Source organism: Desulfomonile tiedjei, from assembly GCA_016212925.1.
GTDB lineage: Bacteria > Desulfobacterota > Desulfomonilia > Desulfomonilales > Desulfomonilaceae > JACRDF01.
In genome coordinates, this window is sequence record JACRDF010000024.1 from 1 (window position 1) to 57,671 (window position 57,671).

At 54.0% G+C, this 57,671-nt stretch carries 50 protein-coding genes and 1 pseudogene (1 of these 51 running past the window's edge); 26 read left to right on the forward strand and 25 right to left on the reverse strand.

Annotated features, from left to right (window positions below; all coding sequences use genetic code 11):
- Positions 1 to 133: transposase (locus HY913_10120; protein ID MBI4963621.1), on the forward strand; the 133-nt coding region annotated here is incomplete at its 5' end.
- Between the two features lie 199 nt (positions 134 to 332).
- On the forward strand, positions 333 to 614 hold the full coding sequence (locus tag HY913_10125; GenBank protein ID MBI4963622.1) for a hypothetical protein: 282 nt from the start codon (positions 333 to 335) through the stop codon (positions 612 to 614).
- Positions 615 to 739: 125 nt separating this feature from the next.
- Here the strand turns inward: HY913_10125 and HY913_10130 are convergent, their stop codons facing one another.
- On the reverse strand, positions 740 to 1,777 hold the full coding sequence (locus HY913_10130; protein MBI4963623.1) for a L,D-transpeptidase: 1,038 nt from the start codon (positions 1,775 to 1,777) through the stop codon (positions 740 to 742).
- A 135-nt stretch (positions 1,778 to 1,912) separates the two neighbouring features.
- Here HY913_10130 and HY913_10135 point away from each other — a divergent pair, with 135 nt between their 5' ends.
- Positions 1,913 to 2,119, forward strand: a complete 207-nt coding sequence (locus HY913_10135; protein ID MBI4963624.1) for a hypothetical protein — start codon at positions 1,913 to 1,915, stop codon at positions 2,117 to 2,119.
- Positions 2,120 to 2,123: 4 nt separating this feature from the next.
- Here HY913_10135 and HY913_10140 read toward each other — a convergent pair whose 3' ends face one another.
- Positions 2,124 to 3,614, reverse strand: a complete 1,491-nt coding sequence (locus HY913_10140; GenBank protein MBI4963625.1) for an AAA family ATPase — start codon at positions 3,612 to 3,614, stop codon at positions 2,124 to 2,126.
- 513 nt (positions 3,615 to 4,127) lie between these two features.
- Between HY913_10140 and HY913_10145 the strand changes: the two genes are divergently transcribed.
- The 4 genes from HY913_10145 (at position 4,128) to HY913_10160 (ending at position 7,528) form a co-directional block, all read left to right on the forward strand.
- On the forward strand, positions 4,128 to 6,038 hold the full coding sequence (locus tag HY913_10145; GenBank protein ID MBI4963626.1) for a hypothetical protein: 1,911 nt from the start codon (positions 4,128 to 4,130) through the stop codon (positions 6,036 to 6,038).
- 120 nt (positions 6,039 to 6,158) lie between these two features.
- Positions 6,159 to 6,539: a hypothetical protein gene (locus HY913_10150; GenBank protein ID MBI4963627.1), complete on the forward strand. Its 381-nt coding sequence runs from the start codon at positions 6,159 to 6,161 to the stop codon at positions 6,537 to 6,539.
- Positions 6,540 to 6,770: 231 nt separating this feature from the next.
- The gene (locus HY913_10155; protein ID MBI4963628.1) at positions 6,771 to 7,160 is read left to right on the forward strand and encodes a hypothetical protein; all 390 of its coding nucleotides are present in this window, start codon (positions 6,771 to 6,773) and stop codon (positions 7,158 to 7,160) included.
- Positions 7,161 to 7,216: 56 nt separating this feature from the next.
- Positions 7,217 to 7,528: a hypothetical protein gene (locus HY913_10160; GenBank protein ID MBI4963629.1), complete on the forward strand. Its 312-nt coding sequence runs from the start codon at positions 7,217 to 7,219 to the stop codon at positions 7,526 to 7,528.
- 278 nt (positions 7,529 to 7,806) lie between these two features.
- Here HY913_10160 and HY913_10165 read toward each other — a convergent pair whose 3' ends face one another.
- Positions 7,807 to 10,221 (reverse strand): PAS domain S-box protein, encoded by a 2,415-nt coding sequence (locus HY913_10165; GenBank protein MBI4963630.1) that lies wholly within the window; start codon positions 10,219 to 10,221, stop codon positions 7,807 to 7,809.
- 494 nt (positions 10,222 to 10,715) lie between these two features.
- Positions 10,716 to 14,855, reverse strand: coding sequence for a PAS domain S-box protein (locus HY913_10170; GenBank protein MBI4963631.1), 4,140 nt, complete (start codon positions 14,853 to 14,855; stop codon positions 10,716 to 10,718).
- Between the two features lie 592 nt (positions 14,856 to 15,447).
- Here HY913_10170 and HY913_10175 point away from each other — a divergent pair.
- From HY913_10175 to HY913_10190, 4 genes are all read left to right on the forward strand, one after another.
- Positions 15,448 to 16,119, forward strand: a complete 672-nt coding sequence (locus HY913_10175; protein ID MBI4963632.1) for a hypothetical protein — start codon at positions 15,448 to 15,450, stop codon at positions 16,117 to 16,119.
- Positions 16,116 to 17,201: an aminopeptidase P family protein gene (locus tag HY913_10180; protein ID MBI4963633.1), complete on the forward strand. Its 1,086-nt coding sequence runs from the start codon at positions 16,116 to 16,118 to the stop codon at positions 17,199 to 17,201. The genes HY913_10175 and HY913_10180 overlap by 4 nt, the downstream gene beginning before the upstream one ends.
- 170 nt (positions 17,202 to 17,371) lie before the next feature.
- A complete protein-coding gene (gene efp / locus HY913_10185) occupies positions 17,372 to 17,932 on the forward strand; it encodes an elongation factor P (GenBank protein ID MBI4963634.1) in 561 nt (186 codons plus the stop codon).
- A 213-nt stretch (positions 17,933 to 18,145) separates the two neighbouring features.
- Positions 18,146 to 19,903 carry a hypothetical protein gene (locus HY913_10190; protein MBI4963635.1) on the forward strand — a complete coding sequence of 586 codons (1,758 nt, stop codon included), beginning with the start codon at positions 18,146 to 18,148 and terminating at the stop codon, positions 19,901 to 19,903.
- A 128-nt stretch (positions 19,904 to 20,031) separates the two neighbouring features.
- On the opposite strand, the gene HY913_10195 is transcribed toward HY913_10190, so the two are convergent.
- The 9 genes from HY913_10195 to HY913_10235 form a co-directional block, all read right to left on the reverse strand.
- Entirely contained in the window at positions 20,032 to 20,409 is a 378-nt protein-coding gene (locus tag HY913_10195; protein ID MBI4963636.1) for a NifB/NifX family molybdenum-iron cluster-binding protein, read from the reverse strand.
- A 218-nt stretch (positions 20,410 to 20,627) separates the two neighbouring features.
- Positions 20,628 to 21,122 carry a DUF134 domain-containing protein gene (locus HY913_10200; protein ID MBI4963637.1) on the reverse strand — a complete coding sequence of 165 codons (495 nt, stop codon included), beginning with the start codon at positions 21,120 to 21,122 and terminating at the stop codon, positions 20,628 to 20,630.
- A 239-nt stretch (positions 21,123 to 21,361) separates the two neighbouring features.
- Positions 21,362 to 21,562, reverse strand: coding sequence for a hypothetical protein (locus HY913_10205; protein ID MBI4963638.1), 201 nt, complete (start codon positions 21,560 to 21,562; stop codon positions 21,362 to 21,364).
- The gene (locus tag HY913_10210; protein MBI4963639.1) at positions 21,559 to 22,197 is read right to left on the reverse strand and encodes a MerR family transcriptional regulator; all 639 of its coding nucleotides are present in this window, start codon (positions 22,195 to 22,197) and stop codon (positions 21,559 to 21,561) included. Before HY913_10210 ends, HY913_10205 begins: the two co-directional genes overlap by 4 nt.
- A gap of 140 nt (positions 22,198 to 22,337) precedes the next feature.
- A complete protein-coding gene (locus HY913_10215; GenBank protein ID MBI4963640.1) occupies positions 22,338 to 23,588 on the reverse strand; it encodes an aminotransferase class III-fold pyridoxal phosphate-dependent enzyme in 1,251 nt (416 codons plus the stop codon).
- Positions 23,589 to 23,768: 180 nt separating this feature from the next.
- On the reverse strand, positions 23,769 to 23,981 hold the full coding sequence (locus HY913_10220; protein MBI4963641.1) for a type II toxin-antitoxin system HicA family toxin: 213 nt from the start codon (positions 23,979 to 23,981) through the stop codon (positions 23,769 to 23,771).
- Positions 23,978 to 24,223 (reverse strand): type II toxin-antitoxin system HicB family antitoxin, encoded by a 246-nt coding sequence (locus tag HY913_10225; protein MBI4963642.1) that lies wholly within the window; start codon positions 24,221 to 24,223, stop codon positions 23,978 to 23,980. Before HY913_10225 ends, HY913_10220 begins: the two co-directional genes overlap by 4 nt.
- Positions 24,224 to 24,456: 233 nt before the next feature.
- On the reverse strand, positions 24,457 to 25,599 hold the full coding sequence (locus HY913_10230; GenBank protein MBI4963643.1) for a saccharopine dehydrogenase NADP-binding domain-containing protein: 1,143 nt from the start codon (positions 25,597 to 25,599) through the stop codon (positions 24,457 to 24,459).
- Positions 25,600 to 25,914: 315 nt separating this feature from the next.
- Positions 25,915 to 26,583 (reverse strand): acetate--CoA ligase family protein, encoded by a 669-nt coding sequence (locus HY913_10235; GenBank protein ID MBI4963644.1) that lies wholly within the window; start codon positions 26,581 to 26,583, stop codon positions 25,915 to 25,917.
- A 179-nt stretch (positions 26,584 to 26,762) separates the two neighbouring features.
- Here HY913_10235 and HY913_10240 point away from each other — a divergent pair.
- The 3 genes and pseudogenes from HY913_10240 to HY913_10250 all read left to right on the forward strand — a co-directional run bounded on the left by HY913_10240 (position 26,763) and on the right by HY913_10250 (position 27,678).
- Positions 26,763 to 26,903 (forward strand): annotated as a pseudogene (locus HY913_10240) (type II toxin-antitoxin system HicB family antitoxin).
- Between the two features lie 266 nt (positions 26,904 to 27,169).
- Complete coding sequence (locus HY913_10245) at positions 27,170 to 27,346, forward strand: hypothetical protein (protein MBI4963645.1); 177 nt, start codon at positions 27,170 to 27,172, stop codon at positions 27,344 to 27,346.
- A complete protein-coding gene (locus HY913_10250; GenBank protein ID MBI4963646.1) occupies positions 27,343 to 27,678 on the forward strand; it encodes a hypothetical protein in 336 nt (111 codons plus the stop codon). The genes HY913_10245 and HY913_10250 overlap by 4 nt, the downstream gene beginning before the upstream one ends.
- Before the next feature lie 74 nt (positions 27,679 to 27,752).
- Here HY913_10250 and HY913_10255 read toward each other — a convergent pair whose 3' ends face one another.
- From HY913_10255 to HY913_10275, 5 genes are all read right to left on the reverse strand, one after another.
- Positions 27,753 to 28,517: a glucose 1-dehydrogenase gene (locus HY913_10255; protein ID MBI4963647.1), complete on the reverse strand. Its 765-nt coding sequence runs from the start codon at positions 28,515 to 28,517 to the stop codon at positions 27,753 to 27,755.
- A 157-nt stretch (positions 28,518 to 28,674) separates the two neighbouring features.
- Positions 28,675 to 29,058, reverse strand: a complete 384-nt coding sequence (locus HY913_10260; GenBank protein MBI4963648.1) for a hypothetical protein — start codon at positions 29,056 to 29,058, stop codon at positions 28,675 to 28,677.
- Positions 29,059 to 29,139: 81 nt separating this feature from the next.
- Positions 29,140 to 30,690, reverse strand: coding sequence for a 4-hydroxyphenylacetate 3-hydroxylase family protein (locus HY913_10265; protein ID MBI4963649.1), 1,551 nt, complete (start codon positions 30,688 to 30,690; stop codon positions 29,140 to 29,142).
- Positions 30,691 to 30,755: 65 nt separating this feature from the next.
- A complete protein-coding gene (locus HY913_10270) occupies positions 30,756 to 32,438 on the reverse strand; it encodes an AMP-binding protein (protein MBI4963650.1) in 1,683 nt (560 codons plus the stop codon).
- A 224-nt stretch (positions 32,439 to 32,662) separates the two neighbouring features.
- Positions 32,663 to 34,039 (reverse strand): SDR family oxidoreductase, encoded by a 1,377-nt coding sequence (locus HY913_10275; protein MBI4963651.1) that lies wholly within the window; start codon positions 34,037 to 34,039, stop codon positions 32,663 to 32,665.
- Positions 34,040 to 34,482: 443 nt separating this feature from the next.
- On the opposite strand from HY913_10275, the gene HY913_10280 reads away from it, so the two are divergent.
- From HY913_10280 to HY913_10325, 10 genes are all read left to right on the forward strand, one after another.
- Positions 34,483 to 35,772 (forward strand): ABC transporter substrate-binding protein, encoded by a 1,290-nt coding sequence (locus HY913_10280; protein MBI4963652.1) that lies wholly within the window; start codon positions 34,483 to 34,485, stop codon positions 35,770 to 35,772.
- A 103-nt stretch (positions 35,773 to 35,875) separates the two neighbouring features.
- Complete coding sequence (locus HY913_10285; GenBank protein ID MBI4963653.1) at positions 35,876 to 36,742, forward strand: branched-chain amino acid ABC transporter permease; 867 nt, start codon at positions 35,876 to 35,878, stop codon at positions 36,740 to 36,742.
- A gap of 3 nt (positions 36,743 to 36,745) precedes the next feature.
- On the forward strand, positions 36,746 to 37,699 hold the full coding sequence (locus HY913_10290; GenBank protein ID MBI4963654.1) for a branched-chain amino acid ABC transporter permease: 954 nt from the start codon (positions 36,746 to 36,748) through the stop codon (positions 37,697 to 37,699).
- A gap of 240 nt (positions 37,700 to 37,939) precedes the next feature.
- Positions 37,940 to 38,701 carry an ABC transporter ATP-binding protein gene (locus HY913_10295; GenBank protein ID MBI4963655.1) on the forward strand — a complete coding sequence of 254 codons (762 nt, stop codon included), beginning with the start codon at positions 37,940 to 37,942 and terminating at the stop codon, positions 38,699 to 38,701.
- Positions 38,701 to 39,399 (forward strand): ABC transporter ATP-binding protein, encoded by a 699-nt coding sequence (locus HY913_10300; protein ID MBI4963656.1) that lies wholly within the window; start codon positions 38,701 to 38,703, stop codon positions 39,397 to 39,399. Before HY913_10295 ends, HY913_10300 begins: the two co-directional genes overlap by 1 nt.
- A 175-nt stretch (positions 39,400 to 39,574) precedes the next feature.
- On the forward strand, positions 39,575 to 39,967 hold the full coding sequence (locus HY913_10305) for a universal stress protein (protein MBI4963657.1): 393 nt from the start codon (positions 39,575 to 39,577) through the stop codon (positions 39,965 to 39,967).
- 295 nt (positions 39,968 to 40,262) lie between these two features.
- On the forward strand, positions 40,263 to 40,577 hold the full coding sequence (locus HY913_10310) for an RNA-binding protein (GenBank protein ID MBI4963658.1): 315 nt from the start codon (positions 40,263 to 40,265) through the stop codon (positions 40,575 to 40,577).
- Between the two features lie 100 nt (positions 40,578 to 40,677).
- The gene (locus HY913_10315) at positions 40,678 to 42,120 is read left to right on the forward strand and encodes a B12-binding domain-containing radical SAM protein (protein ID MBI4963659.1); all 1,443 of its coding nucleotides are present in this window, start codon (positions 40,678 to 40,680) and stop codon (positions 42,118 to 42,120) included.
- A gap of 360 nt (positions 42,121 to 42,480) precedes the next feature.
- Positions 42,481 to 42,687, forward strand: a complete 207-nt coding sequence (locus HY913_10320; GenBank protein ID MBI4963660.1) for a hypothetical protein — start codon at positions 42,481 to 42,483, stop codon at positions 42,685 to 42,687.
- Between the two features lie 350 nt (positions 42,688 to 43,037).
- Positions 43,038 to 43,556: a DinB family protein gene (locus tag HY913_10325; GenBank protein MBI4963661.1), complete on the forward strand. Its 519-nt coding sequence runs from the start codon at positions 43,038 to 43,040 to the stop codon at positions 43,554 to 43,556.
- Positions 43,557 to 43,626: 70 nt separating this feature from the next.
- On the opposite strand, the gene HY913_10330 is transcribed toward HY913_10325, so the two are convergent.
- The 7 genes from HY913_10330 to HY913_10360 form a co-directional block, all read right to left on the reverse strand.
- The gene (locus tag HY913_10330; protein ID MBI4963662.1) at positions 43,627 to 44,166 is read right to left on the reverse strand and encodes a hypothetical protein; all 540 of its coding nucleotides are present in this window, start codon (positions 44,164 to 44,166) and stop codon (positions 43,627 to 43,629) included.
- Positions 44,167 to 44,638: 472 nt separating this feature from the next.
- Complete coding sequence (locus HY913_10335) at positions 44,639 to 44,782, reverse strand: hypothetical protein (protein ID MBI4963663.1); 144 nt, start codon at positions 44,780 to 44,782, stop codon at positions 44,639 to 44,641.
- Between the two features lie 169 nt (positions 44,783 to 44,951).
- On the reverse strand, positions 44,952 to 46,424 hold the full coding sequence (locus HY913_10340; protein ID MBI4963664.1) for an HlyD family efflux transporter periplasmic adaptor subunit: 1,473 nt from the start codon (positions 46,422 to 46,424) through the stop codon (positions 44,952 to 44,954).
- Between the two features lie 25 nt (positions 46,425 to 46,449).
- On the reverse strand, positions 46,450 to 48,564 hold the full coding sequence (locus HY913_10345; protein MBI4963665.1) for an efflux RND transporter periplasmic adaptor subunit: 2,115 nt from the start codon (positions 48,562 to 48,564) through the stop codon (positions 46,450 to 46,452).
- A 107-nt stretch (positions 48,565 to 48,671) separates the two neighbouring features.
- Complete coding sequence (locus HY913_10350; GenBank protein ID MBI4963666.1) at positions 48,672 to 50,171, reverse strand: TolC family protein; 1,500 nt, start codon at positions 50,169 to 50,171, stop codon at positions 48,672 to 48,674.
- Between the two features lie 5 nt (positions 50,172 to 50,176).
- Positions 50,177 to 51,061 carry an efflux RND transporter periplasmic adaptor subunit gene (locus tag HY913_10355; protein MBI4963667.1) on the reverse strand — a complete coding sequence of 295 codons (885 nt, stop codon included), beginning with the start codon at positions 51,059 to 51,061 and terminating at the stop codon, positions 50,177 to 50,179.
- A gap of 591 nt (positions 51,062 to 51,652) precedes the next feature.
- Complete coding sequence (locus HY913_10360; protein MBI4963668.1) at positions 51,653 to 54,697, reverse strand: DUF4347 domain-containing protein; 3,045 nt, start codon at positions 54,695 to 54,697, stop codon at positions 51,653 to 51,655.
- A gap of 994 nt (positions 54,698 to 55,691) precedes the next feature.
- On the opposite strand from HY913_10360, the gene HY913_10365 reads away from it, so the two are divergent.
- Positions 55,692 to 57,536, forward strand: coding sequence for a GHKL domain-containing protein (locus tag HY913_10365; GenBank protein ID MBI4963669.1), 1,845 nt, complete (start codon positions 55,692 to 55,694; stop codon positions 57,534 to 57,536).
- Positions 57,533 to 57,671 carry the 5' portion of a response regulator gene (locus HY913_10370; GenBank protein MBI4963670.1) on the forward strand. It continues 284 nt past the right edge of the window, so the window shows 139 of its 423 coding nt (coding positions 1-139); the start codon lies at positions 57,533 to 57,535; its stop codon lies off the right edge, out of view. The genes HY913_10365 and HY913_10370 overlap by 4 nt, the downstream gene beginning before the upstream one ends.

Below are 57,671 nucleotides of genomic sequence, written 5' to 3' on the forward strand. Positions count from 1 at the left end.
CTTTGAAAGCGAAGAAGAGTTCAAAAAGGAACTCGAACAGTACATCTACTACTACAACAACCTAAGACCGCATCAAGCCCTAGGGGGGAAAACTCCCCTAGAATTCCTCGAGTCTTGTCCACGAATTACTTGACACGTACAATTGCGAGGGCGTCAAGCCCGAAGCAATCTCAGCGACGAGAGATTGCTTCGTCGCTTCGCTTCTCGCAATGACAGCTCACATAAAATGTTTTGCGAAAATAATAACGAACTGGTCACAACTCTTGCAGGAGCCGGGGAGCTATCGGGCGCCGCTCGCACCTCCCATTAGGCATCGGCCGTAGGAGGTTCCAATGATCTACATGCACTGTCGCATTCAAGTGGCAGATTTCTCGAAGTGGAAGGCGAAAATGGAAGCCGACGCCCGGGCACAGCGTGAAGCCGGGATGTATCTGAAGTATCTATGGCGTGGGGTTGAGGATTCGAACATTGCTTTCTTTATTCTCGAGGTCCACGACATGGATAAGGCACGGGCCTTTCTCAACCCGAAAGATGTGGCGAAAGCGAGCAAAACGGCCGGTGTATTAAATTTTCAGTGGCACTTTGTCGAGAGCGTCGAAATCAAGAATACCTGATGCCAATGCCTTGTCAAACAAGTGGCATTGGCTAAAGCCAGGCCTGGCCTCGTCAATTGTCATCGGGTGAGGGAACCCAAATTTCCTGCAGTGGGCGCCAACGATTCGCCCGCTGTCCCCTCCAATTAATACAGGACGATCTTCACCGGGCGAGCCAGAGTGATGAATTTCCCGTTTGGGGTCTCGCCTCTGGTTGTGGTTCCCACGTACATCTTTAGCGTATCCGCAAGCCTCTGCACCGAGCTGTTCAGCAGTCTGATACACCCGTGAGACTGGGCAGATCCTATGCTCCACGGCGAATCTGTCCCGTGGACACGGTAGCCTCCCGAATCCACCATTTGCATCGGAGGCGCCACCCAATCCAGGTCTTCAACTACATCCCCGTTTTTGTCGTCAAAGTTCTTGCCGGCCCTTTTCATGAACAGCGGCATCATGTGGCCTCCGTACACGGACCGGCTAGGCATTTGACCCCACGCCCAGTCTCGGTCGGGGGGTGGAATCCATATCGGGTGATCGTCGAAGATTCGCAGTAGGTAATAGGTCCCGCGGGGCGTGGGATATTCGGAAGACCCCAGGCCGGCCCTGCATGTAAAAAGCAGGCTCTTGTCCTCACCGTTTCTCATACCGTAGAGGCTGACGGTGTAGCGGCCCCGGTCAACCTCGATCACAAACTTTGAGAACAGGTGTACCGGATCACCTACGAGACGACCCGGCAATGAAAAGCCTTCCCAGAAGTCCAGCAGTGTCGCCCCTCCCTTATTGGCGGCCGGCACGCTTGGATTAAGGGACGCGAGTTTGGTCAACCCTTCGTTGAGAGGTCGCAACGACCTGATTCCCGGGACCAATTGTCTCCAGGGAAAGTCTTTGAATGTGGGTTCTGAGAGGTCCCGGAGATTGCGTCCGGCTTTGAGCGGGATCTTTATCGCCGACTCGGAATGCGAGTTCAGACCTTCGGAACTCCCAACTGGACCCGAAAGAAGCGCCTCTATCTTGTCCCAGAGCCTGGTCTCCGAGTCTTCGAGGTCCGTTGGCGCGACGTGGCTCAGACGAAGGTCTCTGGCGGACGAAGCTTTACCTTGAGCCCAGGTCCATTCGGCCATCGGAACGAGCCACAAAAAACCCAGCACAAGCAACCATATCCCAGTGAAAGCGAAAGAAGACATAACCCTCTAACCAGCAATAAAACGGAATAAGCCCCGCTTTTATCAACGGGGTCCTTTAATGCATTGCTTAATAAAATAATATAACGGCGGCTAGAGTCAAGGATAAATCACTGGAAGGCATGATCAGCCACTTTCATGCAGCTACCTCATGAAGATGGAGAGAAATCTCTCGCCGCAGAGATCGCGGACCATATTCCCTCGTCATTCCTGCGAACGCAGGAATCCAGGATCGTTTTCCCGGACTTCCTGGGAACATTCGATAGTGCCTGTTCTCCGGGTTCTGTACGATTAGGGGTCCTGTGCAGCCGCCTCAAGTGGCTGATCGGTTACGACGTGACCTAAAACATCATATTGTCTCAAGTGAAGCTTTCATGGCCCGGTCGCGGGCCCATGCCTCGATCTTCTGGATACGCTCCCGCATGGTCCTCGAAAGAGGCACTATGTTTCTCAAGGCATTGGCAAGAATGTGCTCGGAGAGTTCCGCCTTCCGGGACGTGCTCTCGAATATCGCCGATATGACGCCCTGCTCGATTTCCGCACCGTTAAGCCCTTCGGTCGAGGCCGCGAGGTAATCCATATCGAACTTGGCGGGGTCCACATTCCTTTTCCGCATATGAATCGTCAGAATCTGCTTTCTTTCTTCCTTGGACGGCAGCCCCATGTAAAACAGCTCGTCGAAACGACCCTTGCGGAGTATCTCCGGCGGCAGAACTTCCACTTCATTTGCCGTAGCCCCCACGAAAACAGGCGCTGTCTTCTCCTGCATCCAGGTGAGAAACAGCGCGAGCACTCTGGCTTCCTTGCCCCCTCCTTGCTTTTGCTGTTGGTTCGCGATTCCGGCTTCGATCTCGTCTATCCACAGGACGCAAGGAGCAACTGCCTCCGCGGTCTTGATCGCGTTTCTCATGGCTTCTTCGGGTGGACCCGCGAGCCCGTCGTAGAGCCGCCCCATGTCGAGCCTCAGGAGGGGCAGTTTCCAGTAGGCCGCGATGGCCTTTATGCAAAGGCTCTTGCCGCAACCGCTGACGCCCATGACCAAAATGCCTTTCGGCGTCAAACCCTTCTTGGTCGCTTCGGAGGAGAACGCGGTGTTTCGTTCCTTCAGCCATTTCTTGAGGTTGACAAGGCCGCCGATCTCCCAGGAGCCAGCCTGAGCGTTCACGAACTCCAGGATACCGCTTTTCCTGACCAAAGCCGCTTTTGCCAGCAGGACCAGGTCCACTGTCTTCCCGGAGATTGAAGCCTGGTTTGCCAGCGCAGTGTGGAAAACATCCGCCGCCTCATCCCAGGTGAACCCCGAAGCGGCCCGCGCGATTTTGTCACGCAGGTCCGGCGTGAGCGACTTTCTGAGCGAAGCTGCGTGCGGGTGGCCTTCAAGGCATGCGTCGAAGAGCTTTGACAACTCCTCGAAACGCGGCAACGGCACGTCTTCCACCTTGAAAAAAGGAAACAGCTCTTCGGGCAGATTCAACTGGGGACTAACAAAGAAGACCTTGTTCCGGCCCGATCTCAACCGCCGGGCGGCTTCTTTCAATTGTCGAATCAATTGCGGGCTGTGATCTACGAGGAGGTGGAGGTCTTTGAAGATGAGAACAGCCGGTTCCTCGAGTCCCACGAACCTTGCCAGACCTTGGACAGGGTCAGTCGATTGCTCAACCACATCATGGCCTCTAGCCAGGCCGTCAAGACAAGACCAGGAATACACGGCCGTCGGCTCTGGCATGGCTTTTTCTACTGCGTCGCCGACAAGCTTTTCCACCCGATCCTCTTCCGAGGAAATCAGGTAGATCAATGAACCCTTACCGGTAACGAGGTCTTGAATTTTTTTCAGAAGCATGATTCCAGTCCCTATATGTCAAGAATGCCATATTCCGCCCGCATTTCCAAGGTACTACGGGGCCTTTGCACAAAAAAAGAGACGGAATGGATGCCTCGGCGCTTCCCCATACCTCGACATAAGCATTGAGTCAGTGTGACGAAAGACTGTCAATTGCGAGCGCAGCGAAGCAATCTTAATTTCGGTGGGACGGGCATCTTTCCCGTCATTTCAATAGACAGGCGGGACGCCTGTCCCACCAATGGATATTGCTGTCCGCGAAACACGGGATTTCACTCCTCACAATCAAAGAGGACCGACAGTTGCCGCGCTCAGCCAAAAATGACTGAAGAATTAGCGTAGGAGCCTGTTATTTTTCTTGACATAATTGGTTCGACTCGTCTAGGCTCGAAGCGGGGGATTTCTAACTACACTTCTTAATCACTTCTATCTTTGCCATTGGGGTGCGGTCCGTAATTCGGGTTCAACGAGTCTTTCCCGCTTGGACGCGGCTGCCTTGTGCTGGAGGCTCAAATGCTTTCCCGGTGCGCATCGGTTTTGGTCTTAGCTTTCTGCTTATTCGTCTTCGGGAGGGGGACAACTCTCGCTCAAAGCCTTGATTTGTCCGGCGCGGAAAACCAATGGTTTTACGGGTACTACGGTCAGCTGGGCAGTCGAGGTTTCTTCGGCGATTACAATGTGGATGCGAGTTCCACAGGTGGCAATTTCGCATCTCTCAACGCTTGGGTAGGCAATCGGCCATTCCCGGACATAGGATTTCTTGTCAGCGGAACCAATGCCAGTCTTTCTTCGCTTTCCCTTGCCATCACGCCAAGGTACGGAAATGAGTGGGTGATTCTTAAGGCGCGGTACAACATCAACGCTTACAATACTGGCACTGCCCCCGGCGCCCTGGTGCCTATTTCTCCGGGTCAACTCACCTTGTGGTCGGTCCAGGTCAACAGCCCTGTGGCAAGCATCCGATTCGGAAAGCAGATCTTTCAGAAGGGCTTCAACCTTCAGTTTTCAAACAATCGGACGACAGAATACCTCATGCTGGAACAGAGGTTCTGTGTTCCGGACATTCTGGGTTGTCTCGTCGGGGCTGGGTTCCTGCCAAAAGGGGTGATGTCATGGTTCAATCCACACCTCTGGCCTAGATACAAGAAAGGGGTCACGGCTAACCCTGAAGATGAACTCTTTGGCGACCCCCAAACCGGAAAAAGCATTTTCGCTCAGAGGGACGAAGCGCAGAAGAAAGACCCCTTCTTCGCAGAGGGTGTGCTCGCGGAAACACCGGAGGAAACCGAAAGAAAGAAACACTGGCCCACCGATGATGACGCGTACGCCTGGTCATACATAGGGCCGGGATGCATGCGAATCGGACTAGGCACCTTTGCTTGGGAGCAACCTGACCCTCTTAACCTGGTTCTGTGGAACAATTCCGATACCGGGGCTTTGCGCGCGCAAAACTACATTGGGCTGATCGCCTACTCTTCTAAAGATTTGGAGTTCGGCGTCGGGTGTCTGCGCTCCAACTATCATCAGGGTCCTGAATTGGCCCCCGGCCTTGTGGCTCGTGTTTCAACGCCGACCTTCGAGCGTTACATCACGGAAGGGTGGGCCTACCTGAAGTATAACAACGGGCGGTTTTTCTTTAATACAGAGCTGGACTGGTTCAATCGAGTTTACAGATTTCAACGATCGCTTGATGGTACCTTTTTTGGCCAACCGGAGAACACCGACGGCAGTGGAAGCGTCTTCCGGTCACAGTATTGGGAAAGCTGGCGCTACATGTTGGAAGCCGGGGTTGGCTACGGCCCACTTGTGGCAAGGGTCTTCTATTGTTTCATGCCCGGACCTGACAGGAGGCACGGGGTGCTCATCGACAGGCAGCCTTTTATTCAGGAAAACCCGCAGCAGGCGTTCGGGCTTTTCGACCCGTACTCGATTCTCCTTGCATACAGGTTCGGATCCGGCGTGAATGCCCCCGGCCATATCTCCGATGCCTCGATTTACGCTGTCAAGTTGGACTACGCTCTGGCCGCCAATTTGATTGTGGAGGGATCTTTCTTGCAGGCCTTCAGAAACTCGAACGGGTATGCGGTGGGCTTCGTTCGACCTAATCTCACGGCCGCGGGTTTCGGAAGTGTGGTCTACGCAGAGCCGCCCGGGTCAACCTTCACCAATCCTGCTCCCTCTGTACCGAACAGGGACCTCGGGTGGGAAGCGATGGCGGGAGTCGTTTGGCAGCTCCTGGACGGATGGGCGGTGGCAGGCCGAGTCTCCTACTGGAAGCCAGGGAAATGGTTTAACTACGCTTGTATCGACAAGGGCGTCCCCAATTGGGACATTCCTTCTGCAGCCAATAACTGGGGAATAAACCCTGACAGGACCATTGATCCTGTCCTGGCGTTCGAGATACAACTGGGGGCCTCGTATTGACCTTCGCGAGCGCCAAATGGATCGGCCACCCACGCTCCGTCTTGACGGCAGCTTGGGGTCGTTCCTGACCAAACAAAGCCGGTCTAGCTGGATAGGCGGCAAATGCGCACAGAGGTAACAATGACAAGAATCTATCACCGTAACAATCGATTCCCGGACATGGGATGGAAATTGGATGTCTTCTTCCTAACCTGCATTTTCTTCGGGGTACTCTTCGCACCTTCGGAATCCGCTGCCCAAGCTGTGCCCCCACGTGTTCAGAGCCTGCAGCTGATTAAGCGGGTCACGCCCCCTCCTGAACTCCCTGTCCAAAAGGAAATAAGAGTCCTCGCGGGAGAAGCGGCTGATCTGGAACGACAGATCGGGGCAATATTGCCTGAAAAGGACAGAGTCTTTCCACCGGCTATAGGCGGGCGCAGATATGTCCCTCCTTCAGGAGGCAATCGTAAATCTGTCGCTCCGCCCGGAGGGAGCCGCAGATTTGTGCCCCCGCCCGAATAGGGAATGGATGGTGACCTGTTCACGGCGCAGGTTTTTCTATCCCCCCCGCCTGTGCCCAGGGCCGTTCAGGGGCCGTCGTCCGGCGTTTCAGAACCACGCGGGACAGCGATTGGTAACCAAAAAACAGGGAGCGCTCGATGTGAATAAACGACCGGCACATTGAACTTGCTGTGGCCGTAGCCCCGTTCCCGGGATGTCGGGTACGGGTTAGTCGACACGGGGGGAAGCAAAATGAGTCCTGAAGCCAACGACATAAATGCAACGGCGGAAGACCTGAGGCCGGGCATGTGCCTGATCGGCATAGCGCGAGTTGACGAGTCGATCGATAGCGGAGAGATGCCCAAACCGATACGGGTCAAGGTTACAGAGGGAACCAAAAGAGTACTTATTGTCGTTCGAGGGCTTGCGTTGGCATTTGGAGAAACGACGGATCCCCAAACCAGGCCCCTCGGAGACCTACGGTGGCAGACAGAAATAGTCAGCCTTGCCGGAACCACACTCCAATTTAATGTCGTTGCGCAACTTATTTGCACCGAAACCACCGATAAATATTACGGCAACATTTCTATCGATGTGTTCTGTTTCGGGCAGCCGAATAACTCGGGAGGTACCTTACACTGAGGGATGGTCAGACAATTGATTCTGTAAATCGGCGATTACAGACAAAGGGGGCCGTGATGGAAATAAAAGCTCTGGAAAATCTGCAAATGCGCGTCGCAGCAGTCCCGGATCTCGCCACACAGACAAAGACGGATTTGGACCAAGCGATCCAGGACGTGAAGGACGAAATTAGGATCTATGAGAAAGACGTTTGGTTTTACCGAATTGTCGTCGGCACCCTCGGGCTGGCAATAATCCTTATTATTGTCGCGCTGACTGCCCTGTTATGGAAGGGTGCTACAGGCTTTGACTCTCTGGTTGCCATCGGTTCCGCTGCGGTCGGTGGGTTGGTTGGTTTACTCGCCCCTTCGCCTGTTGGCAAGAGATGAGGCGCCGAAACCGCAAAGAACGGTCTGAATTTGAATGAGCAGCCGATTCGAAGGTTAGGGCGATATCGCCTCTCCGCTGGAGGTGTAGGTATGCCTATTGGCTTCAGCCTTCCCCGAGGCTCGGCCGGACCGGGCAGTGTTCAGGCGGGTAGGTGACGGGGATGGCAAGGCGCCAATGGCGTGAAGCCGCGTAAGGGCACGGCATGCCGTGCCCCTACATAGACTAGCCGTATTCGGGCATTTCGGATGGCAATGTGTATAAATTGACTTGGGTTTCGCTAATTGGCGTCGAGCACTTCCCGCACTTTTTGCGCCAAACCCTCCACTGTGAACGGTTTGGGCAGAAAACTCACCCCGGAATCCAGGATCCCGCGATGCACCACGAAATTCTCGGTGTACCCGGACACATACAACACCTTCATTGACGGCCGCTGCGGGGACAACGTATCAAAAAGGCTTTTCCCGTCCATGTCAGGAAGGCACACGTCCGTCAGGAGCAAATCGATTGTCCCACCGTGTTTCGAACAAATTGTCTTTGCCTCGTCAGGGTGGCCCGCAGCCAGGACCGAATAGCCCAGCATGTCCAGTGCTTCAGTGGCCAGTTCTCTGACTATTTCTTCGTCTTCGACAATCAGCACGGTTTCCTGTCCCACCGGCCGGAGGGACGTTACGCCCATGACGGTGGGTTCCTCCACAGATTGTTCAACCAGTGGCAGATACACTTTGAAAGTGGTTCCTCTACCGGGTTCGCTGTAGACCGATATGTGACCTCGGTGCTGTTTCACGATGCCGTAAACCGTAGACAGGCCCAGCCCTGTGCCGACTCCTTTTTCTTTTGTGGTGAAAAAAGGCTCGAACACCCGTGAAAGAGTGTTTTCATCCATGCCCTGACCGCCGTCGCTCACTGAGAACATAACATATCGCCCCGGCTCAACCTCGGGATGAGTTTGGCTATATTCGCGGCTGAGAACGGAATTGCCCGTTTCAATGGTCAATTTCCCACCGGAAGGCATGGCATCGCGCGCGTTCACCACAAGGTTCATGAGGATCTGTTCGATCTGCCCCGGATCTGCCTTCACTCGTCCCAGGGACTGGCTCAAGGCCATCGTCAATTGGACATTCTCCCCTATCATCCTCTGTAGCACTTGCTCCCAACCCGCTATAACATGGTTTAGGTCCAACACCTTCACGTCAAGCACCTGCTTCCGGCTGAATGCGAGTAGCTGGCCCGTGAGCGTTGCGGCTCGATCGGCCGCTCGAAACACTTGCGCGAGTTTTTCGTGTTGTGAGCTGTCTCTGGGAATCTGTTGCAGCAGCAGATTTGTGTAGCCCATGATGGCCGTCAAAAGGTTGTTGAAATCGTGGGCGACTCCTCCTGCCAATCGTCCAACCGCTTCCATCTTAACCGCTTGCCTAAGTTGTTCTTCCAGACGCTTGCTCTCGGTGATGTCTCTCAGAATCACAAGCAATCCGGCAGGCTTGCCCTCGTGATCGTGATAGCGAGATGCGCTGGCGCTTATGTCCAGCACCCTACCCTCTTTGGTGACGCGCTTGGTCTCAACGCCTCTAAGCGGCGCGCCTTCACGTATCAGGTTGTCAATTATTATTCTGATTTCATCCAGTCTCGATTCCGGAACATGAGGCGAGTGACGGTCCCGGACATCGTCGAGGGTCCAGCCAAAAATCTGCGTGAAAGACTCGTTGACGTACTGGGCTTTGCCCTCAATGTCATAGACTATCACTGCATCGGCAGATGAACTGAGAAGCGATCTATACAGGTCCTCAGCTCGCTTGGATTCCTCGTAAAGTCTTCGGAATTCCTCACGGCTTTGTCGTAACGCCTCCTCCGCTCTCTTTTGCTCCGTAATGTCCGCTATTGCCGAAATAGTTCCTTTTCCCAGATTCGAGGCGTCAAGAGGACTAATCTTCATATGACCGGGGAAGACTGAGCCATCATGGCGCCTGAATTCGGCCTCGGTCTCCGCGGCCGTACCGTCCTTCAAGCCTGTTCTAAATATTTCCAGTACTCGGTTGTATTCTTCATCGGATGAATAAAAGTCTTTTGCCGGCTTGCCCACGTACTCGGCCTTGTACTGATACCGGAAAATTTGGGCCATCGCCTGATTCGACCATCTCAGCCTGCCTTTTTCGACATAACTTATGGCCACCGGGGACGCAGAGAGAATATTCTTCAGCAGGGCCTCACTGTGACGCAGAGCCTCTTCCGCCCTTTTGTGATCCGTTACGTCACGGGCGAAGATCGCAACTCTTTCCACCTTTCCTTGTGGGGTACAAACAGGATAGAAATTGTGGTCAACGACCCTTCCGGCCCTCTCATCTTCAAACCTGACGGGCTGTCCGGTCTTGATTACACTGTTGAGCTGTTCTCTTCTTCGGTCGGCAAATTGGGGTTCCATGAAATCCAACACCGGCCGGCTCAACAGGTCTTCGGCAGTCTTTCCCAGCCTGTCGGCAAACTGTTTATTCAGCGCGACTATTTTGCCTTCTGCATCAATCAGCATGGCCAGATCAGTGGTCGCGTTCAGGCAGGCCTTAAGGCTTTCCTCACTCTTTCGCAGTTCGGACTCAATATGTCGGCGCTCCGCTTGTGATTCCTCGATTTGTTTAACGCGTAGTCTCAACTCTCCCAGCTCCTTGATGAGCTGCGCCTTGGTTTTGTACGCGTCTTTCATGGAGATCTCCATTTCTGCTACGCTGGATGTGTAAGCTACCGGGAGCGGAATGAGGACAACGGTCTATTGTAATAGAAAGTTGGTCTTTCGCCAAATCCAATCGGAAGGAATGTGCAATTATTCGCTTAGGCGGGAAAATAGGGGCTTCTTTGATAAGCGGTTTTCGCCGGTGGCCTCAAATCCTCCCAAGCCCCGCTGCAAGGAAGGTGATTTTCGCCATTCCTTGCCCCCCCGGCCAATACGAATTCGCTTTCTAACGGTGAAGATGACTTCGGTCCGGATCAGCACTGGCCTGGTGCCCAGGTCAGTGGCACCCAACAGCCAATCAGGACCGGCCTCGGGGTGCCACGGACCTGCGCTTGCTCAGGTCCGTGTCGAATCCACCAGACCATTCACTGTTTGAACGCGACCCCGTATAAAGAAGGGGCACAGAGGATTTCTCCCCGAACCACAACATGCCGGGTTATTGCCCGAGGCGATTCAGACTCCACTTGTCATGAAGCATCCAGGATCTGGCGAACCAGCCTTAGGATCTGATTTGCCCTGTAGGGCTTATTCACCAGGGCCTTTGCTCCCATATGAACGGTTTCTTTGGCCGGCCCGTCCAGAGAAAACCCGCTGGCGATGATCACCTTCAGTTCCGGCTTCAGCTTCAGAAGCTCTTGCAAACACTGGCTGCCGCCCATACCCGGCATGATAAGGTCCAGGATCACCAGTGAGATTTTGTCCATGTTGTTTGCGAAGACTTCCAAAGCATCCTGGCCATTGGTCGCGGTGAGGACTGTGTACCCGCCAAGATTTAGAATCCTGACTCCCAGCTCCCTGACGAATTGCTCGTCGTCCACAAGTAAAATGGTCTCGGTTCCGAACGCGGGCGTTTCCAGGGTCGCGGCCACGTCCGCCACCACCTCGGCCTCTATCGCCGGGATATAGATCTTGAAAGTGGTCCCTTCGCCTTGCTCACTGTAGCACGTGATATGACCTTCATGTTGCTGCACTATTCCATATGCCATCGCAAGCCCTAGTCCGGTTCCTTTCCCCGGCTTCTTGGTGGTATAGAAAGGTTCGAAAATATGCTCAAGTGCTTCCTTATCCACACCGTGTCCGGTATCCGAGACCGTGATCTGAACGTAGTCCCCGGGATTGGCAACGAGATAGGTTTTGCAGTATTCCGCATCCAACGTTACGTTGGCCGTTTCAATGATGAGTTTCCCTCCGTCCGGCATCGCGTCTTTGGCATTTACGGCGAGGTTGATCAGAACCTGTTCAATCTGAGCCGGATCCGCGTTGACAATTCTAAGATCGTCAGCTAAATCCAGCTTGATTTCAATCATCTTGGGAATCGTCCGGTAAATCAGTTTCCTGATTTGGTCCACTGAGTGGTTCAGATTCACAGGGCGAAGCTTGGCTTCCATCTTTCTGCCGAAGGCCAGCAGACTCCTGACGAGTTCTGCTCCTCGTTGAGCGGCCACCGCTATCTTTCGAAGGTCCGGATATTCCGGATCGTCGTGTGATCGGCCGGTTAACAACAGTTCCGTGTACCCGGAAACCACTGTCAGCAGGTTGTTAAAATCATGAGCGATCCCGCCTGCCAGAGTCCCGACGGCTTCCATCTTTTGGGCATGCAAGAGCTTGCGCTCCAGGGCAATTTGTTCCGTTACGTCGCGTTTCACTCCGACGAAATTGATAATTCGGCCTGAATCATCAAAAACAGGGGATATGGTCGTTTCGTCTTGATAGACGGTTCCATCTTTCTTCCTCTCAACGATACGACCGCTCCAGACCTCACCCCGCTCCAAGGTGGACCTCAACTCAGCTGTGAATTCATCCGAGTGACTGGAAGACCACAATTCAGCAGTCTTCCGGCCCAAGACCTCCTCGCGGGAGTAATCGGTCATACGTTCGAACGCGGGGTTTACATATTGGATGACCCCGTCGCTATCCGTTATGACTATACCTTCATTGACCTGTTCGACCGCGGTGGCCAGACGTCGCTGAACCTTTTCCGCTTTTCTGCGGCCCGTTACGTCAATTAAGACACAGTGCGCCCGACCAACACTGTGCTCATCTCTCGCGAATGTTCCGTCAATGGCAACAGTTTTGAGTGTACCGTCCTTCTTCACCATCTCGAATTCCGATCCGCGAGCGATCCCCAACTCCTTTAGTCGGGAGAACTTCTCGCGGAAACGTTCATTAAGTCCTGTGGCCAGATAATTGCCGAACCAAGTCCCGATAACTTCTTCTCGAGAATATCCGAGTAGATCCAGCCATGCCTTATTCACTTCGACCAAATAACCATGTTCATCGAGGGACTGATACCCCAGAGGCGCATTTTCGTAGAGCAGCCTGAATTTGTTCTCGCTCTCTTGCAGCACTTGTTCCGCTCTCTTGCGATTTGTGATGTCCAGAGACGTTCCAGTCATGCGCAAGGGCTTTCCGCTTTCATCGCGTTCAACCACTTTGCCGCGAGCGTGAACCCAGGCCCATACCCCTTTGCTATCCTGCAAACGATACTCACTCTCATAATATGGCTTGGACCCTGCCAGATGCGAGTTCAGCGCTTCCAGCACGTGGCGCTTATCCTCCGGATGGATCTTCTGCTTCCATACAAGAAAGTTCGATTTCGTATTGTTGGCGGACATTCCCATCATTTTGGCCCACCGCTGGTTGTGGACGACCTCTCTTGTCACCATGTTCCAGTCCCACAATCCTAGGTCAGCTCCTTCCAAGGCAAGCTCCAAGCGCTGTTGGCTATCTTGGAGCGCTCTTTGAGCCTCTTTGCTCTCGGTAATGTCGACCACGACCCCTACCGTGCCTAGACACCTGCCTTCCGGATCGCGAATAGCGGAAACGGAGACATCGGTCCAGAAAGCGTTTCCGTTCTTCCGGACAAAGCGTTTCTGGTATCGATACGAGTCGATGTGTCCGTGGATCAAGGAATGGAATCGCTCGCGCGACGCTTCTATGTCTTCGGGGTCGGTTATGTCGAGGTTGGTCAGCCCTTGTAGCTCCTCCCAAGTCCGTCCAAGCATTTTGCAGAAGACCGGGTTGACCTGGACCCAGCGACCGCTAGGGTCGGTCAGGGCGATTCCGACGGAAGCATTGTTGAAGATGGCACGGTACCGCTCTTCGCTTTCGCGCAGGGCTTCTTCCGCGCGCTTCCTCTCCGAAATGTCCGAAATGACGGCGATAGCGCCTTTGTCAACATCCGGGGGACAGAGAGCCTTCATCCTTATATGACCCTTGAAAAGTGAGCCGTCCTTTCGCTTGAAAGTGGCCTCAGCGGATGTGACTCTTCCGGTTTTAAGGCGTTCGTAAAGTATATTGCCTACACGCTCATACTCTTCGTGGGACGGATAGACTATTGCCGCGTTCTTCCCCACAAATTCCAGCTCATTTTCGTAGCCGAACATCTTCATCCAGGCCTCGTTCGACCACCTTATGATTCTGTCTTCGGTCAATCCAATGCCCACGGGAGAAGTAGACAAAATGTCCTTAAGCATCGATTCGTTTTGACGCAGCGAGTCCTCGGCTTTCTCGCGGACTACTATTTCCTGTTTCAATTGTTCATTGGCGTCAAACAGCTCTCTCGTGCGTTCCTGCACCTTTTGTTCCAGATCGTTGTGCGCTTTGCGCAGGTTGATTTCCTGCCTCCTGCGAATGATTTCGACCGCGGCAAGACTCCCCAAGAGAAACAACGTGTCCAGATCGGATTTGGAAAACGAGGTCTCGGTTCGGTTAAAAACATATAAAACCCCGAGGTTGGTTTGGCCGATCTGGATCGGAACGGCGATGCCCGATATAAGGCCCTCTCCCTTGACGATGTCCTGCACTGGCGATGATTCGAACTCTCGGAAGTAGTTCCTAACAATAAATCCCTCTTGAGTCGTCGCAACCGTCTCACCCACGCCGGTTCCGAACGGCAGCTTCATTGCCTTGAACTCCTCGGTTCGGACGCCGGATAGGATATGCATATAAACATGGCCGGCTTCTTCATCACGCAGACCAATGTAAGCGGTGTCACTCCCAAGCAGCTCCCTGCTCTTTTCCACCACCAGGGTTAGATTTTCATCGAGATCACGATCCGCGGTCATAGCCACGGCCAGGTCATAGAGGGCATGGAATTTGTCCAACTCCTTTTCCAACAGGACTTCCGCGCGCATGCGGCCCGTAATATCCAGCACAGTTCCCATGACGGCAGGGGCTCCATTATGTTGCATGCGCGAACCGTAGACTTCCAGCCAAACTACCTCGCCGTCCTTCCTTACAACTCTGGCTTGGTAATTAGACGATGGGACTTCGCCGGAAAGCCGCTTCTCGATGTTGTCCAGGACCAGAGGCCGGTCATCGGGGAAAATGAGCGACATGAAGTTGGAGAGTGCTAACAACTCCTCTACAGAATATCCCACTATTTCGGCTAGCTTTGGATTCGCATACTTGAGGCGCCCATCCTGAATGAGGTAAACCCCGACGACTAAATTCTCTGCAAGACTTCTGAACTGGTCCTCACATTGAGTGGCCACGTCCAAGACCCATTCATGTTGAGTCTTCCAGGATTCCAGTTCGGTTACTCGTTGGCGAATGCGGTGGAGTTCAGCTAGTAACTCCTCGCGAGACACAGAATCATCCATCATGTACAGACACTCCCGGACTAAGAGGGGGATTGTTTGGGCGAATTATGCCAAAGCACATTGAAAGCGGTCCGAGCGGACGCGCAGGTCTGACCCTATTGGCGGGGGAACCATTTCCATTCATGCCTGCATAATTTTCTTTGATTAAGATCATAAGACCGGTTCGAAAGGACAAGCTTGCCGGTCCGATCGCCAGGAGTGGGCAATTCGCAAAACCGAACCACAGCTTCAAGCCTTCTCAACATATTTTCGGAAAGGGCTCCCCCAAAGACCTTCCCAAAAGCACAGCGCTTTCTGGCAGTATTACCAGGGTAACCGATGCTACTCGATCAGTCAATGGTTAGCTCCTGTAAGAACTGGTCATTTACGGTGTGCCGCCGTGGCCCGCGGTGGGGCCCTCCTATCGAGTCACGCCCCCCGCATGAGTCAATGTGGGCGGTCATCTTACACGACTCTTCATTATCGTTTGCTCCGCAGCAGGTGCGGGTTGGCCGATGTTATGCGGGTTGCGGTGTCAAAAGCCGCTTGACTAATTAGCGCAATTGGATTATTTAATGAATTCGTAGAGTTGAAATACTCCCTGTGGAGAAGCAGCATGAGTTCCCCTGATGACAAAGTTTTGTTGAGAGAGTTTTCTTGCCCGTTCTCGGCGGGAATAGAGTTCGAGCAAGTTTTAAGCAAGGCCGAGGCTCTTCTTCATGATGCTGATCTGGAGAGCGCTCTTGAGCTGCTCACTCGCCTTGAAACAAAGTACGTTGACGCGGCAAAATTGTTCGATCTGTTGGGAGAGGTCCTGCTCCGCCGAGGGAACATAGAGCAGGGCATTCGATACAAGACGCTCCACGAAATACTTAAGGGAACGTTCAAGATAGCTTCCGCAGAATCTATTGCGCAAGTCAGGCCGGCTGCCCAAAGGCCCCTTGGCGCCCGTGCGGCATCCGAACCTTTGGCAGGGATTGCCCCACCATGCGATGTTCACAAAGAGGCTTCCCGTGTTCGCGACGCCGAGGAGGAAGCCCGAAGAAAGAGGGCGGAATTCATTCCTGTGACAGCAGCAATGGGCCGCGAGTTCATGCGCCAAGGACACTTCGATAAGGCATTCGAAATTTTCAGCTTGTTACTGCAAAAGAATCCAGAGGACGAATCACTTATTCAGGCCAGGGAACGAGCCCGCAAGAAGAGCAGCGAGAAGAAGCTTCTCTGGGTTCTCCAGAGATGGCTGGAGAACATCGAACAAATGAAAGCCGGACGGTCCTTGGGAGAATGACGATCGCAGCCCTACAGCTTCACGATGTTGTGGCTAGAATGGGAGTGGACGGGCTCCTATTCAATACTTCGGAGAATCTGTATTCCTTTAATCTGACTCATCTCACCGGCTTTACGGGTTCGGAAGCCGCGATTCTCATCACTCGCAACGAACGCCATCTTTTCACTGACGGGAGGTACAAGACTCAGGCAAGGCAGCAGGCCCCTGCTTTCAGGACCCATGTGGTTCGCAGCAAGCTGGACGCTCTGGCCCGCGCTCTGAAGTCTTTGGGTGTGCGTAAAGTAGGAGTGGAAGCTTCTCGGGTCAGCTACGAGTTTGTAACCTCACTTCTTCGCAAAGCACCGGGCCTGGAAGTTGTTACTCTCAAGAGGGAATTTCTTGAAAATCTGAGAATTCGCAAGACCGCTGAAGAGAAAGACAAAATACTGGCGGCCGCGAAGATAGCTTCTGATGCGTGCAAGGAAATTATCCAGACAGGCCTTGTCGGCAAGACTGAAGCGGGAGTGGCTGCCCGGCTCGAAGCGCTGTTTCGTACCAAGGGTGCGGACGGAATTGCTTTTGAAACCATTGTGGCATCCGGCGATCGAAGCGCCTTGCCTCACGGCGCCCCGACCGACAAGCTAATAAAGCCAAATGAACTGATCATCCTGGACTATGGGTGTCGACTTGAAGGTTATAACAGCGACGAGACAGTAACGTGTATGGGCGGAAAAGCCTCCTCCGATCAAAACAAGATATTTGAGGCCGTGTACAGTGCCCATATGAGCGCATTGGAATCTCTACGGGACGGCATCGGGGCCCGTGAAGTAGATCGAATAGCCAGGCAAGCCATTGACAAGGCGGGCCTAGGGAAGTACTTTCTTCATGGACTTGGTCATGGGGTGGGACTGGAAATCCATGAACCCCCTTACCTTTCACCCAAGGGAAGAGGGGTTCTGAAGGAAGGCATGGTCTTCACCATAGAACCCGGTGTTTACATCGAAGGTGTGGGGGGTGTTAGGTTGGAGAGTCTCGTCTACCTTGAGAGAACCGGTCCGCTAATACTGTCCGGGATGCCCAAAAAGCTGATCCCGGTAGCCTGATGAACTAACGGCACGTCGGATTCTGCTCGGAGTTTTCCCGCTCTAAATCAGGATTGGATTGCTAATTCCCACGACCTTCAAAGTAGGTCCGGCCAAGGGGTGTGTTCAGACCAAGGTCAGCCGCGATTGTGCGGCATCCATAATCATAACTTTTGTCGGGGACGGAAATCATGTATTCAACTGCCGATTTTAGAAGAGGACTCAAGATAGAGCTTAATGGTGAACCTTTCACTATTGTGGACTTTTTGCACGTAAAGCCGGGCAAGGGCGGCGCGTTTATACGAACTACACTGAAAAGCCTGGTCACGGGAAATGTTATTGACAGAACATTCCGGTCAGGAGAGAAAGTCGATAAACCGGACCTTGAAGAGCGCCAGATGCAATACCTGTACGAGAGCGACGGCGAATTTCACTTTATGGACAACGATACTTACGAACAGCTGTTCCTCACTGAAGGGCAATTGGGCGAAGCCAGAAGCTATTTGCAGGAAAACGTGACAGTGGCGGTACTGTTTCACAACGGCAAACCGCTGGGCGTGGAAGTTCCTTTGTTCGTTGAGCTTTCGGTTGCCCACACAGAGCCGGGCCTAAAAGGAGACACGGCCGCGGGCGCCACCAAACCGGCCACCCTGGAAACGGGTATGACCGTACAGGTCCCGCTTTTCGTAAACGAGGGCGACGTGCTCAAAATCGACACCCGCACCGGGAAATACGTTGAACGAGTGCGGTAGCTGCCACCCCGCCCAAAAGGGAGATATTGGAGTGGTGGGGCAGTCCCGCGAGCCGCGGGATTCCAGCCTGCCGCCATCGGCTTATTAGGCCAGGCAGGCTGGAAAGCCTGCCCCACAAAGAAATTTAGCCGCTGGAAGGTCTGAATGCTTACCATACATCAGCACAGCACGATACCTTGCTCTTATTGATCTGAAAAATAGAGGATTTTGTCTATGGATTCATTCGCCCTGGTTGTCCATGATGAGCAGACTTTTCTCGCCCGCGTAGTAAGTGAGGGCAGTGAGAGAGGAATTTTTACTCGTGATCGGGCGGACGAAATAATAAGGGTTTCCGTGGCCATGGCCAACAAATACGTGCTCCAAAAAGAAATTGATTTCCGTTCGGCCGAGGAACTGGCAAAGGTGCAGGAGACGGTTTTGAAGCTCATAGGGGTCGGGCTGGAAATCAAGAGCAAAGGAGATGTGGAGGAAGGAGTTCGGACACTGGTGGACGACTCACCGGTGGAGTTGTTTCGCCTGGCGTACACACGCATCGAAAAACTACGACGGAAGTGGGAGCAACTTCTCCTGGACCACAAGATCGAGATCCTGGTAAGTCCCGAGGAGTACCAGTCTCTGAGCGAACTGGCCTATCACCGGCTCGCCGACATGAGCGTGTTCACTGAAAGTGAGCTTCACACCATCAAATCCCTCAAACTTGAGGATGAGCTGTTTTCTACTCTGGGGTTGGTTGAGTATTACGAATCGGAACTGGCCAGGTATGAATTCATCCTTAAGCTCAGAAACATTCTACCATTCACCCTGTTAAACAAATCCGGGTCCGTGAAGGCGGAAAACCTGTCGGATGTCGACTCTATAAGAGAGGCCTTCATAAGCACTTTGATCATTTCCGGCTTTGTTGAAGCGCCTGATCCGGTCTCGGTCACTATGCAAGAAGTGCGCGAGTTTCTTGGAGGACTCGACTTGGAAGATGCTTCGGATGTGTTTCCCGAAGACCTCGAGAATGTCGTGCTCGACTTGATCCACGAATTGGCCGAGGACCTGGACGAACATGATGCCTCATTGCTCACAAAGGAGATCATCCGGACTGCACAGAAGCTGATGGAGACAATTGTGGGGGAAAGAGACACAATCTTCTCCAAATCAGAGGGGACCTTTTTCAAGAGATGGTGCAGGCTCGTTATTCTGTCCGACAGCCCGGACCAGCTCAGACGCATCCTCGAAAGCGATGAGAGTCTGGATGAATTCGATTTCGAGATTCTCTTGGATAAATTGGCCGGCCGGTCTGAAGAAGAAGCCGGTCGAATGGTTGAGGGATTCCAGTGGACCAGGCTTTCTCCAGGCCAGATTATCCGCCTTTTTCACGAGCTGCACCCTTACCAGCGGGCATTGGCCCATCACGTCTCTCTGGAGGGCCTCACCGCCACCGAACTGCTGGAACTACTCGACGGCGTCGAACCTGAAGCGCTGACGGACCTGATGCCCGTTCTGCGGAAAGCTTTTGAAGGGGCCAATTTCACAGGAGAGGAACTGCAACAACTGGCAGCGTTGATGCATGAAGAGGCCCCTGCACTGCTGAAGGCCGCAGGCCCACCAATGGATTTGGACCGCAAACAAGTGCTGCTGGAATTCAAAGACGGGTCGGAACGCCTGCGGCAGGTCCTTTTTTATGCCTGTTGGGGTTCGGAGCTATTTCCCGACCTGGTCCACGAAGCCTGGTCGGTGGATCCGGAATTCGTCAAAGAACAGATGCGAACCTTGCCCGCGTCCGACACCGGACCCTTTTTTCTTTCTGCCGCGGGCGGACGAAAACCCAAGATATCAAAACCGGACGCCAAGGACCCCCAGTTGAATTTTCAACCGAAATTGCTGAACACCCTCTTTCGATCCTTGCCCGCAAGCAAGAAAAAGGCCGCTCTCAAGTTTTTCAGGAAAGAGGATGGTTCCGGTTCGCGGTCAAACAAAGAATAATCCGCCGAATTAGACACCAACCGATCAACCCCCCCTGGTCAGTGCTGCCCTTTCTCTGAAGTCATCTTCACCGTTTGAAAGCGAACCGGTTTTAGACATGGTCGCACCGCTCGCCGCCACAGGCTACCCTATGAATGAGCGCAGCCCCCTGCATGACCGGCGCAGGTGAACTTGACATCAAACTGCGGCAGTGTCCCGCTCTTGATGAGATCCATGTTCTGCCCCACTGTTCCCGGTGTTGCGCGATAGACCTGAATGCCCTGAGCTTGAAGTCCTCTCAGCGCTCCCATCCCTATCCCGGCTACGACCACGGCGTCAACTTCGCGGCCTCCCAAGGCCTTCAAGGGCTGGCACATCCCGTGGGCATGATGCAGGTCGCCGTTCTGAATCTCCTCCACGGCCAGGGTGTTTGTGTCGACAATGACAAATCCGGGCGCGGACCCGAAATGTTCGTACACTATGCTGTTCATGCCTTGCAACGTTTCAGCAGGAAAACAAATCTTCATGGTGTCATCTCCTTGTGTATCTAGATTGCCAAAATAATGTCCGAGTAGCCTGTTCGGCCAGGCTTCTCGAAAACGGTCAGAACTGGCGGGCACGGCCCGCCCTACGATTTTGCGTGGTGTCTCCTGTAGGGCGGGCCGTGCCCGCCGTATCATGAATGAAGATCTGCAAAAGCGTGCCGGTTATCCCGCCTCTCACCAATGGCAGACCGGCGTGCCGGTCATGAGATCCGGCAATTGTTGCGGATCGCTCCAGATCTACGGCTACGGCATTGCTTCCTTTGGCAATTTCCGTCGCGAGGCCCCTGATCTTCGGAACGACAAATAGAGTTGCTTTTGCATTCGGGACATTCTTCCGGTCTGCCTGTCCCGTATGGCACGCCCCATGCGTGTTGGCACTGATTACACTTGAACTGCCGCTCTTCCGACACTTCCACTTCACCCCCCTCAATGAGGAGAGCAAGACCTTCAGACAAGACCTGAGCCACCTTGTGCCTTCCTGCCTCAAGAATCCTTCCGAAGGTCTGGCGAGAGACATTCATGCGCTCTGCTGCTTGTTCGTGGTAAAGCCCTTCCAGGTCGGCTAGCCTGATAGCCTCAAATTCGTCCATTGACAAAACAACCTTTGGTAGGACCGACATGGGCACGGCAATGGGCTTGAAGACTTTGTAAGCAGGTTGTTGACTAACTCGGCGGCAGAATTTGGGTCTGGCCATTGATATACACTCCGGGATAATTATGGGCATTGGCTCATAATTGTCAAGACCCAATTTGAGTGCAGATGACGATCCCTAAGCAGGCGCGGAAAATTTGAAGGGCGAAAGATCTCGGCAGGGAATCAGGTTAAGGCCGAAGTGAGGAAGCAAGAGTCGGCGGAAATGCCACTTTAGGGTCAGTTCCGATCTTCTTTAACCTAGCGGCGACAAACAGAGATGTGTCAAGACAAAAAAAGGACTCACAAGAGGTGAGAAAGCTCTCCCTTACCTATTCCCATCTGCTTCAGTATGGCTGCTAATGTCCCCTGCTTTATGCGGCCTCTAGGAATAGTCGTCACCAGCCCTGATTCGCTATAGCCCAGTAGGTGCTTGTTTCCTTCCTTGATCCGGTAGCCGAGCTTCAGTGCGACCTTCTTCAACTGCTTGGCGGTGAGGTTCATACGACCCGGGCTCGACTCTTCTTCAGGTCTTCATCAGCCTCCAAGCAAAGCTCGATGGCATCTGTAAGGTTGTCCAGGGCTTCTTGAATCGTCTCTCCCTGAGAAATCGCCGCCGGGATCTCCCGACAAACCACCGTGTAACCGCCGTCTTCCAAATCCGGCGTCAGGATCGCCGTGAACTCCCGTTCACCCAAAAACACTTTATCTTCTCTGGGAACCTCCAGCCTCTTGATTGAGCCCCTGAGTCCGGCGATGAGTTCTCCCAGGGCAAAAGAAAAGACGAACTGTCCCTTCAAGGCATCGAGAATGGCCTGAGGGTCCTGCGTCACAACAAAGATGTCAAGACCGTTGGTAAGGAACCGCAGTTCCGCCAACGGATCCTTAACGTCGGGGAAGTTCTTCCTCAGGTATTCCAATGCATTCCTGATCTTTTGGAGGCTGATTCCTTCTTCCCTGAGCTGTTTGGCAACCTTGAGTTGGACCAGATCCTTAAAGGAATATTCTCTCCTTGAACCTTTTCCGGTTCCGATTTTGACAGAAGGCCGAATGATTCCGGATCTGTCCCAGTGCTGGAGCTGCATCCGAGACACCCCGGTTATTTCTCTAACCACTTTGGCTCCAAATCCAGCGACCATAGCTTACCTCCAGAGCGTACTAATATGTTTATAAGCACTTTGACTGTTCGTCAAGAGGTAATTTGGAAAACCGCGGATGTGCTCAGGGGCTTTTTCACACGATCTCCGCCCTAAGCAACCGTCCGCTCGGCCGGACGGGACTAATATTTTCCCTTTATAAAGGCCAGGGATTCATCAATTGCGTTTAAGGTCAGTGCCAGGTCTTCTTCGGTGTGCCGAAAGCTGATATAGGCGTGATGGAAGGGTGAAAAAAAGAATTTCCTGCGAATGAGCTGGGTGTAAAAATCCTTGCGCTTGCCTTTGTGTGCGCCTGTTTCGTCCTTCTTAAAAGTGATGTAGAACATGGGGGCCACGCCGGTCAGTTCAGCTCCCACATCATATTTGTCAATCATTGCCTGGAGCTTTTCGAGGAACCTTCCGCCCTTTTCCCAGATATTTTCAAGCACATGGTCCCGTTCAAGGATCTCTATGGTTTTGAGCGCGGCAACAAAACCCTCGCTGTTCGGGAAAAAGGTTGAGGAAATAAAAAGCTTGTCGCTAGCCGCCATCATGACATCTTTCTTCCCGGTCACTACCGAGATGGGATATCCGTTGGCGAGCGCCTTTCCGAGAACAGTCAGATCAGGAGTGACTCCATAGAGTTTCTGGGCCCCGCCCATTGAAAGCCTGAAGCCGGTCCGGATCTCATCATAGATCAACACCGCGCCATACCTGTCGGCAATCTCTCTTAGGCCTTCAAGAAACCCCGGCTTCGGTATCTCCATTTCTTGATGGTTGGGATGGCCGAAAGGCGTCATGATGATCGCAGCGGTCTCGTCACCGTGAGTTGCCATCAGGTCTGCCAGTTGGTCCAGGTTATTATATTGAAATTCAAAAACATCTTCGTAGAATTTTGACGGAATTCCGCCTTTCATTTCAACGCACCAGTCATGCCAGCCGTGGTAACCGCACCGCATCACTTTGAGCTTATTTGTATAGGCCCTTGCAATACGAATACTTGCGGTGGTTGCATCAGAGCCTGTTTTCAGAAAAATGCTCATCTCGGACGAGGGCACAAGTTCAGTCAGCTTTTTGGCCAGCAGGTTCTGGTATTTTTGTGTCAGAGTGAAACAGAACCCTTTCTCTTTTATCTGTTTGTAAACCGCTTCATCCACCTCTTCTTCACGGTAACCCAGGATGATCGGGCCATAACCGCAGAGAAAATCAACAAATTCATTGCCGTCAACATCGGTCAGGCGGCAGCCTTTGCCGGTTTCAAGGAAGATGGGATATTCCCCGTCGATGAAATCGGTCGGCTTTCTGGCGCCCAGAACGCCTCCGGGTACCAGCCCGGTTGCTTCTTCAAACAATTCCCGGCTTTTGGTGATGTTGAGTTTTTCTATCTCTTTCATGGCAAGTCCCTTTGAGGTACGCTTGGAGTCGGCGTGGCATTGCACGCTAGAGGGTGACCTGAGATGAGACCACAAGTGGCAGTGTTCACGGTCAACGGGAATTGGGGGCCGGACCGAAATCTAAAATCCAACGAGCCTTTCCAGCCTGTCTGACTGTTGCTATGCTTTCAATATCAGTCGTTACGCTCTAGTAAATTCATCCCATTCGATGCCTAACTGCCTTATGGCAGTTCTGACGGTCCCTATTTTGAGATCACGGTTTCCCCAGTCCGGCAATATTGCAGCCCGCTGAGTTTGGGGATTTAACCATTTCCGATGAGAACCGCCGCCTCGTCTAGGCAGCTCCGTGCAACCGAGAGCGATTAGCTTCAAGGTGACGTGGCGATAGGTCATGGAGTCGCCACTAGGGCTTCAAGCCACACAGGACTTGTGGTGTCGGAAATCTGAACGCTTGCAGGTAACGGGCGTCCTAAATCTTCATATGCTTCAATGGTGGCTTCGAGAGCGTCTCGAACGTTTTCTAGGGCCTCCTCAACGGTGTCGCCTTCGGTAACCAATTCCGGCAGGAGAGGCGAAGTGACCGTAAAACCGCCTTCAGGTTGAGGGGCCAGAACTAACGGCACTTTGTATAGCATTTGGGCCTCCACTGATTTCCTGGCCACGGATAGCAGGAAACATCCTGTCTCACCTGCGCGATGCTCTATTTCCCTGCCCTACCAAGTCGGTTCTTATTGCTTCCACATCTATGTGAAACTTTGGGCCTGGTGGGTATTCTTGTTCCCGTAGCTATCCCATTATAGTATTGATCCATCCGCAAAGCCAAATGCTTTGGCCAGGGGACCTACCCAAAAGTTTGGCAGGACATGCTTTAGACTTCCAACATGGATGAAATCTTTTCTGTCTGATGGATTCTTGCGCCTCTTTTCAAAAAGGCTGCAAGGAATTTGTTCGGGTCGATGCAGCCTTCAGGGGCCACCACACCTTTTGCGGCCACATCACCTGCGTCCATCATGAGTGCTGCAATGGATGCGGGAAGGCCTGTCCCGGGAGCCATCCTCCCCACCATGTCGGCTGTGTAGGTTACCCTCTTGCCGTCTCTTTCCCCTTTGACAATGACCTTGAGCCCCGAAGCCTGGGGACCGTTATCTCTCCCTTCCGGAATGGTCTCCCAAAGCTTAAGCGCCAGATCATAAGGAGTTACGGTGGTCCCTTTGATATCAATGGGTTCTGTGCCCAAAAAGCCCGTATCTTTCTGTTGTTTTATCATTTCATCGACCCACAGGGGTATGAGTGCGCCCTTAATCACCACATTTTTAACCCCTTTGATGTACTTGGGGATGGTCAAAGGCTGTGGATGGCCCACGTACCGGACATGGCAGGTGCCAAGGGGTTCCAGGAACTCTTCCGCCACTACTTCGGTCCCGCCTTCCACGTGGACCAGCTCACCATTCAAATATTGCGGGACCTTCCCAAGGGTCATATGAAGGCTGTGGTCCCAGGCAGCTCCTGCAAGTTCAGCAATGGCGACTACCCAATAAAGGTAAATATCATCAACACTGTCCAAGCGGTCTGCATAGTGTTTAACCAGAACATTGTTGGTCCCGGGGTCGGAGCCCATGCCGGTAAGAACTGTGATGCCGGCTTCTCTGGCCATCTTATCTATATCGGAGTTGAAAAGAATTTCGGTTCCCTCATAGTCATCGCAGATGTCAATATAGTTCACCTTTGCCTCGACTGCCGCTCTTGCTACAGGCACGGCAGTCTTATAAAAGGGACCTGCACAGTTAATCACAACGTCAATTCCCTGGAATGTCTGCACCATGCGGCCATGATCGTTAACATCCATCTTGATCAGGTTCACTTTTTCACTGTCGCGTAATTTCGGGCCCAATCTTTCCGGGTCCGGGTATAAATCGGCCAGGACAACATCCGCGACCTGTTGTTGTTTTATCAGGTCCCGGGCAACGCCCTGACCCATGCCGCCGGCTCCTCCTAATACCAAAGCACGCATATTTCAATCCGCCTTTATGTTCAGAAATTATTGGGCGACCACCAGTTTATGAAGCTTCCGGACCCGAATCGGGAAGAAGTCCAAATCGTGTCACGATTGGGGTTGCATGCATTTTATTGCCCTCACCCCGACCCCTCTCCAGTGGGAGAGGGTTGGGGACAACCGGCAAGATGCCGGCGCTACAGCAGCCCCCTCCCCTGCCGGAGAGGGCCAGGGTGAGGGGCGTTCGTGTTACGATTCTGCACCTTCCGAGTTTTGAGAGGGTCTCAGATGCCAAAACCTTTGGAAGAGCCCGAGCTAAGTGTCAGTCCGGGCTCACTCCAGCACCACAAGGGCGTCAACGGCAACCGGCCTGCCCTTACTGATGATCAGAGGATTAACGTCCACCTCTTTGATCTTGTCGTTTTCAAGGCCCAAGCGTCCTACATTAATAAGGATTTGCACCATCTGATCCAGGTCTACGGCTTCCATTCCACGGATTGCCTCAAGAATTTTGCGGCCTTTGATATCCTGCATCATAGCCATAGCATCCACCGGCTCCAAGGGCGCCAGACGAAACGCCACATCCTTGAGGATCTCGGTGAAGATGCCCCCAAGACCGAACATGACACAGGGACCAAATTGTGCATCGCGTGTCATCCCCACCATCAGTTCACGTTTGCCGCTGACCATTTCCTGAACAAGGACCCCTCCCCGGTTCGAGTTCATCTTGGCCATAAATTCGTCAAAGGCTGCGGCGGCTTCTTCTTCGCTTCGCACATCGACCTTGATCATGCCCATTTCCGTCTTGTGGCTTAAGTCGGGAGAACAGCCTTTCACAACCAACGGAAATCCGATCTCTCTGGCCGCGGATGACAGATCTTTGCGTTCCAGGACGAGGATTTCCCGCGTCACCGGCACGCCATATTCCGCCAGAAGCTGCTTGGATTCGTACTCGGACAGTGTTTTTCTGCCTTCACTAACTGCTTGTTCTACTATGTGCATTTTATGCCTCCCAGACGATCTTTATAGCTCCGAACAGACCCCGCGTGCAACGACAATCCGCGGATTCCCATTCAAGCCATAAGACACGAGACAAAGAGGCCATCACGATGTTCGCCTTATTGACCGTGGACTTCGTGTTTGTGATTGAAATGGGAGATGGGGCGCGCTAGTATAGGGGCATGAAGACAGTGCGATACGTGTACTGCTAGGACGAAGGAATGTGGCTGGGGTACATCGAGGAGTTTCCGGACTACATGACGCAGGGAGAAACCCTGGATGAACTTCAGGAAAATCTGAAGGACATCTACGATGACCTCGCAGGAGACAAGGTTCCCGGAGTTCCTCATGCTACTCCAACTGCCCGAAGTGTCAGGGACAAGAAGTCGTTCCATATGACGATTGACGGCTAAAAGAAGCGACAAGAGATAACAAGCCCTCGGGTGGTTCCCGTTCGTGAAGCGGGGGCGTTAAGCATGGTTTGGCGTTAGACCATAGATAGGTTAGACTATAGTTGGTTAATTGGCATCGCTTCACTCCGTCAGACATCGAGTATGACTTTGAGCGAGATAAGCTAGGAGTTCATGGCGTGGCTTTCAATGAGGCGGTGGAATGCTTCTTTTCGGGTTTCGAGGTGCGCAGGAACAAGGAATTTAGAGGTCGTTATCAGTTGCACGGCAAGACGGTCGGGGGGCGTAGACTGAAGATCATCTTTCAGCTCAAGCCGAAAGGCGTAGTTCGTATTATTACAGGGTGGCCCATATGATCACAAAGAGTAAGACTACGAAAAGAAAACCTTCTGAAGAAGAAATTGATAGCATGGTGGTGGCCCAAGCCGACAATGATTCGGCGTGGGAGGAGCCCATTCAGGTTCGCAGGACCAAAGCCGCCTCTTTGTCCATCCCTGCCAAACTTGCTGCAAGAGCCGCTTTCTTGGCCAAGCTCCACAGGGAGAAGAGCATCGAAGAGTGGCTTACTCGAATTATTCGTGAGCGGATTGAGCTTGAGGAGATTGCTTTTTCTGAGGTCAAACGCGAGCTTAAAGGAAAGCAAACCCAGTCCGGTCGCCGCCTCAAGACGCCGAACAACCAAGCTTGAGGATCATCTGCACAATGAGAACCCCTTCAGAGTCATTGCCCGCCTAACAGCAATCTCCGAGCCTGACTTAAACACTACCAGATGGTCCAGCCCCCGTCGATGAAGATGGTTTGGCCGGTGATAAAATCCGATGCTCGGGAGGCCAGGAAGATCACGAGCCCGGCAAGTTCTTCGGGCTGCCCCCATCGCCCCATCGGAGTACGGTCTACGATGAAGCCAAAGCGTTCCGGGTCGTTTCTCAATTGGGCCACCAGAGGAGTTTCAAAGTAGGTCGGGCCTATGGCGTTGACCTGTACGCCTTGTTTTGCCCATTCCAGGGCCATCACTTTGGTCATCTGTATTACGCCGCCCTTGCTGGAAGCATAGGCCAACTGGGACGGAAGCGCCACGGCCCCAAGAATGGAGGCCATGTTGATAACCTTGCCGGACCCGCGGGAAAGCATTGCGGGAACCACTGCGCGGGCCATCAGGAAATAACCCTTCAGGTTCGTGTTTAGTACGGTGTCCCACTCTTCGGGGGACAGTTCGAGGACAGGCTTTCGGACATTTACACCTGCATTGTTTACAAGGATGTCTACGTATCCAAAGGCTCCCAGCGTACTCTTCACATTCTCGTCTACCGACAGGTGGTCCAGAACGTCTACGCAGAAGATCTCGGCTCGCCGACCCAGGGACTGCACGGATTCCTTGACCGCCTGGAGTTCTTCTTTGTTCCGTGCGTACAGGGCCACGTCCGCGCCCGCACCTGCCAGGGCCAGCGCCATTGCCTTGCCCAGGCCCTTGGATGCGCCGGTCACCAGGGCCACTCGGCCTGATAAGTCAAAGAGTTCTTGGGTCATGTGGATTCATCCTCGTTATTTCTTGGAACTTCGAGCGGCGGGCACGGCATGCCGTGCCCCTACAAACCATCGCGGCCGGTTACTATAGTGATCCTCAAAGGTTTTTCCTGAATGGAGTAGTCCCGCGTTGGCGGGACACCCACCGGTCAATCCGTGATTACTTTCGAGAACTGGTATGAACCACAGCCGAATAGGTGTGAGAAGAAGCGATTGTCTCCCAGATAATCTCGGCCAACTCCTCTTCGGCAACCGGTCTGTGATCCACGTGGGCGCCCTCCACCGAAATACAGCGAGGCAACCCGGCGGCCTCGGCATACTCCTCTTCAAGGCATGCTCGGGGGCAACCGTTGACCAGCAGCAACCAGTCGGCCTCGCCATCTGAGGAAGGAACGGCTTGCGTTCCCGTGGATCGCATGATCTCCCTCAAACGGCTCACCACCGCGCCTCGATCTATTTCGGGATTACAGCCTCCGCAATACCGAACGCGAATATGTGTGGGTTGGTCCTCCATTTTCGCTGCAACGCTGATCAGCCTCGACAACTATGCTCCATCGGGAGGTATATCCCGGAACACCTCAAACGGACAAATTGCGATGGACAAGGATTTCTCGTGAAAATCCCTTTAGCCGGTGATTCGATGGCAGATCTTGACCTTTCCGGCCTGGATCTTCTCCTTTGTCTCCTGCCAGTATTCTTCTTCAGGTTTCCCGAGGATCTTTTCGAACGTCTCGTCTTTCCTTATACCCGCAATGGTTTCCGCAAGTTCTCGCTTCTTTTCAATGCCGCTGCGGCGCGCGATAATGATTTTCTGCGCTGCCGGTGAACCCGCGCCGTGCATTGCTTCGGGCAGGCCCGCGCCGATGGACATGCTTTCGATCAGCCTTAGCATCTTGAGAATGTCGTGCACGTCCACCCCTTCTCTGCCGGCGAAATATTCCGCAACCACCTCCCCTACGTCGGGGTTGTTCATGTCGCTCTCCGAAGGCAGGGTAATGATCTTCCCTCCTGCTATGTCCTGCGCGACACGCATCCACTCATAAACCATGCGAGTGATGTTCAGTTTGGTGACACTGGCAAGCAGAGGATTCACGCCGTAGGCTCCGGAGGCCGTCTTGTGGCCTTCATAAGAGCAGGCCAGAGAGCAGGACCAGCAAGTTTCGGCCAAGGCGACCATTTCGGTGAGCTTGTCCAGAATATGAGAGGCTTTGGCAACGCCGTGCGCATCCGCAAGCCATTGGGAGCCGCCGCACACTACGTCCGCAAGTCCTACTTTGCACCCGCCATAGTTGGCTCTGTGATGCGCAGCGAAGGTCTCTACCAATTGGCCCGCAAACTCGTATTCCCCGGCCATGAAAACTCTTTCCCAGGGGACAAATACGTCTTTGAACAGGATAAGCGCTTCTCCGCCTACGCAGGCATACTTGGGATTGCCGGAGTCCAAGGGGCTTTCGAGCCGACGGCTGTCATTGGTTTGCCGCGCGAAAATGAGCTTTATGCCTTTTGCGTTCACCGGGACCGCGAAAGAAACGGCAAAGTCTTTGTCCTCTTCTCCCATGGCTCGTGTCGGCATTACCAGGATTTCGTGGGAGTTAATAACACCTGTTATGTGGGCTTTGGCGCCGTTCACGACTATGCCGTCGTCTCGGCGTTCCGAAATGTGGAGGTACAGTTTCGGGTTCTTTTGTTGGTGGGGTCTGAGGCTGCGGTCTCCTCGGGCGTCGGTCATTGCGCCCGCGGACATGTAGTCCCGCTCCTGGACGTACTGGAGAAAGTCCTTGAATCGCTCGTGGTAGTTGGTCCCGTGTTTTGCGTCCATGTCGTACGTCATGGCGTACATGGTGTTCAGTCCGTCGAAGCCCACGCACCGCTGGAAGCAGGTCCCTGTCTTCTGGCCCAGCAAGCGCATCATGCGCACCTTTTTGACCAGATCGTCGATGCTTTGATGTATGTGGGTGAACCGGTTGATTTTGCGGCCGGTGAGATGGGAGGTTGCTGTCATGATCTCCTCGTGCAGAGGATCATGGGCCAGTTCGTAAGTCATTGCCGCGGTATGTATGTGAGGTGCGAACATGGGCTCGTCCACCACATTGGTCACTTTCTCACCCATGAAATAGACCTCGGGTTCCAATTGTCTCAACGATTCGATGTATTCACGTCCTGTCATAATTGCCATGGCCGGATTCTCCTTTTGGGGCTCATAAAGGTTGCTCTGGAAGTGAAGAATTTCTCATAAAGGGCCTACTTGTTCTCCGGTTTTCGGAGGGCCCTGCGCAAGAATTTTCCCGTCAAAGTCTTGGGGATCTCTGAAACAAACTCAACCTGTCTCGGGTATTTGTACGCTGCCATCCGACTCTTGCAGAAGGCTACGATTTCGTCGGAGGTTACCGAACGGTCCAAACCATCTTTCAGCGCGACGAACGCCTTCACGGTCTCTCCTCGATACTGGTCGGGCACGCCCACAACAGCGGCTTCACGGACGGCCGGATGTTGATACAACACATCTTCCACATCTCTCGGCCATACCTTGAACCCCGACGCGATTATAAGGTCCTTCTTTCGATCAACTACATAGAACCAGCCCTTCTCGTCCATCTTCCCAACGTCTCCGCTGTGAAGCCACCCCGATCTTATGGCATGGGCCGTTTCGTCGGGCTTGTTCCAGTATCCGGGTATAATCATCGGACCACGATTCACTATTTCACCCACTTCGCCCGGGGCCAGCTCACGCGAGCCGTCCTCGAGGTCCACAATTTTGGAAACGGAATTGGGCACGGGCACGCCCACAGATAGAGCGCCGCTCTCTTCGTCCACCGGCGCGTCTTGACCGAGTGGGGTGATGTGCGACGGTGAATTGGTCTCGGTCATTCCGTAAACATTGTGAAGAAGCAGGCCTGTCAACTGCTGAAACTGATCGACCACGGCCTTGGAAACAGGGGCTCCGCCGCTGTACGCTTTCCTGAAACTCGACAAGTCCCTCTTTTTGATATCCGGGTGATTCGTCATGGCTATGTAGACTGTGATGGAAGCAACCGTCATGGTGACTTTCCAGCGCTCTATGAGCCTGAGGGCCTCTCCGGCATCGAACCTGTAGAACAGCACCACCGGAATCCCCGCCAGAGCGGCAATGGCCGCGTGCGCGACTTCACCCGTAACGTGAAAGAGCGGCGCCACGCCCAGGACCACATCGCCCGGGTCGATACGCATCATGGCTTGGTAAACGCGAGCGCTGAAAGCTATGTTTCCATGGGTGTTCATGGCGCCCTTGGGCTGACCCGTGGTGCCGGAGGTATAGGTCAGGTAAGCCACGTCTTCCGGTGAGACCTGGTGCGGCTCGACTGTCCTGTCGCAATGCTCCTCCAGAATCTCTTGCAGATCCAGGCAGCCTGGAACGGTCATGCGCTTCATGGCCTTGAGCATACCTGGAACAGGCGAATCGGCAGGCAGCAGATCCAGGGCCGAGGTCGTAACGACCCGCTCGATAGTTGTGCTCTTCAGAAAGGAAAGATCCAGCCTGGACGCAATTTCGTCCATGGTGAGAAGTAGTTTGGCACCCGAATCACGACAGAAGTACGACAGTTCCTCTTCCTTGTACATAGGATTCACGGGCACCACGATGATGCCGAGTTTCCATGCTGCGTACACGGATATGAGGAACTGGGGTATGTTTTGGAGGTCCACTATGATCCGGTCACCGGCATGAAGCCCAAAGCCACAGAAGGCCGCTGCCAAAGACTCCGACATTCCATCAATTTCCCCATAGGAAATTGCGTGCTCAAAATAACAGACCGCGGTATGACCGGAACAGGACCGCACGGATTTGTTGAAGTCATCTATGGCCGTAGCCGGCCCTGTCTCCAAATCATGAGAAACCCAATCCGGATAAGAACTTAACCAGGGCCTCTTCTCATAAACCGATTCCATAATGCCCCCTTAATACCGCCGAAAGAGAAACCCGGAGGAAACTTTCTTGTGTAATCCCGCGTCCCGCGGGATCTTCCGGGTTTCCTTGAAAAAACTCTATGTCTAGTCCGCTGACCAGCTTTCGCTGTCAGCGAAAGCTGGTCAGCGGACAGGATATAGAAGTTTTTGGAAAGGGGTGCGGGGAGGAACCTTTTTACAAAAAGGTTCTCCCCGCAAACTTTTCCCTAGTCAGCGCCGCCGGTACATTTCAGGATTTGGCCGGTGACGTATTTCGACGAGTCGCCTGCCAGGAAGGACACGGCCTCTGTCACATCCGTCAGCTCTCCCATACGGAACGCGGGGATTTCTTTGACCAGTTGATCCGCCAGCTCTTTCTGAATCTTGGATGGGCGTATGGCCTTGATGAAGCCCGGCACGATACAGTTGACGTTGACTCTGAATTTGGCCACATCTTTGGCGGAAGCGAGTGTCAAGGCTATTACCGCACCCTTAGCGGTTTCGTAACTGAGGGAATTGGCGTACCTGTCCCAAGCCCACGGCGCTATGTAAATGATGCGGCCTGAAGATCTCCTGACCATGCTTTCTTGAACCGCGGCAGCGGTGTTCTCGGCTCGTGTCACGTTGTCCTGTAGTCGCTTGGCGGCTTTGAGCCTGTCTCGCGGGGGCCCGGAAGCCTTCAGATTCCCTATTCCCAAGTCGTGAATGTAAATATCAACAGGGCCGTTTTCTTCTTCCATCCGTTGGAACAAATCTGGAGTCATCGGCCCGTGTTCTGCAGCAGAATAGCACGAGAGGGTCGCGGAGGTTTTGGGATTGATCACGGGGTGTTCACGGCCCCTTTTCGGACCGTCTACATAGGTTGCCAACCGCGCGCCATGGGACAGAAGGAAACATATGACGGCCGTGCCCAGCACAGTACCGCCGTTTGCCACAATTGCGGACTTCCCTTCCAGAGGCCGCAACTCTGTGCCGGGATTTGCCTCGACAAGATCTCTTTTTAATAATCCTCGAAAGAGCAGGTCCAGAATGGTCTTTTCGACATCCAGAGCACTGGCGTGGCCTCTAAGGTCCCATCTCTTGAGGACCCACGCGTCTACCATGGATTTGATCAAATTTGCCACAACCCGTGCATTGCACTCACGGAGCACCTTTGTTTTTACGCATTGGTCAATTATGGACTCGAATGCCTCCAGGTGCGCGCGTTCCTTCTTCAAGAGGCTTCTCAGGAGCGGTTTCTTGAGGATGTGGCCTTCCTGGTAAATCAGCATGATCGCGTCCGCGAGTTTGTCCATGGTATTGAACTCTGCACGGATCATGCGGCGCAGCTTTTCAAGGGGTTCCGCCGCCTGCTCCACGACTTGCTTCATGGCTTCCATAGCTGAGCTGGCCGAGAACTGGTGGATCAAGAAGAATATGTCCTCTTTGGATCCGACATAGTCATATATGTTGCCCTGACTCAGACCCGTTTCTTCTGCAAGATTTCTGAGGGTGGTTTTGTGAAACCCCTTTTTTGCAAAGAGCTTGATCGCGGCGAGAAGGATCTGTTCACGTCGTTTTTCTACTAATTCCAGGTTCTTGACTGTTGTTGGGATGGTGTTCATATCGGGTCCCCTGGGGGGAGAAGGTTGTCGAACGCTCACTCATCTTCCGAGTGCCTGTTCACATCTTAGACAAATAAAATGCCGTGTCAACCACAACCTCCTCGGCTCGTTACACCTTACCAGGAGCTGGAAATGTATGTTTTGTCGCGAAACCGGCCCCGTACCGGTCGGAGGTTGCCATGAGGAAATTCTTGACATTCAAGAATTCAAAAAGCTAATCATGCAAGTAGTCCCACACCTTTCGAGCCCTGCCTTTCCGAGGCTTTCAAGCGACCGGTTCAAAAAACGAAGCCAAGGAGAGCTTAAGAGTGTTTTTCGGTAATCCGGGTTTTACAACAGTCTATCCCTCATGAAATGTGAACTTCTAACGCCTCTACGTTACGCCGATATGGCTGCAGGATATTCCGGGCCTGAATACGGCAGGAAAGAAAAGGAGGAGGAATATGGACGAGCACGGAAGGACGCGTAGGGATTTCTTGAAAGTCGGGCTTGTGACCGCGGCGGCCGCGGCGCTGGGGCCGGGCGTCATCAAACCGGTCGGTTTATGGGCCGCGGAGCCCCAGATCAAAGGCCCTATCAAAGTGGGCTACCAGGCTGTCTTATCCGGAACGTTGGCCGGATACGGCGAGTTTCACAAAATGGGCGCGGTGATGGCGGTCGAGGAGATCAACGCGGCCGGAGGCATCGGCGGGGCCAAGCTGGAAATGGAGATCCGGGATTCCACTCTCGCGGCGCCTGCATCCATTCAAAACGCTCGCTACTTTGTGGATAGCTGGGGGGCCGACTTCCTTGCAGGAGTGGATTCTTCGGGCCAAGCCCTGGCCCTGGCTCCAGTGGTGGGCCAACTGGACCGTATCTTGATGGTGACCCACGCTGCCACCGAAAAACTCACCGAGGACGAAGTCTTCAAGAAGGGGATCAAGCAGGTGTTCCGCATCTGCACTCCCACGTATCAGGACGGGAACGCGGCAGCATTCGTCGCGAAAGACCTACCGGCAAAGACCTGGGCTACAATAAGCCCGAAATATGAGTATGGCTACACATGCTGGAATATGTTCAAGGATACGCTGGGAAAACTGAAATCCGGCATCCAGTTTACCGCGGAATCGTGGGCGCCTTTCGGAACCACTGACTTTCGGCCCCATATCAACACCATTATGGACGCGAACCCTGAAGGGCTTTACTCGACGGAATGGGCAGGCGAGCTTATCACCATGATGAAACAGGCCAAACAAGCCGGCATGTTTGAAAAAATCAAACACGTTATGCTTCCTGTCGGTGCGGCCATGGATGTCTTGGAAGGGCTCGGGTCAGAGATGCCGGACAACATCTGGATTTCCGGGCGGTATTTCTTCTTGTATCCTGATTCCCCGCAGAACAAGGATTGGGTCGCACGGTTCCAGAAACGCTGGAATCACTTTCCCGCTTATGTTTCGGAGACAGGGTATTCCACGATGTTCGCATTCAAGAAGGCCGTCGAGGCGGCCGGCTCCAAAGAAACGGCCAAAGTGATTCAAGCCCTTGAGGGGATGGAGCTGGATTCACCCGCAGGCCACCGCGTGTTCCGAAAGGAAGACCATCAGGCGATGTACGACGTGCCGTGGGGCCTGACAAAGGCCGACCCGAAGTATCCTTTCAAGATCATGGGCAAGCAGGTCGTAATCCCGGCCAAGGAATGTTTCAACCGACCGCCATTCGAAGGCGAAGGGACGAAGCCGCCTTTCAAATCATAGCACCCGGGTCGCGAGAAGCCGGGCGCAGAGTCGCTCAAAGCGCCCTGTGCTCTCGCGACCCTCCCACATTTCAGGTGGGCCTCAAGGCGCGGAGTAATCGCCCATGTTGCAGTCTCTCGTCCACGTTTGTCTTGCCGGGATTTCGGCCGGCATGTTTATCTGGTTGGTGGCCAGCGGCCTTACCCTGGTGTTTGGGGTCCTGCGCGTGCTGAATTTCGCCCACGGCAGCTTTTATATGCTGGGGGCCTACGTCTGCCTCACGGTCCTCAAAGCCATGGGCGGAAATTTCTGGATTGGGCTGGTGCTAGGACCTCTGGTCGTATGCGTCGTCGGATACTTCATGGAGAGGTTCCTCCTCCGCTACGTCTATCACCTGGAACTCCCGTACCAACTGCTTCTGACGTTTGCGATGGTCCTGATCTTCGATGATGCGGTCAAAATGATCTGGGGAGCCGGCTCCGCCAGTTCCCCTGCGGTTCCGGGTCTTTCAGGGTCGCTTTCCATAGTGGGGCGCCAGTTCCCGGTGTACAACCTCTTTATCATTGCGGTGGGTCCTCTGGTCGCTGTGGGCTTGTACGCTCTGCTGGAAAAGACGTGGTGGGGGAGGATAATCCGCGCGGCTGCGTCCGACCGTGAAATGGCGTCGGCTATCGGCGTCAAGGTGCCCACGATGTTCACAGCGGTGTTCGTGTTCGGCGCGTGGCTCTCCGCAATGGGTGGAGCGCTGGCAGTGCCGTACGTTGGGCTCCTGACAACGGGGATGGGCGAAGCCATCATCATCGAAGCCTTCGTAGTTGTCGTTATCGGAGGGCTGGGGAGTCTCAAAGGGGCCTTTTTCGTTTCTTTGATTATCGGCCTGCTCAGCTCCTTTGGTACGAGGTTTATACCCATGCTTGACATGTTCCTGGTTTTCATACTTATGGCCGTTGTACTCCTTTGGCGCCCTCAGGGCCTTTTTGCCGAGGGCTGAGAGATGAACCTATACTGGAAGTATTTCTTCTCAGCCGTGGGTTTAGCCGGCCTGATCGCAATCGGTTTGTTCGCAGGCCCGTTCATGCTGTACGTGACCATGCGAGTCATGATCCTATCGATTTTCGCGCTCGGGTACAATCTGCTCCTGGGCAGGACAGGTCTGCTTTCCTTCGGACACGCAGCTTTCTACGCGACCGGGGCTTACGGTCTGGCCCTATCGTCGATTCACCTTAACCCGCATCCTTTGCTGGGCATAGCAATCGGGGTTGCGGCCGCAAGTGTGTTGGCATTGGCCATTGGCTTTTTTTGCGTACGCCACACTGAGATCTACTTCGCGATGCTTACTCTGGCTTTCGGAATGATGGTCTTCTCGCTCATGTGGAACGTGCGCAGCGTCACCGGAGGAGACGACGGCCTTTACGGAATAACACGGGCCGCGATTTCGTTCGGCCTTTTCAAGATTCCGATAAGCAAGGAATACCAGTATTATTTCTTTGTGCTGTTCTTTTTCCTGCTAACCATCTTTTTGGTCCACCGGATCTACCGGTCCCCGTTCGGGCTTGTGTTGGCAGGCATCCGTGAAAATCATGTCCGTACCGAATTTGCCGGATTGGCGGTGAGGCGATATCGGCTTGGGGCGTTCGTCGTTTCAGGAGCGTTCGCAGGATTGGCAGGTTCGCTTGCCGTCCTTCTCGAGAGCAATATCACACCCGCGGCGGCACATTGGGCCCGTTCGGCCGAGCCGGTATTGGTAAGCCTTATCGGCGGTCTGCACACGTTCGCAGGTCCCTTGGCCGGGAGCATAGTTTTCGTGGTCCTGCGGGAAGTCGTCGAGAGATTTTCACAGAACTGGATGTTTTGGTTCGGGTTGCTCTTGCTCGCGATCATCATGGGGTTCCGCGGGGGAATCGTTGGATCGACAGCAGAGATTTTCAAACGTTTTTCGAGAGCGTGAGCGGGAAGGAAGAGTAGAATGCGGGGAGGACCTTTTTGTAAAAAGGTCCTCCCCACTCCCCTCTCCAAAAACTTCCATATCATGTCCGCTGGGCGGCTTCCGCTGGCAGCGGAACCTGCCCAGCGGGCAAGATATTGAGTTGTTTGGACAAAGACACTGGAGACTCTTGCACACAAACAAGCTTCCCTGATGAATCCGTGTTTGAAGGCGCAATAGGAACGCGACCGAGGAAATATATCTATGGATGAGATCCTTCTGGAAGTTCGCAGACTGAACAAAGCGTTTGGCATGGTGGTTACGGCAAAAGACATGGATTTTTCTCTGCAGCGGGGGGTAATCACTTCGATCATCGGGCCCAACGGCGCGGGTAAATCCACCCTGATCAATGTGCTGACCGGCTTCCTGGCCCCGGATTCCGGAGAGATTTGGTTCCAGGGCCAGGACATCACGCACGAGCCTATCCACCGTCGGGTAAGGCAAGGTCTGTGCCGTTCCTTCCAGGTGGTGAACGTGTTTACCAACCTGACGCTGTTTGAGAATATAGCTATACCGTCTCTGGCGGTCCGACGGCGAGCGCGCAGTATGCTCACCAGGGTGACGCGCGACATGGAGGTTCGGGGAGATGTGGAAGCAATCCTGGACCGGGTCGGGCTCGGCAGTCAGGCTCACATGACGGCTGCCGCGCTCTCACACGGAGACCAGCGTCTTCTCGAAGTAGCGATCGCGTTGGCGGCCAAGCCTCGATTGCTATTCCTCGACGAGCCCACCGCGGGCATGAATCCCGTGGAAAGAACAAGAATCTTGCAGAACATCAAGCAGCTTGCCCAAACAGGGGATGTCACTTTTGTAATTGTCGAACACGACATGGATGTGGTTTTCTCACTGTCTGACCGGGTAATCGCCCTGCACCGAGGAGTAATAATTGGGGACGGCTCACCGGATGAAATCAAAATGAATCCTCAAGTACGAGAAGTCTACCTTGGCGAAGAGGTGGCTGCATGATGCTGCGGGTGGAAAAGATAAACACCTACTACGGCACCTCCCATGTGCTACAAAACATCTCGTTCGAGGTGAAACGCGGTGAGGCAGTGGCTCTTTTGGGACGCAACGGCATGGGCAAGACGACCACTCTTCGATCCATAATGGGACTGACCCCACCCAAAAACGGATCCATCCATTTCGAAGGGGAAGAAATCTGCAAGCTGCCGCCTTATGACATCGCGCAGCGAGGTGTGGCCTATATGCCCGATGATTTGCGCGTCTTCCCGGACCTGACCTGCGAAGAAAACCTTGATATCGCTCGCCGGGTGTGCAAACGCTCCGGTTACTGGACCAGGGAAAGGGTCGAGGCCTTGTTCCCCACATTGGCCGACCGCCGCAAGCAGAAAGGTTCCAGTTTCTCCGGCGGGGAGAAAAAGATGCTCAGCCTGGGCCGTTCTCTCATGATGAACCCGACTCTGGTACTTCTCGACGAACCTTCCGAAGGACTCGCGCCGCTGATTGTTCGCAAGCTTATGGAAACCATCCGTGAGATCCGCGACCACGGAGTTACGATACTTCTGGCGGATCAGAATCTTAAATTCTGCATTGAAGTCTGCGATCGCGGGTATATTATTGAGAAGGGAACAATAGTGCATGAGGGAAGCATGAAGGAGATTTGGTCTGACGAACAAGTAGTCAGCCGCTACCTTGCCCTGTAAATGGGATTTGATGAGGCAAGTTGTCTGGTTCCCAGGCTCTGCCCGGACACTGCCAGCCAATACACGCACCTCAAACGTGGAAATTTTGGAGGCAAAGCCTGAGAACTAGGCACCTTTCGATTTAAATAGGTCTTGGCCGCAAATTTTACGAAAATCATCGGAGGATGTACCGTCCATGAAAATTCTCGTAGGGTATGATGGTTCCGCTCAGGCCAAAGAGGCCCTGAACGTGGCCAAGAAACAGGCACAGGTCTTCAATGCCACGGTGTGTGTGGTGACATCGCTCGTGGGAGAAGACACCACTACTGCCGACGACATTAAGCAAGCTCAGGAGGAACTGGATTATACCGAGCAGTTTTTCTCGGAAAGCGGCATTCCGGTTGAGACCCATCTTCTCATACGTGGGTTGAGCCCCGGCGAAGATCTGGTGCAGTTCGCACGAGACCACGGGGTTGATCAGATTGTCGTGGGAGTCAAGAAGACCTCGCCGGTAGGAAAGATCCTTTTCGGGTCCAACGCTCGCCACGTGATTCTGAATGCCCCTTGCCCGGTGATGACCGTGAAGTGAGCCATCGAACTTCCGGAGTGCCAGCAGCCGCCGGGTCGGGTTGGCAAAATCGCTTGACAAGCCAAGATCGCTCGCATATATTTTTAGGTGAAACTTAACTTGTGTTTCTCCAGTAGACCTTTCATCGGGACCGCGGGCGTTATGCAAGATTTAAGGACCTAGAACATAGGCGCCCGTGCCGAGGACTTTCACGCCGTACTTTCAGCCGGTTATTCCCCGTTCACAAAGAGCCCTTGTTCGTAAACGTAAACGCGCTTTCGCGAAATGTGATGGTGCTTTTCCAAGGAGTTAGAGAATGAGCATTAACATCTATGTTGGGAACCTGTCCTTCGACGCCACTGAAGGCGAACTCAAGGGCATGTTTGAAGAGTACGGCGCAGTCGATTCCGCCAAAATCATCGTTGACCAGTTCACGAACAGGTCACGAGGATTCGGATTCATCGAAATGCAGAACAGGGAAGAAGGTCTTAAGGCGATCCAGGAACTGGATTCCAAGGACCTCAAGGGCCGCGCTCTGAAGGTGAACGAAGCTCGCCCCAAGGGTAGCTCCGGTGGTGGCGGCGGCCGCCGCGACGGCGGCGGCGGTGGTGGCGGGAGATCTCGCTGGTAACCCCCGATCTGTGATATAATCAGAAACATGAGGTAAGAGTTTGCTTTTGCAGACTCTTACCTAACGTCCTGCAATCTTTGGCGCCTGCGGAGGATAGTCCTTGGGCACAGTGTATAAGCATGTCCTCTGCCTCCATCCCTATTTTCGCGACAGCCATTCGGGTTCGTTAGGACTCGCTGTTTTCCCTCCCACCGGTCTGGAATACATCGCCTCCGCGCTTGAGCCGCACGTCGAACGGGTCACTCTGGTGGACCTGCGTCTACCGGGGCCCATGCGACGGCTCGACAACCTGAAGAAGTTCGTCACCGAGGAAATCGACTTCCTGTGCATCAGCATTAACTGGGAATATCAATTCCCGGAAGTGTGCCAACTGGTAAACTCACTTCCCAGGGAGATCTTTACCGTGGTCGGCGGGAAACAGGCCACTGATTGCCTGGAGGAAGTGTTCGCGGCTTGCCCCGGAGTCGATGTGGTGGTCAGAGGCGAAGGGGAAGAGGCGGTTGCCGAAATAGCCACCGGCCTGGCACGCGAGGACATCCAGGGGATTTCCTACCGAAACGGGTCGGATCTCGTCCACAATCCCAACCGACCGCTCCAAAAGGTGGACGCCTACCGTTTCCCCGATCGAACACTTCGGCAGCAAAAATATCATTTCAATGTGGGTGGCTTTGCCCTACGTGGTGAGGAATTTGACATCATCCTTACTTCGCGGGGGTGTCCCCACAACTGCAAATTCTGCACGTTCAGCCTTAGTCCTTGGGGCCAAAAGAGAAATTATTCCGCTCGCTCCATAGAATCGGTAATGGAGGAGATCCGGCAGATATCCGCGGGGATCATCCTTATTGCGGATGAAGACTTCTTCGTGAATCCGGGCCGGGCCAAACGAATTTGTGAACGGATTTTGTCGGAAGGGATTAAGAAAAGGTTTCTCGTCCAGGCCAGGATTGAGATATTCCAGCATCCCGAGGTGTTGGATGTAGCCGCCAGAGCCGGCGTCAAACTGTTCCTTTTGGGCATCGAGTCCCCGACGGATCGGATTCTGGAACAGCTTAACAAGGGTTTCAACACGGAAGTCGTCAGAAAAGCGTTTGAGACTTTCCGCAAATATCACTTCTATTACCACGGCTATTTCATTTACGGAAACGTGACGGAAACCGAAGAGGAGATGCTACAGATCCCGGTCTTCGCTAAGGAGTTGGGTCTCGATTCCATAACCTACCAGAAGTTGCGGATAGAGAAATACTCTCCTCTGAAAGAACTCGTTGAGGCCACTCCGGGTTATTTCATCGGTGATGACCACATTCTTTACCGTGAAGGCATTGGTCGTCCCGGGCTCAAGCGCATCGCCGCACAGATCACTAGGAAATTCTATACTCCCGCCCAGTTGCTGAAAATTGGTCGAAAGGTTTTCAGTACAGGCCTGTTCGTTCCTCGCAACATTGCGCCGTTGCTCTTAGGGTTGCCGATCGTGCTGGCGGGAACCATCGGGCGGAAAGTGAACAAGATAGTGAGCCGGTTCATGTTGCGCCTGCGGCGTGGCTAGAAACTGGACTGAAGGTCACCCTTCCGATCGCTTCAACTCTGCGAGAACCTCCTCCCAGTCACAATCAGCTAATACGAATTTGCGTTCAAGTTGCTGCTCTCAGATGGTTTCAGCAGGGAACGACTGTAGGGGCGACACATGTGTCGCCCTGGTGGGCGAGCCATGCCTCGCCCCTACCAGGGCCAAGGCTTTGTCAGCAGTTTGATTGCAAATCTGTATAAATCCGTCCGCAGGATTGCCTGGGCATTCTTGCCACCGAAACGCCCGATGCTTATTGTAACCACAAGTCACAGTTGAGGAATGATCCATTTAGACGAGGCGCAATTGACATCAGGCAATTGCTGTCATTCGGAGGCTGAAATGGAAAGAGAAACCAACGTTAAGGAGTTTGCTGAGCAGAACTTTGTGGAAGCTCCTGCAAAGGTGAGCGAGTGCTTCTGTGAGGACGAACACCGTCTGCACGTCGCACTTTCGGAACAACGATCGACCAGATTGGCAAAGATCTTTATGCCTGATCACAAGGGGTTGGAAAACGCGCGTTGTTTGACGTTCGGACGGTGTAGATAATAGCCGGCAGGCCTAAACAAGCCAATTATGTAAAGGCTTTGACGCTGACGCGAGATTAGGCTCAGGCCTTGAGGCCCTGAAGTTTGCCGTCTGCCCGTCCGATGAAATTGGTGATGAACAATCGTTTTGCGAGGGCGGATAGTATCCGTCCTTTTTGTTGAACCCGCAATATGGTGGCGCATTGAAATTGAGAAGAATTGCAGATCTTGGTCGGTAGGGGCACGGCATGCCGTGCCCTTGCCTATCATCGCGCCATGCCACTCGACCGAAGGCGAATTCATACGACTCGTTCGCGCCGAATCGGAACGAGTTTTCCCGGTTCCGCAACCAACGAGAAAGGGAGAAACCCAATGCAAACATCAGAAGAAGCCGGGCGGTTGTCACAAATCATTGATCAAAAGGTTGAGGAATTCAAGGGTCTCACACAAGGTCTTGATGAGGAGACTGCTTCACGCGCGCCTGCCGGACGATGGTCGCCGAAACAAATCGTTTCGCACCTGTGCGGTCCCGAGGGCCGAGGCTTCCTGCCGAGCATTGTGGCTATCGTGGAGCAGGATACTCCCCGAATTGATATCGACCCTGAAAATCCTTTCTTCACCGAGAAGCGTAGCCGCATGACGCTCAGCGAACTCCTCGCGGAATTCGAATCGGAATACCGTCGGATCGCCGAGTTCACGACAGGGTTGTCCGAGGAACAGCTCGGCCGGAAGGCTCATATTCCGCTCCTTAAGGAAACTCCGATGAGCGAATATCCCACCTGCGCGGCTTGGATCGCGGCCATAGGCGAACATCATCTCGGGATGCACATAGATCACATGAGGGAGATCTTGCAGGGCCTGGGCGTTTCCGCGGGATCGCACAAGAAATAAGGGACTGACGTTCTGAAATTTCCCCTGAAGCCTTCTCTTAAGCGCGTCAGGCTCGCGTTAACAACGCGGTTCAGAGGAGCGGCCGCTTGATTTTCAGGAGTGTTTCCAATTTTTCGCGCGGCTCATGGTATTGGTCCTCTGCACAAATAGGCTCGCAACTTGCCAGCTCGACCTGCCCTGCCGCCAGTTTCAGAGCAAAACTGAAGCAGGTGCTCTCGCCGCATTTCTTGCAGTTGGTCCGCGGAAGCAGACGGTAGATCTCCAGCGGTTGCAGGTTCTCTCGGGGACTCGTGTCCGGCTCGATTTCGGCCCGTTTCTCCCACAGATCGTTGATCATTTTCACCAGATCATCGATCACTTCCTTGGCTTGCTCGCGGGATTGAAGCTGGTCCGCGGCTATGCGATCGGACCAAAAACCTATTTTGTGATTTCCCTTTCGCCAGGAGAACGCGGGGACGTCGGGCAGGTAATCACCGCTCCTGAGCGTCGCATTCAAGTAAGGCAGAACTCGGGCGATGTCCGCCGGCAGATGAGCTATCGCCTCGTACTCAAATTCCTCGGCGCTGTGCTTCGACACTTCAATTTCAAGACGGTACGACTGAATTAACATTTCAACTCCCTATCAGATGAGGCTGTTTGCAGGAAACATGTCAGATCAATTTTCGGTCAATAGGCAGCTACAGGAATGGCTGGTGCGCCGCCGTTGTCCGCCATGCTAACATGCGTGATATCGATGCGCTTCCTTACGGGCCAGACTAATCCTTGTCCAATGGGCCGGATCAAGAATCTCCGTACGGCGCGCACCTGCGTGTCTGCCCGCTTTTTTGGGCGCACACGCAGGTGCGCCCCTACCGCGCCTATGTTATCTCTTTGAACGCGAAATGGTATGAGACCGAATCGTGGTCAGCTCCTCTTCATGACTTCCTCCCTCCAACGGTTCAAAGGGAAGCAGCATCCATTACCTATTTCCAGGAAGCGCTCGTATCTGGACGGATCCCCGAGATACAAAGAGCACACATAGCGCTCCCCATTCCACACCACGGCCGGGCATGGATTCGTGTAATGCCCGTAGATCATGGAGCCTATTCTGCAAATGACAGTCGAGCAGCAATATCCGCATCCGACACAGCGGGAAGATTCGCCCAATGATTGGTCTCCTTGAACATGGGTGTTGCCAACAATTTTTCGTCGGGATGGCTGCCGAAGTGTCGGAAAAGGTCTTCCATTTCCGACATGCTCTTTGGCAACCATTCTAATGCGGCGGGCACGGCCCGCCCTACAAGAGGCGCGTCGCCCAATCGTAGGGCGGGCTGTGCCCGCCGTCTGTTCACATTGCCAACCGCCTTCACCCAAAGGTGTTCTTTAAATTTTCTCTTGGCCACGGAGAAACGCAGGCTATCGGAAATACAGCAGTAGCTGATTCAGACGTGTGGACAGTCTCAGGCTCAGAATTGTCCAAAGGGTGGTAGCTCCGGTATCAATACTGCCGGTCCCTTTCATGCCGACCTTGATCGGGCCGGGATCGTCCACGAACGTGGCGACGACCTTGTAAACGTTTCCCAGCCGCGGTTCCACTTCGGAACGGGGAGCGATCTCTTCAACCTCGATCCTGTAACCTTTGCGAGGCGCGTTGTTCAGGTATACGTGGGCTTGCTGGCCGGGTTTGACGCGCATGATCCTGTCTTCCGGAACAAAGATGTCCGTGCACAGGCGTCCCGGTTCCGCGATTTCACAAAAGGCCTCTCCTGCTTCAAGCTTCTTTCCGACCAGGGTCTCCACGTCCTTCGTGACGATGACTCCGGGCCGAGGCGCAGTGATCGCCAGAAATTGCCGTTGCCATCTTAGAAACTCGAGTTCGGCTGAAACGCTTTGCCGTTTTAACTCCGTGAGTTTGGTTCTGGCCAGCAAGGACGGATCATCCACCGCCCTGCTCCTGGAAAGGGCCATTTCCTGTGTCAACAGTTCGAACTGTCTCTCCTCGCGCCGGATTCGGAAATCCAGTTCCCGCGGATCGAGCGCCGCCAGTTTCTGATCCGTCTCCACCACCGATCCCTGCCGCACATAGACCGCGTCGATCAACCCGCTAATTTTGCAGAAAGCGTACTGCCGCTCCTTTGGAGAAATCAGGGCCTCTCCGCCGACCGAGAAGGTGAACGGAACCAGGAATAAGAAGACCGCCAGGATGACGGCAACGACAGCGGCAAGTGGCACGCGGCGAGTAGCCCACCTGCGCCCTGAAACCGCTGAGGCAGCCCGGGATCCGATGACTCGGGCGATCGCAGGTTTTCGTTCTGCAAGCCATGTACAAGCCAGGGCATTGCCGAAGATTGGGGCGATCTTCGCCACAGTCGTGACGGCTGTTTTGTCCGGAAGATTGTCGCCGGAAAATTCCATGAGCAGGTGAGCGACAGGCGCGCCGTTGTAATTCAAGGGAATGCAGCAAAGGTGATTCCACCCGGCAAGGTCACCGTATTCCCGCAATGCAGCATGGGTATCCTGCGGCGGCGCTTCCGGAGTCAGGACCTGGAAGTCGTTCCCGCGGCTCAAGATCAAAGGGTCGGCCGACTTCGCCAGATACGGCGCGAGTCCCTGGAGTTTGGCGACCAGCTTGGATTTCTTGTCCACCACAGGCTGGTGGGTCGCGGCTACGAAGCGGGATTGCCCCTCCAGATGGGTGATCAGCAGACATCTGTCGAAAGCGGCCAGGGTTCGCAAGTCGTTGGTCAGCAGAAAGTAGAGTTCGTCCAGTGAATCGCAACAAGCTGCACGCGAAGTCAGCTCTAGGGCCAGGGAGAGGTCCCTTTCCGTACCCTGTGAGCTTACTAATGAGATTTTTTCAGGTTTTTCGATCACGGGAACGTGGTCCAAGTCTCTTCCGCTTTCTCTAACATTTCTAAAACAAGGCTTCTCTATTCAGGGTTTGTGCGACATGATCGACGATCCGGCCTGCAATGCTTTGCGCGGGTGATCCCACGACGAGCCTGCCGGTCATTCCCAAAGGGATATTGGCTTCCGGATGGTCGAAGAGGACCGAGAGATTATACTGGGACTCTAACGGCGAGTCCTTTTGGTCATGACTCCTTACCTCCGTAGCGAGTTCTCCTCCAAAACGGCTCGAAAAAGGCGACTCGCTCAGGTCCTTCTCGGAGAACTGTCTTATGCCGCTGACTTTGGCCTCAAACTCCTTACCACCCGCCACCGGGAACCATACACGAACTCGCTGTCCTACATGGACTTGACTGAGGGATCGCTCCGGAATCAACGCATGCACAGCCAAATCGGAAAGCGATTCCAGTTCCCCGACAATCACGCCCTCGCCGGGCTGAAACCCCTTCTTCATCTTGGGGTTGAGTTTGGTGACCACCCCATCAAACGGCGCAACGACCCCGCCTTCGGCTTCTGCCAAATGCCTGTTGGTCCTACGGATTTCATCCTCCACCTGGTGCAATTCTATCTCTTTGGAAGGAATTTCCGCTCTCCGGCGATCATCGAGCAGTAGCAGGTCCAACTCTTTCTTGATTATGTCACGGTCAACTTCTTGTTTCACCAGATTCAGTCGAAGCACCGACGTATCCAGTTGGAACATAACCGTTCCGCGTGCAACCGGCATCCCCTCACGGACCCTGACTTCATCAACCCAGGTGTGCTGCGGCACCGCGATCTTTTGCTTTTGCCCTGCATCCAGATAACAGGGATAAATGGAGTTGGTGGCAATCGGAACAAAAAAAGCCGCGGCCAGGAGAAGTAGGCAACAAGCAAGGACCAGCGCACCTCTGAAACGTATGTGAATATTGTCTCGGAGGTTGAAAAGCCGAGCCGTTCCGGTCCACGCGGGACGCACAAGGAATAGGGCAAAGGCCAGGACCGCCAGAATAATCCCCAGGGTCTTGTCGAACCGATAGTAAACCCCCGCTATGATCCCCAGATACAGGAAGATGCGATACGTGAACGAACCGAATCCGTAAAACCCGAAAATCATTCTCTCGCGTGCGGTTCGCGCGGGGTCCGGGACGTTGGAGATACCGAGCACGCGGTTCATGAACAAGTGCCTGATATATGCGAAGGCCTTTTGATACAGATTGGGCAGGCGAAGATAGTCCGCGAGCAAAAAATACCCGTCGAACTTCAGTAAAGGATTGCCGTTGATAAGGAGCGTGGACAATAGCGAAACACCCATAAGGTAAAAGGCAACGGAATTGATTACCCCCGGCCTTGAAAAGTACCATACATACGCGGCAAAGACTGCCAACACCGCTTCCGCTACAACGCCCGCCGCGCTGATTGCCATTCGCTGTCTTCGGTCGGCAAGCTCCCAGGCCTCCGTGGTATTGCAGTACAGGCACGGGAAAAATATGAGAAAGGCCACGCCCATCTCAGGAACATGCAGCCCGAACCTCTTAGCCGTGTAAGCGTGAGAGAACTCGTGCGCTAGTTTGGTTATCGCAACCGTGACCCAGAGGTAAACAAGGTTTTCCAAGTTGAAAAAGAAGAGAAACTCTTGTTGTATCCTTGGCATGCCGGAGACGATCAGGTACACCGCGCCAGGCAACGCCACAAGAGGCACGATCGCGGTCCATTTGTTGAACAAGACGTTGAAATACTTGACGGTTCTTTCAAGAAAGGGATCGGGATTGATCAATGGGATGAAGAGAAAATACACGCTTGCCCAGCGCTGGCGATGTCTCAACTGTTCGATTCCGCGCTTTGTCGCTAGTTGATGGCGAGCGGTGCCGAACGCGGTTCCAAGTAGCAGGCCTGTTTGGGCTGCTCTTGCCAAGATTTGATTTATGTCCCCATCGCAATAGTAATAGCCGGCTTCCTCCAGTTCCGTTGCAGCCTTCTTAGCGCTCAGGGTCCCGTCCAGCTTTCCGAGGAACCGATACTCGTAATGCGAAAGACGAAAATACTTTCGGGCCACCGGGTCTTTTAGGACGACGATCTTATGACCTGCACCGTCTTTCTGTTCGAAGATCTCCAAATCTGTGCGAAACCGGGGATGCGTGAACATGGAACCGTCACAAGGCCTTGGGTCGGACGCTATCTAAGCATTATCACCATGATAACTGAGTTGCGTCTCCACGTCCAGCATCATGACTGCGCGGCCGGACCTGCGATTCATTTTCGTGGCAGATGTTCCTGGTAATTGCTTCCCATGGCCGCGTGCAGTTCCGCCAGGGTGGCGTTGGCTTCTCCCAGCGCCCTGAAACGATCAATTTCTTCTTCCAATTTGTCGGCCTCTGCGTCAAGCAACGCAAGCCTGTTCACGTCGTTGCTCAGTGCCTTGGCTTTGAGCGCGTCAAGGAGGCGACTTGCCCCCTGCACCGACTCCTCGGAAAGTCGCAAATCCTTCAACGCCCTATGGTGCGACGCGGCTGATGCGCGCACCTGGGAAGCAATCCCGACTGCTACCCCTCCACCCGCCAGGGTCGTTTTCGAGACATTGGACCGTGCGGCCTTGGATTCGTCCCAGTTACTGATCCAGTCGAGGAGGTCGAAGTAGACCCGCACGCCCACATCCTTCCAGTCTTTATTGTACAGGAATCGATCCTTGTCTCGAGTGTAACGCCAGAAGCCGGTGGTCTTGGGAACAAACTTGACCAAGGTTCGCTTGAGGTCGTTCACGGAGTTTTGCACCGTGAGGCCGACTTCGTAAGCTTCCGGCCGGTTCTGAATAGCCCTCTGTTCCATCGCGCAGACACTCTCCTGGTATACAGGAGCCGACAGGTTGCCGTCGAGTTCAACTGCCTCGTGGCAATGTTCCGGAGGCAGCACCAGGGCGGAGAAAAGCGTATTCCTCTGTTTTGCCGTATCTTCTTCAACGGCCATGGCTATGCGCGCGACCCTCAATGAGTTCTGTCGCGCCCGATGGAAGTCCTCAATCGGTTTCAACTTCTTTTCATGCAGGATTTCAAGTTGCTCGGCAACACGATGTCTTATATCGGTGAGTCTTTTCACCATACGCAGCCGAGCCTGCAAGCTCAAGAGCCTGAAATAGGACGCTTCAACCGCTCCCACGAGCTTCTGCGCCACCCGCACTTTTTGGTGATGTGCCCTTAGTGAGTCGTTATTGGTGCTCTTAGTGAGGTAGTAAGCCAGTGCCGCATCGGTGGGGCTCCAGTTGAGTTCAAGGGTATAGCGCCATGTGCTTCGTTCATGGCCCACTGAGTAATTAGTAACGCCGGTTCCCGTGGTCGCTGCCGGATCGGGATTGACGCCTTCCTGGCCCAAGACGTCACTAAAGGCATAACCGTAATTGTCACGGTTGCTTAGTTCGCTGGCAAACACGAGATGAGGCAGGATCTTTGTCCGATTGCTGTCACGAATCCAACGCTTCGTGAACTCGTCTACTCGAGCAGCGTGCAAGTCCAGATTTCTGGCCAGGGCCATCTGTTTGCATTCTTCGAGAGTCAGGCGCCTTTTCCCGACAACAGCCGCCGCGGGAAGAGGCCTTTGTTCAGCCGCACCAGCCGCGGCGGAAAAGTGGGGGGCCGGCGTGGGAACAGGTGGCCGCTGCAAGGAATACTTCAGGCTCTGGCAGGAACATGCTGCCAGGCCGAAGAAGCAAGCGAGCATCCACAAGAGAATCTTTCCCATCAGACCGACCAAGTGGGTCAAGACCGTCACCGCTCACGTGGAGCAAAGATCACGCTCCCAAGCATGCCCATCTCCAGCCGAGCTTCGGTGTTGTCTAGAAGCACGTAAACCTTCTTCGTCTGCGAGGATGGATCTATCAGGGCCTCAATCTTGTCCACCGTGCCTTCGACGGTCGCACCCGACGACGCTAGGAACCAAGCCTTGGTTCCTTTTCGGACTACCGACAGAAGCGATTGTGGAACATTGGCTACCGCGTAGACTTTCGACGTGTCGGCAATCAGGAAGAGCTGCTCAAAACGTTGGACAGCCTCGTGCGCGTCCCGGAAAAGGCTGACGATGTAGCCCCTGAACGGCGCCCTGATCTGGCACCGCTGCTTGTCGCGAAGGGCCAGGTCCAGGTCCAGCTGGGCCTCCTTGGCCCTGTGGTCGGCTATCTTGACCTCGGACCTCGCACGAGTGATTTCCTGAATGGTTGCGGCATCCCGACTTATCAGTTCTTCCTTGACCTTTAATTCCTGTTTGGCTTGTTCCAACGCGACTTCAAGAGCATCCAGGCGCTCTCTGGCCCTTTGAGCAACGAGTTCAAAGAATTCGGGCGAGATCTCGAACATCACTTGCCCCGCCTTCACCAGGTCCCCCTCTTTGGAATGGCGTTTCTCAATGACACCCTGGACTTCCGACGAAACCGTCGCCTGATGGAACGGCCTGATAACAGCCCCGTCAACCCTCGGTTGAGCCGGCACGTCACCCGGCGGCCTGGCGGATTTGCCGGGGGGTTCATGATTCAAGGTGGAAGAAGGCGGCTCCATTCGAGATAGAAGTTGGCCCGCCCCTTCAGCCACCATGGCCTGGCTGATAAGAACTGACGCGGCGGCTCCAACCCAATAGAAGAAGGCTCTGCCGTGGTTCATGCCGAGAGTCTCCCACAGGAAACTTAATATTTGACTTTCAAAATTTGATGTAACTTGTTTATCATATTATCACAATTTAGTACATAAGGTCAAGGCGAGACTTGGGGTGAGAGTGATCATTCATTTACAGAGGGAAAGGAGGTGCCTCATTGAAATGTATCTTTCAGTCGTTTTTTCAAAATTCCCCCTAACCCCCCTTTATGAAGGGGGGAACCTCGCATCGCCTTCTTCCCGCCCTTTTCTAAAGGGGGCGAGGAGCATATGCGTTAAAATAAGCTGTTGTCCCGGAGGGACATCCCGATAGTAGTCCGGCGATTTATCGCCGGGAATGAGCGGCCAAGAGAACCTTCTGCGATCCCGAGGGCGGCCCGGAGGATTGATCCTCCGGGCCGCCCTCGGGATCGCAGAACGGCATTATTGCTCATCGTTGACCCGGCAATGAATTGCCGGGCTACTATCATTGAGCCCCTCTGGGGCTCACAAATTCGGAGAGGCATGTTATTTTGACGCCTATGGGGGCGAGGGGGATTTAGCCCAGGCACACTGACTGGATACGATGAAGAGCAAGGCTTCAGTTGCACCGAACCTTGCCTACTGGCCGGGAGGGGCCTCGGTGGCCTTGGAAAGAAGTTCCTCGGGCAGCTTGATCGGAATGATGGTGAGGTTTCGAATGTTTTGTTGCATCGCGTTGACGGCCTGATTCAGATCGACCTCTCCACTACCACCTGCTCCGTAGAAAAGGACCATCGCGTCTGAAAGGCCTCTGAAGTAGTCCCAGGGCAGCACATCCACATTTCCTCGCGCCTTCGCGAGTTGTCTGCGCCATTCAGACCACTGCCAGGCAAGCTTCGACTCGAGGTCCGACAATGGGGCCTGACCTTCGACTTTACGTCCTGCGGAATATTGCAGGAAATCCCATATCATGCGCTCGACCCCCGGTGGAAGACTGCCGGGTCGGTAGCGGCCTTCGCTCACCGCCGAGAGGTACCATCTGACCATAGGCGGGACCCAGACCTCGGTGCCGACCACCAAGGCAAAGACATCCGTCCGGACGGAATAATCGCCGTTTTCCAGGACCGCCACCCTAATTATTCCCGGCAGGGGCCGGTCCCATTTGGTCGGCCGAGCATCCTGATCCTGGGCCTCTTGCGTAGACGTGCCGTTACCCGGTTCTTCGGAGAGCGTTCCGATGCCTGCGGAGTTCCATTTGGATTCGGAAGCCCCGGATTCCGCGGAGCTGGGCGAGCCGGCGTTCTTCCGGACTCCGGCTAGGGACCCGGTTGCGCCTTCCTCAGTCCCCTCCGAAGGACTGTACACGCCGGAGTTCTCCGCCTTGATCCGGTCCCTCAAAACACCGCCCAATGAGTAGATATCGGAGGTTTTTCCGCCAATTGTGTCAAGATTTAAGCCGTCGGTTTGAGCCTTCTGTCCTCCGGCGCCGGTAGTGTCGTTGGAGTCTGTACCGCCGCTCGGTTGGTTCTGCACAATACTGCCGGTGGGCACATCACTGACTTTCACGGTGCCTTCGGCGGTACCATCACTCCTCCAGAGCTTAAAGCCTGTCCCATCGTCGGCCAGGAAGAACAGCGGATTGAGCCTGGCAAAATTCAGCGGGAAGCTCGACCCGTTTGTGTTGATATCCTTCATTAAAAAGGTTCCGGCCGCAAAGCCATCACTCTGCCACAGTTCGTATCCATGTTGGCCGTCATCGGCAACAAACAGGGCCTTTCCGTTGTAATCGTTGATGAACTTCGGAGCGCTGTCCGCGGGGCCCGGATTGATATCCTTCACCATCTCGGTGCCTACTGGGCTGCCATCGCTTTTCCATAACTCATTGCCGTGGTCGTCGGCGCTGTTGCCGTCAGTGGCGCTGAAGTACAGCGTCCCGTTGACGTCGGTCAATCCTGTGGGATTGCTGTCCTTGGGTCCCGGATTTATGTCCGCGACCCTCGAGGTTCCGGCCTCGGAGCCGTCGCTCTTCCATAATTCATTGCCGTAAGTGCCGTCATCGGCCGAGAAGTACACCACGCCGTTGACCAGTACTAGCCCTGAAGGATTACCGTCACCCTTCCCCGAATTTATGTCCATCACCATTGCGGTGCCTGCTTGGCTGCCGTCGCTCTTCCACAACTCGGTCCCGTGATCGGCCGCGCTGTTTCCATCGGTAGCGCTGAAAAACAGCACGCCGTTCGCATTTAGGAAATGATCCGGGTTGCTATCCTTGTTCCCAGGATTAATATCTGTGACCCTCGATGTCGTTGTGCCATCGCTCTTCCAAAGTTCAACCCCGTAGTGGCCGGCGCTGTTGCCGTCAGTCGCGCTGAAAAACAGAGTGCCGTTGACGTCAGTCAAATGGCTGGGGTTACTGTCACCAGGTCCCGAGTTAATGTCTGCCACTGGCAGCGTATTGCCCGCTGTCCCGTCAGTTCTAAAAAGTTCATTGCCGAAGGTGCCCGCGCCGGTCCCGTCGCTGGCGGCAAAATACAGCCAACCATTGCTGACGGTAAGCCAATGAGGATCGCTGTCCTTGTTGCCTCCGGGATTGAGGTCCTTGACAAGGTAAGTCCCTGGTCCTGTTCCATCGCTTCGCCAGAGTTCAACCCCGTGATCTAACGATGGATTGTTGCCGTCGGTTGCCCTGAAGTACAGCACATTGCCCAGCCCATTGTTGTAGACGGTCAGCTCCGCGGGATTGCTGTCGGCTTTGCCGGGATTGATGTCTTTCACCATCCAGGGTTCACCCAAAGCGGTGACTGCCCACAGTTCGGTGCCGTGTACGCCGTCGTCGTTGACGAAGTAGAGCACACCGTCCATGGCCTGGCCCCAATTGTCCTGGTACGCAGGATACGAGGCAGCCAGGCTGACGCCGACCGACCCTAAGCGATCCGGGTCAAAGCTGCTCTTCATGGCGACGTCGGGGCCGGTCGAATACTCGAGAATCCAATCTCCTGCAGCCCCTCCAGTCGGATCGGTACTCGCAAAGACATCGGCTCCCGTGAGCAGGGCAAGGCTGTCCACGAGCCCTTTTCCCAGACCATTTCCTGCCACTGAGCATGCATACAGATGAATCTGGGCATCTGCGGTCATCAGGGTGGAGAGCTGTCCCAGTTCCGAGCGAAATTCACTTACGTTGAAAAAGCTTATTTGATCCGAACCGAGCGTGACAAGACCTTCGGTCCCGTGCGACAAGATGGCAAGCTCGCCGATCTTTTGGCCGGAGGACGATACCAGGTTTCCGAGCATGTTGTTGATAGAGGCAAGCGTGTCGCCCGTGACGTCGAAGGCAGCGACCTGACTCCCTTCCTTTGCCGCGTCGGAAATCACCTGGAGGCGGTCCAAAGCATCGGATACCAGGACCACGTGCAAATCTCTCTGGAAAACCTGCCCTGAATCGTCCGATCCGTGGGACTGGGCGTCGGAGGCAGCGTTAGAATGGCCCTGCTCGGCCACGGGAGCAGCGGTGGGCACGGATAGATCCTGAGTCTGAATATAGTCGGTATGTGTGGTTTGATTCTGGTTGGTAGCGGCTGCCGCGGCGTCGAGAACGATTCTCTCTTCGAGCGGTTCGCAGAGGATCCCGGGGTGGCAAACCTCGAATTTTCGCCTGGAAAACAGCCAAGATTTTAATAAACCCATGACGCCTCCGCCCCCCGTGCTATGCCCGCCTTCAGATTAAGGCCCAGAGCAAAACGTGTCAACAAGAAACAGCAGGCAATCATTCAGTTACGAGGGGCGAAAGATTGTCATTGCGAGCGAAGCGAAGCAATCTCAGCTCTTAAAGCCAGAGATTGCTTCGTCGTTTCACTCCTCGCAATGACAGAAAAGCGGCAACTCCCCCGCGTAAGTGAATGGTTACACCAATCGTTCAGTTACCCGCGAAATCATTGGTTCTCTGTAATTGCGAGGAGTGAATTCCCGGCTTTACTTGAAAGCAATGTTGGTCTTTCGGCTCAGACTCATTCTTGTGGGGCAGGCTATCTAGCCTACCGGTCCGGAATTCCAATGACGGCAGTCGGATAGCCTGCCCCACGAATCAGCGACATTGCTACGAACTATGGTCCACAATGACGACTGTGTGGTGCCTTTATTACCAAGAATGACTTGCCTGGTCTGTAAGCCGCGGATATAATGAGTCCTACGGCAATCTGGTGATGGTCCGATGTCGTCATTCCCGGTTATTTTTTGAAATTCCTTCAGTGATGCCTCGGGGGGCTGAGGCCTCGCTGTCGGCGATGTCGACCCCATGTCTGAAAGGCGTCAAGAGCCTTGGAAGAGGAAATGGAGTCGAGTGGGCCTTTGACGCCAATTGCCAACCTGGCCGCATAATTGCCGCTACCTGCGGGGGGATGCAGAATTGCTTGGCAAGTTAACTGAGGTACTTGTAATTGCTGTCTTTCGGTGGTGTGGGCTGGCAAATGGTCTTGGGGAGGCGTCGTCACCAAGTCGTCAGGCCGGACGTTGGTCCTCAAAGAGACCGTCGGGAACCATAGGTCCGAGAGGCCGAGTCAACCATGAAATACCCATCCAAAGCCAACTAAAGCCGATCCGGGCAAAACGGATCGGGGTCCGTATTTTCGCGCAATACCCTGGAACTCAAGCATTAATTGCGCTGACGCCATGAGAGGCATCCATGGTTACAGGCGAAACCAGGCAATCTACCCAAAAAGGGCGACCTCGCAGGTCGGCTTACGTGCTGGCCACAATCCTGGTGCTTCTTGCAGGCACTACCGTGTACGTGCTGTTCCGGCTCTATCAAACATCCGCCCTTCTGGCAGAATCGGACAGGAAAGCCTTCCGTCTGGAAACCACAAACAAGGCGTCCGTCCTTAACGACTATTTCCGGCGAAGAATGCGCGAGGTGATGCTGTGTTGCCAGCGTGAGGTGTTTCAGATGTATTACGACAGCCTCGCGTTGGGGTTGTCGGGGAACAACGAACTGGAAGTGGTGTCCGGACAAATTGAGGAAGCGCTTCTGCTGACTCGGTTGGAAATCGAGGAGCAAGGCCGGCCGGTGTACGCGAGTGCTGCCTTTTTTGATCTAGGAACAGGGTCTATCGTGGCCAGGACCGACTTCTCTCCCAAAGGAAGATGGATCACCGAAGATTTGTTTGCTTCGATGAGGACGAAGACGGGCAAGGACGTTACGTTTGGGAGGCTGTGCGACGGCGGCCTGTGCAAGATTTTTGCCTTGGGAGTGGTGAGGCACGCCGGGAAAGACAAGGGGCTCCTCTTGATGGAACTGTCCGCGGAAACCGTCTGGAGCAAAATACAACTCCTAGGCCTGGAAGCTGTTGACGACTTCAGCGGCTTGGCAGATTCCGACGGAGTGCTCGTTCTGGGTCCCCCCACCCTTCTCGGGCTCAAAATTCAAGATACCCTGGGTCTGTCTCCTGAAGCCCTGGAGGACACCCGGATGATTGACGGTGGGGCCCGTGCCGCTCGAGGCTTGAGCAAAGCTGCGGCCGTTTCAGGCAGCAAGCTTCCGGAAAGCGGCTTTTATTTGGTTCACGTTGCTCCGCGATCCAAATTCGTGGAAGGGCATTCGCCCATATTGTGGACCTTGGTGTTCGCCTCGTTGATGGGCGGCTTGGTGCTGGTGCTCCTCCACATATCCAAGAGCCAGAGCGAACGGAACCTGATGTACAACCAACTCCGAGAGGCTCATGAACACTTGGAACAACGAGTGCAGGAGCGCACTGCGGAGTTGGAGCATCTCAATCAGACATTGCGGCTGGAGATTTCAGAGCGGCAACGTGTCGAGGAAGTTCTTCGAAAAACCAGCCAAGATCTGGAAGCCGCAAACCAGGAACTCAAAGATTTCGCCTACATAGTGTCCCATGACCTGAAAGCCCCTCTGAGGGCGGCCAACCAACTAGTGGGATGGCTTGCGACAGACTACGGCCACCTGTTTGACGAAGAAGGAAAGGGGCATCTCGACCTTCTCTTGAGCCGAGTTACCCGTATGCACAATCTCATAGATAGCATTCTCCATTACTCTCGGCTCGGCCGGATCAGAGAAGAGCAGACCGCGGTGGATTTGAACATATTGGTATCCGAGGTGATTCAACTGGTGGGGCCTCCTGCTCACATTTCCATCACGGTGGAAAACGAACTCCCCACGATCATTTGCGAAGAGACACGGATTCAAGAACTCTTCCAAAACCTACTGGACAATGCGATAAAATACTCGGACAAACCGGAGGGGCGCATCAGAATCGGATGTGCTCGTGAAGACTCACACTGGAAGTTCGGCATTTCAGACAACGGGCCTGGAATAGACCAGAAATATCACGAGAAGGTCTTTCAGATTTTTCAGACTCTGCACTCTCGTGACGAGGTCGAGAGTACCGGTATAGGCCTGACGGTCGTGAGGAAGATCGTTGAACTTCATGGGGGAAAGGTGTGGGTGGAATCCCAAATGGGATCGGGCACCACGTTCTTTTTCACACTGCCGGATGCGCGAGGGGAGTCATGAGGGGAACCAGACCGATTCTGCTGGTAGAAGACGATCGAGTGGACGTGCTCAGCGTACAGAGGGCCTTTAGGGAACTCAAGATAGTAAATCCGCTTCAAGTAGTGGGGAATGGTGAAGAGGGGCTGGATTACCTGC

Excerpts from the sequence above, each read along its gene's own strand:
- HY913_10135 (MBI4963624.1), top strand. The coding sequence starts at position 1,913 with ATGCAGCTACCTCATGAAGATGGAGAGAAATCTCTCGCCGCAGAGATC.
- HY913_10200 (MBI4963637.1), bottom strand. The coding sequence starts at position 21,122 with ATGGCCAGACCCAAATTCTGCCGCCGAGTTAGTCAACAACCTGCTTAC.
- HY913_10360 (MBI4963668.1), bottom strand. The coding sequence starts at position 54,697 with ATGGGTTTATTAAAATCTTGGCTGTTTTCCAGGCGAAAATTCGAGGTT.
- HY913_10210 (MBI4963639.1), bottom strand. The coding sequence starts at position 22,197 with ATGGTCGCTGGATTTGGAGCCAAAGTGGTTAGAGAAATAACCGGGGTG.
- HY913_10365 (MBI4963669.1), top strand. The coding sequence starts at position 55,692 with ATGGTTACAGGCGAAACCAGGCAATCTACCCAAAAAGGGCGACCTCGC.
- HY913_10140 (MBI4963625.1), bottom strand. The coding sequence starts at position 3,614 with ATGCTTCTGAAAAAAATTCAAGACCTCGTTACCGGTAAGGGTTCATTG.
- HY913_10130 (MBI4963623.1), bottom strand. The coding sequence starts at position 1,777 with ATGTCTTCTTTCGCTTTCACTGGGATATGGTTGCTTGTGCTGGGTTTT.
- HY913_10175 (MBI4963632.1), top strand. The coding sequence starts at position 15,448 with ATGAGTTCCCCTGATGACAAAGTTTTGTTGAGAGAGTTTTCTTGCCCG.
- HY913_10285 (MBI4963653.1), top strand. The coding sequence starts at position 35,876 with ATGTTGCAGTCTCTCGTCCACGTTTGTCTTGCCGGGATTTCGGCCGGC.
- HY913_10300 (MBI4963656.1), top strand. The coding sequence starts at position 38,701 with ATGCTGCGGGTGGAAAAGATAAACACCTACTACGGCACCTCCCATGTG.
- HY913_10155 (MBI4963628.1), top strand. The coding sequence starts at position 6,771 with ATGAGTCCTGAAGCCAACGACATAAATGCAACGGCGGAAGACCTGAGG.
- HY913_10330 (MBI4963662.1), bottom strand. The coding sequence starts at position 44,166 with ATGTTAATTCAGTCGTACCGTCTTGAAATTGAAGTGTCGAAGCACAGC.
- HY913_10225 (MBI4963642.1), bottom strand. The coding sequence starts at position 24,223 with ATGCTATACAAAGTGCCGTTAGTTCTGGCCCCTCAACCTGAAGGCGGT.
- HY913_10255 (MBI4963647.1), bottom strand. The coding sequence starts at position 28,517 with ATGACCCAAGAACTCTTTGACTTATCAGGCCGAGTGGCCCTGGTGACC.
- HY913_10205 (MBI4963638.1), bottom strand. The coding sequence starts at position 21,562 with ATGAACCTCACCGCCAAGCAGTTGAAGAAGGTCGCACTGAAGCTCGGC.
- HY913_10230 (MBI4963643.1), bottom strand. The coding sequence starts at position 25,599 with ATGCGTGCTTTGGTATTAGGAGGAGCCGGCGGCATGGGTCAGGGCGTT.
- HY913_10320 (MBI4963660.1), top strand. The coding sequence starts at position 42,481 with ATGGAAAGAGAAACCAACGTTAAGGAGTTTGCTGAGCAGAACTTTGTG.
- HY913_10215 (MBI4963640.1), bottom strand. The coding sequence starts at position 23,588 with ATGAAAGAGATAGAAAAACTCAACATCACCAAAAGCCGGGAATTGTTT.
- HY913_10165 (MBI4963630.1), bottom strand. The coding sequence starts at position 10,221 with ATGAAAGACGCGTACAAAACCAAGGCGCAGCTCATCAAGGAGCTGGGA.
- HY913_10195 (MBI4963636.1), bottom strand. The coding sequence starts at position 20,409 with ATGAAGATTTGTTTTCCTGCTGAAACGTTGCAAGGCATGAACAGCATA.
- HY913_10355 (MBI4963667.1), bottom strand. The coding sequence starts at position 51,061 with ATGAACCACGGCAGAGCCTTCTTCTATTGGGTTGGAGCCGCCGCGTCA.
- HY913_10125 (MBI4963622.1), top strand. The coding sequence starts at position 333 with ATGATCTACATGCACTGTCGCATTCAAGTGGCAGATTTCTCGAAGTGG.
- HY913_10150 (MBI4963627.1), top strand. The coding sequence starts at position 6,159 with ATGACAAGAATCTATCACCGTAACAATCGATTCCCGGACATGGGATGG.
- HY913_10280 (MBI4963652.1), top strand. The coding sequence starts at position 34,483 with ATGGACGAGCACGGAAGGACGCGTAGGGATTTCTTGAAAGTCGGGCTT.
- efp (MBI4963634.1), top strand. The coding sequence starts at position 17,372 with ATGTATTCAACTGCCGATTTTAGAAGAGGACTCAAGATAGAGCTTAAT.
- HY913_10335 (MBI4963663.1), bottom strand. The coding sequence starts at position 44,782 with ATGGAAGACCTTTTCCGACACTTCGGCAGCCATCCCGACGAAAAATTG.
- HY913_10290 (MBI4963654.1), top strand. The coding sequence starts at position 36,746 with ATGAACCTATACTGGAAGTATTTCTTCTCAGCCGTGGGTTTAGCCGGC.
- HY913_10345 (MBI4963665.1), bottom strand. The coding sequence starts at position 48,564 with ATGTTCACGCATCCCCGGTTTCGCACAGATTTGGAGATCTTCGAACAG.
- HY913_10305 (MBI4963657.1), top strand. The coding sequence starts at position 39,575 with ATGAAAATTCTCGTAGGGTATGATGGTTCCGCTCAGGCCAAAGAGGCC.
- HY913_10250 (MBI4963646.1), top strand. The coding sequence starts at position 27,343 with ATGATCACAAAGAGTAAGACTACGAAAAGAAAACCTTCTGAAGAAGAA.
- HY913_10180 (MBI4963633.1), top strand. The coding sequence starts at position 16,116 with ATGACGATCGCAGCCCTACAGCTTCACGATGTTGTGGCTAGAATGGGA.
- HY913_10270 (MBI4963650.1), bottom strand. The coding sequence starts at position 32,438 with ATGGAATCGGTTTATGAGAAGAGGCCCTGGTTAAGTTCTTATCCGGAT.
- HY913_10265 (MBI4963649.1), bottom strand. The coding sequence starts at position 30,690 with ATGGCAATTATGACAGGACGTGAATACATCGAATCGTTGAGACAATTG.
- HY913_10295 (MBI4963655.1), top strand. The coding sequence starts at position 37,940 with ATGGATGAGATCCTTCTGGAAGTTCGCAGACTGAACAAAGCGTTTGGC.
- HY913_10235 (MBI4963644.1), bottom strand. The coding sequence starts at position 26,583 with ATGCACATAGTAGAACAAGCAGTTAGTGAAGGCAGAAAAACACTGTCC.
- HY913_10145 (MBI4963626.1), top strand. The coding sequence starts at position 4,128 with ATGCTTTCCCGGTGCGCATCGGTTTTGGTCTTAGCTTTCTGCTTATTC.
- HY913_10160 (MBI4963629.1), top strand. The coding sequence starts at position 7,217 with ATGGAAATAAAAGCTCTGGAAAATCTGCAAATGCGCGTCGCAGCAGTC.
- HY913_10220 (MBI4963641.1), bottom strand. The coding sequence starts at position 23,981 with ATGACCTATCGCCACGTCACCTTGAAGCTAATCGCTCTCGGTTGCACG.
- HY913_10310 (MBI4963658.1), top strand. The coding sequence starts at position 40,263 with ATGAGCATTAACATCTATGTTGGGAACCTGTCCTTCGACGCCACTGAA.
- HY913_10170 (MBI4963631.1), bottom strand. The coding sequence starts at position 14,855 with ATGATGGATGATTCTGTGTCTCGCGAGGAGTTACTAGCTGAACTCCAC.
- HY913_10190 (MBI4963635.1), top strand. The coding sequence starts at position 18,146 with ATGGATTCATTCGCCCTGGTTGTCCATGATGAGCAGACTTTTCTCGCC.
- HY913_10325 (MBI4963661.1), top strand. The coding sequence starts at position 43,038 with ATGCAAACATCAGAAGAAGCCGGGCGGTTGTCACAAATCATTGATCAA.
- HY913_10275 (MBI4963651.1), bottom strand. The coding sequence starts at position 34,039 with ATGAACACCATCCCAACAACAGTCAAGAACCTGGAATTAGTAGAAAAA.